Origin of the sequence: Mesorhizobium sp. LSJC285A00 (genome assembly GCF_000503155.1) — a bacterium.
Lineage (GTDB): Bacteria > Pseudomonadota > Alphaproteobacteria > Rhizobiales > Rhizobiaceae > Mesorhizobium.
Map to the genome: position 1 here is coordinate 1 of NZ_AYVK01000056.1, position 50,947 is coordinate 50,947.

At 58.4% G+C, this 50,947-nt stretch carries 41 protein-coding genes and 8 pseudogenes; 26 read left to right on the top strand and 23 right to left on the bottom strand.

The genetic code is table 11. The features are described 5' to 3' along the window. From X726_RS0136600 to X726_RS139715, 3 genes are all read left to right on the top strand, one after another. Positions 1-229: M20/M25/M40 family metallo-hydrolase (locus tag X726_RS0136600; RefSeq protein ID WP_031215523.1), on the top strand; the 229-nt coding region annotated here is incomplete at its 5' end. Continuing rightward, on the top strand, positions 229-1,662 hold the full coding sequence (locus tag X726_RS139720; protein WP_023673335.1) for an FAD-dependent oxidoreductase: 1,434 nt from the start codon (positions 229-231) through the stop codon (positions 1,660-1,662). The genes X726_RS0136600 and X726_RS139720, both read left to right, overlap by 1 nt. A 3-nt stretch (positions 1,663-1,665) precedes the next feature. Beyond that, the gene (locus X726_RS139715; RefSeq protein WP_023673336.1) at positions 1,666-2,028 is read left to right on the top strand and encodes an AraC family ligand binding domain-containing protein; all 363 of its coding nucleotides are present in this window, start codon (positions 1,666-1,668) and stop codon (positions 2,026-2,028) included. A gap of 281 nt (positions 2,029-2,309) precedes the next feature. On the opposite strand, the pseudogene X726_RS02575 reads toward X726_RS139715, so the two are convergent. From X726_RS02575 to X726_RS1000000168290, 8 genes and pseudogenes are all read right to left on the bottom strand, one after another. Next, positions 2,310-3,536, bottom strand: a pseudogene (locus X726_RS02575) (MFS transporter). Further along, positions 3,533-4,918: pseudogene (locus tag X726_RS01000000167635) on the bottom strand (FAD-dependent oxidoreductase). The pseudogenes X726_RS02575 and X726_RS01000000167635 overlap by 4 nt, the downstream one beginning before the upstream one ends. 43 nt (positions 4,919-4,961) lie before the next feature. Beyond that, the gene (locus tag X726_RS139710; RefSeq protein WP_023673340.1) at positions 4,962-5,282 is read right to left on the bottom strand and encodes a metalloregulator ArsR/SmtB family transcription factor; all 321 of its coding nucleotides are present in this window, start codon (positions 5,280-5,282) and stop codon (positions 4,962-4,964) included. 95 nt (positions 5,283-5,377) lie between these two features. After that, a pseudogene (gene arsH / locus X726_RS01000000167640) lies at positions 5,378-6,039 on the bottom strand (arsenical resistance protein ArsH). A 64-nt stretch (positions 6,040-6,103) separates the two neighbouring features. Next, positions 6,104-6,525, bottom strand: a pseudogene (gene arsC, locus X726_RS01000000167645) (arsenate reductase (glutaredoxin)). An 830-nt stretch (positions 6,526-7,355) separates the two neighbouring features. Beyond that, positions 7,356-8,678, bottom strand: coding sequence for an HlyD family type I secretion periplasmic adaptor subunit (locus X726_RS139705; RefSeq protein ID WP_023673345.1), 1,323 nt, complete (start codon positions 8,676-8,678; stop codon positions 7,356-7,358). Continuing rightward, positions 8,675-10,363, bottom strand: a complete 1,689-nt coding sequence (locus X726_RS139700) for an ATP-binding cassette domain-containing protein (protein ID WP_348626784.1) — start codon at positions 10,361-10,363, stop codon at positions 8,675-8,677. Before X726_RS139700 ends, X726_RS139705 begins: the two co-directional genes overlap by 4 nt. 14 nt (positions 10,364-10,377) lie before the next feature. Continuing rightward, positions 10,378-11,976 (bottom strand): hypothetical protein, encoded by a 1,599-nt coding sequence (locus X726_RS1000000168290; RefSeq protein ID WP_023673347.1) that lies wholly within the window; start codon positions 11,974-11,976, stop codon positions 10,378-10,380. Positions 11,977-12,219: 243 nt separating this feature from the next. On the opposite strand from X726_RS1000000168290, the gene X726_RS139695 reads away from it, so the two are divergent. The 5 genes from X726_RS139695 (at position 12,220) to X726_RS139675 (ending at position 19,667) form a co-directional block, all read left to right on the top strand. After that, entirely contained in the window at positions 12,220-14,397 is a 2,178-nt protein-coding gene (locus tag X726_RS139695) for an ATP-grasp domain-containing protein (protein ID WP_023673348.1), read from the top strand. A 16-nt stretch (positions 14,398-14,413) separates the two neighbouring features. Continuing rightward, positions 14,414-14,866 (top strand): hypothetical protein, encoded by a 453-nt coding sequence (locus X726_RS1000000170855; RefSeq protein ID WP_156940729.1) that lies wholly within the window; start codon positions 14,414-14,416, stop codon positions 14,864-14,866. Positions 14,867-14,959: 93 nt separating this feature from the next. Further along, positions 14,960-17,269: a CapA family protein gene (locus tag X726_RS139685; protein ID WP_023673350.1), complete on the top strand. Its 2,310-nt coding sequence runs from the start codon at positions 14,960-14,962 to the stop codon at positions 17,267-17,269. A gap of 128 nt (positions 17,270-17,397) precedes the next feature. Next, positions 17,398-18,279 carry a hypothetical protein gene (locus tag X726_RS139680; protein ID WP_156940731.1) on the top strand — a complete coding sequence of 294 codons (882 nt, stop codon included), beginning with the start codon at positions 17,398-17,400 and terminating at the stop codon, positions 18,277-18,279. A gap of 182 nt (positions 18,280-18,461) precedes the next feature. Continuing rightward, positions 18,462-19,667: a TadE/TadG family type IV pilus assembly protein gene (locus X726_RS139675; protein WP_023673352.1), complete on the top strand. Its 1,206-nt coding sequence runs from the start codon at positions 18,462-18,464 to the stop codon at positions 19,665-19,667. A 214-nt stretch (positions 19,668-19,881) separates the two neighbouring features. On the opposite strand, the pseudogene X726_RS01000000167650 reads toward X726_RS139675, so the two are convergent. Next, positions 19,882-20,123 (bottom strand): annotated as a pseudogene (locus X726_RS01000000167650) (IS3 family transposase); the annotation flags it as partial. Between the two features lie 962 nt (positions 20,124-21,085). Here X726_RS01000000167650 and X726_RS139670 point away from each other — a divergent pair. Beyond that, positions 21,086-22,210 (top strand): phosphatase PAP2 family protein, encoded by a 1,125-nt coding sequence (locus tag X726_RS139670; RefSeq protein WP_198037397.1) that lies wholly within the window; start codon positions 21,086-21,088, stop codon positions 22,208-22,210. Positions 22,211-22,498: 288 nt separating this feature from the next. Here the strand turns inward: X726_RS139670 and X726_RS0136635 are convergent, their stop codons facing one another. From X726_RS0136635 to X726_RS139645, 6 genes are read right to left on the bottom strand one after another with little or no spacing between them, the layout of a single operon-like run. Next, complete coding sequence (locus tag X726_RS0136635; protein WP_023673357.1) at positions 22,499-23,569, bottom strand: phosphatase PAP2 family protein; 1,071 nt, start codon at positions 23,567-23,569, stop codon at positions 22,499-22,501. Between the two features lie 18 nt (positions 23,570-23,587). Next, positions 23,588-24,127: a prepilin peptidase gene (locus tag X726_RS139665; RefSeq protein ID WP_023673358.1), complete on the bottom strand. Its 540-nt coding sequence runs from the start codon at positions 24,125-24,127 to the stop codon at positions 23,588-23,590. 1 nt (position 24,128) lies between these two features. Continuing rightward, positions 24,129-24,668 (bottom strand): tetratricopeptide repeat protein, encoded by a 540-nt coding sequence (locus X726_RS139660; protein WP_031215530.1) that lies wholly within the window; start codon positions 24,666-24,668, stop codon positions 24,129-24,131. A gap of 51 nt (positions 24,669-24,719) precedes the next feature. Then, positions 24,720-25,670: a type II secretion system F family protein gene (locus X726_RS139655; RefSeq protein ID WP_031215531.1), complete on the bottom strand. Its 951-nt coding sequence runs from the start codon at positions 25,668-25,670 to the stop codon at positions 24,720-24,722. 18 nt (positions 25,671-25,688) lie between these two features. Continuing rightward, positions 25,689-26,660 carry a type II secretion system F family protein gene (locus X726_RS139650; RefSeq protein ID WP_023673361.1) on the bottom strand — a complete coding sequence of 324 codons (972 nt, stop codon included), beginning with the start codon at positions 26,658-26,660 and terminating at the stop codon, positions 25,689-25,691. Next, positions 26,660-28,042, bottom strand: coding sequence for a CpaF family protein (locus X726_RS139645; RefSeq protein ID WP_023673362.1), 1,383 nt, complete (start codon positions 28,040-28,042; stop codon positions 26,660-26,662). The genes X726_RS139650 and X726_RS139645 overlap by 1 nt, the downstream gene beginning before the upstream one ends. Before the next feature lie 529 nt (positions 28,043-28,571). Between X726_RS139645 and X726_RS139640 the strand changes: the two genes are divergently transcribed. The 10 genes from X726_RS139640 (at position 28,572) to X726_RS139595 (ending at position 36,748) form a co-directional block, all read left to right on the top strand. Further along, positions 28,572-28,784, top strand: a complete 213-nt coding sequence (locus tag X726_RS139640; RefSeq protein ID WP_023673363.1) for a Flp family type IVb pilin — start codon at positions 28,572-28,574, stop codon at positions 28,782-28,784. Positions 28,785-28,879: 95 nt separating this feature from the next. Then, on the top strand, positions 28,880-29,917 hold the full coding sequence (gene cpaB / locus X726_RS139635) for a Flp pilus assembly protein CpaB (RefSeq protein WP_023673364.1): 1,038 nt from the start codon (positions 28,880-28,882) through the stop codon (positions 29,915-29,917). Between the two features lie 50 nt (positions 29,918-29,967). Next, complete coding sequence (locus tag X726_RS139630; RefSeq protein WP_031215532.1) at positions 29,968-31,413, top strand: type II and III secretion system protein family protein; 1,446 nt, start codon at positions 29,968-29,970, stop codon at positions 31,411-31,413. Between the two features lie 4 nt (positions 31,414-31,417). Next, complete coding sequence (locus X726_RS139625) at positions 31,418-31,699, top strand: hypothetical protein (protein WP_023673366.1); 282 nt, start codon at positions 31,418-31,420, stop codon at positions 31,697-31,699. A 70-nt stretch (positions 31,700-31,769) separates the two neighbouring features. Further along, positions 31,770-33,287 carry a pilus assembly protein TadG-related protein gene (locus tag X726_RS139620; RefSeq protein WP_084630960.1) on the top strand — a complete coding sequence of 506 codons (1,518 nt, stop codon included), beginning with the start codon at positions 31,770-31,772 and terminating at the stop codon, positions 33,285-33,287. Positions 33,288-33,294: 7 nt separating this feature from the next. After that, positions 33,295-33,786, top strand: coding sequence for a TadE/TadG family type IV pilus assembly protein (locus tag X726_RS139615; protein ID WP_023673368.1), 492 nt, complete (start codon positions 33,295-33,297; stop codon positions 33,784-33,786). Then, positions 33,780-34,415, top strand: coding sequence for a TadE/TadG family type IV pilus assembly protein (locus tag X726_RS139610; RefSeq protein WP_023708246.1), 636 nt, complete (start codon positions 33,780-33,782; stop codon positions 34,413-34,415). The genes X726_RS139615 and X726_RS139610 overlap by 7 nt, the downstream gene beginning before the upstream one ends. Beyond that, positions 34,412-35,575 (top strand): AAA family ATPase, encoded by a 1,164-nt coding sequence (locus X726_RS139605; RefSeq protein WP_031215534.1) that lies wholly within the window; start codon positions 34,412-34,414, stop codon positions 35,573-35,575. Before X726_RS139610 ends, X726_RS139605 begins: the two co-directional genes overlap by 4 nt. Next, positions 35,559-36,158: a L,D-transpeptidase gene (locus X726_RS139600; protein ID WP_031215535.1), complete on the top strand. Its 600-nt coding sequence runs from the start codon at positions 35,559-35,561 to the stop codon at positions 36,156-36,158. Before X726_RS139605 ends, X726_RS139600 begins: the two co-directional genes overlap by 17 nt. Continuing rightward, the gene (locus X726_RS139595; RefSeq protein WP_023673372.1) at positions 36,155-36,748 is read left to right on the top strand and encodes a hypothetical protein; all 594 of its coding nucleotides are present in this window, start codon (positions 36,155-36,157) and stop codon (positions 36,746-36,748) included. The genes X726_RS139600 and X726_RS139595 overlap by 4 nt, the downstream gene beginning before the upstream one ends. 21 nt (positions 36,749-36,769) lie before the next feature. Here X726_RS139595 and X726_RS139590 read toward each other — a convergent pair whose 3' ends face one another. Further along, complete coding sequence (locus X726_RS139590; protein WP_023673373.1) at positions 36,770-37,309, bottom strand: hypothetical protein; 540 nt, start codon at positions 37,307-37,309, stop codon at positions 36,770-36,772. Positions 37,310-37,535: 226 nt separating this feature from the next. On the opposite strand from X726_RS139590, the pseudogene X726_RS1000000169955 reads away from it, so the two are divergent. Then, positions 37,536-38,477: pseudogene (locus X726_RS1000000169955) on the top strand (IS630 family transposase). Between the two features lie 484 nt (positions 38,478-38,961). On the opposite strand, the pseudogene X726_RS1000000169960 reads toward X726_RS1000000169955, so the two are convergent. The 4 genes and pseudogenes from X726_RS1000000169960 to X726_RS139575 all read right to left on the bottom strand — a co-directional run. Beyond that, a pseudogene (locus tag X726_RS1000000169960) lies at positions 38,962-39,176 on the bottom strand (IS30 family transposase); the annotation flags it as partial. Between the two features lie 1,301 nt (positions 39,177-40,477). Further along, a complete protein-coding gene (locus X726_RS1000000172070; protein WP_023673379.1) occupies positions 40,478-40,720 on the bottom strand; it encodes a hypothetical protein in 243 nt (80 codons plus the stop codon). A gap of 225 nt (positions 40,721-40,945) precedes the next feature. Next, a pseudogene (locus tag X726_RS1000000170865) lies at positions 40,946-41,062 on the bottom strand (ATP-dependent DNA ligase); the annotation flags it as partial. A gap of 551 nt (positions 41,063-41,613) precedes the next feature. Further along, positions 41,614-41,814 carry a hypothetical protein gene (locus X726_RS139575; protein ID WP_023673384.1) on the bottom strand — a complete coding sequence of 67 codons (201 nt, stop codon included), beginning with the start codon at positions 41,812-41,814 and terminating at the stop codon, positions 41,614-41,616. Between the two features lie 91 nt (positions 41,815-41,905). On the opposite strand from X726_RS139575, the gene X726_RS139570 reads away from it, so the two are divergent. The 3 genes from X726_RS139570 (at position 41,906) to X726_RS139560 (ending at position 43,719) form a co-directional block, all read left to right on the top strand. Then, positions 41,906-42,109: a CsbD family protein gene (locus X726_RS139570; RefSeq protein ID WP_023673385.1), complete on the top strand. Its 204-nt coding sequence runs from the start codon at positions 41,906-41,908 to the stop codon at positions 42,107-42,109. Positions 42,110-42,566: 457 nt separating this feature from the next. Then, positions 42,567-42,704: a hypothetical protein gene (locus tag X726_RS1000000172075; RefSeq protein WP_245272178.1), complete on the top strand. Its 138-nt coding sequence runs from the start codon at positions 42,567-42,569 to the stop codon at positions 42,702-42,704. Positions 42,705-43,503: 799 nt separating this feature from the next. After that, on the top strand, positions 43,504-43,719 hold the full coding sequence (locus X726_RS139560; protein WP_023673387.1) for a hypothetical protein: 216 nt from the start codon (positions 43,504-43,506) through the stop codon (positions 43,717-43,719). 2,258 nt (positions 43,720-45,977) lie between these two features. Here the strand turns inward: X726_RS139560 and X726_RS139545 are convergent. After that, positions 45,978-46,859, bottom strand: a complete 882-nt coding sequence (locus X726_RS139545; RefSeq protein WP_156940736.1) for a hypothetical protein — start codon at positions 46,857-46,859, stop codon at positions 45,978-45,980. Positions 46,860-47,383: 524 nt separating this feature from the next. Continuing rightward, the gene (locus X726_RS139540) at positions 47,384-48,061 is read right to left on the bottom strand and encodes a hypothetical protein (protein ID WP_023673395.1); all 678 of its coding nucleotides are present in this window, start codon (positions 48,059-48,061) and stop codon (positions 47,384-47,386) included. 359 nt (positions 48,062-48,420) lie between these two features. Here X726_RS139540 and X726_RS139535 point away from each other — a divergent pair, with 359 nt between their 5' ends. Both X726_RS139535 and X726_RS139525 read left to right on the top strand, forming a co-directional pair. Then, positions 48,421-48,762, top strand: a complete 342-nt coding sequence (locus X726_RS139535) for a hypothetical protein (RefSeq protein WP_023673396.1) — start codon at positions 48,421-48,423, stop codon at positions 48,760-48,762. Positions 48,763-49,578: 816 nt separating this feature from the next. Next, positions 49,579-49,761: a DUF3606 domain-containing protein gene (locus X726_RS139525; protein WP_023734668.1), complete on the top strand. Its 183-nt coding sequence runs from the start codon at positions 49,579-49,581 to the stop codon at positions 49,759-49,761. 210 nt (positions 49,762-49,971) lie between these two features. Here the strand turns inward: X726_RS139525 and X726_RS139520 are convergent, their stop codons facing one another. Continuing rightward, positions 49,972-50,298, bottom strand: a complete 327-nt coding sequence (locus X726_RS139520; protein WP_023673400.1) for a hypothetical protein — start codon at positions 50,296-50,298, stop codon at positions 49,972-49,974. A gap of 158 nt (positions 50,299-50,456) precedes the next feature. Here X726_RS139520 and X726_RS139515 point away from each other — a divergent pair, with 158 nt between their 5' ends. Then, positions 50,457-50,747 carry a hypothetical protein gene (locus tag X726_RS139515; RefSeq protein WP_023673401.1) on the top strand — a complete coding sequence of 97 codons (291 nt, stop codon included), beginning with the start codon at positions 50,457-50,459 and terminating at the stop codon, positions 50,745-50,747. The last annotated feature ends 200 nt before the right edge of the window (positions 50,748-50,947 follow it).

Below are 50,947 nucleotides of genomic sequence, written 5' to 3' on the forward strand. Positions count from 1 at the left end.
ACCGGCAAGTCTCGTCATCGATCCGCCTCCCGAGATGGGTTCTGAAGATTTCTGCTACATGCTGGAACAGCGGCCCGGCTGCTATTTCCTGCTCGGCCAGGCCGACGATGCGCACCAGGCCGCGGCTCACGACACCAACTACGATTTCAACGATGCTATCCTGCCTATCGGCGCGAGCCTTTGGGTCAGGCTGGTGGAGCGCCGGCTGTCCGCGGCAGGCGCATCGTGATGCAGCTGCCGGAAAAGGACATCGTCTGGCGAAGCCACTGGCTGCGGCAAGCCCTGCCCGAGGACCCGAACCTTGCGCCTCCGCTCGAAGAGGCGACGCAGGCCGACATCTGCATCGTCGGCGGCGGCTATCTCGGACTGTGGACCGCCATTCGCCTCAAGGAGCACAATCCGGACTTCGACATTGTCATTATCGAGCGCGACATTTGCGGCGGTGGCCCGAGCGGCCGCAATTCCGGAATGGTACTTTCGGCATGGACGAAATACAGCGCGCTTGCCGCGCTGCGCGAGGGCAACGATGCGCTTTCGATCATCAAGGCGTCCGAAGCCGCGATCGGCGGCATCGACGCCTTCTGCAAGGCCGAGGGAATAGACAGCTGGTTCGATCGCATCGGCTGGATCTGGGGCGCGACATGCGAAGCCCAGCTGGGGGCCTGGGACGACGCATTGAACAAGCTGGCGGCGCATGGCTACGTGCCTGCACGACGCGTTTCGTGCGACGAGATCGCGGCGATGGCCGGCACGACGAGCCACCTCGGCGGCGCGTTCGATGCGTCGTCGGCAACCGTGCATCCAGGGTTCCTGGTGCGCGGCCTGCGTCGGGCAGCGCTAAAGCGCGGCGTTCGGATCTATGAAAAGTCGCCGATGAAGCGGTTTTCCCGACGGGGCAAGCTCACGGTGGAAACGGCGAAAGGAACAGTGTCCTGCGGCAAGATCGTGCTTGCCATGAATGCCTGGTCAGGCTCCATTCCGGAACTGGCGCCGGCAATCTTCAACATCTCCAGCGACGACGCCATGTCAAAACCCATTCCGGACCTTCTCGACAAGGTCGGCTACCGCCGTGCGCCGCTGATGATCGATTCCCGCGTCTTCGTTGGAGGGTGGTCGCCGACGCGCGATGGCCGCCTGTCTGTCGGCGTCAGTGGCGGCGTCATCGGCCTCGGAGGCGTCGTCGATCGGCGTTTTCACGGTCCATCGCCGCGGGTCGCCGACATGCGCCGCGCGTTGCGGGACGGTCACCCGGCGCTCGCCGACTTTCCGCTCGAGACTTCGTGGAACGGCCCGATCGACCGGACAGTCAGCGGCGTGCCGCTGTTTGGCGCCTTTCCCGCCAACAGCGATATCGTCTACGGCTACGGCTTTTCAGGTAACGGCACGACGGTGGCCTATCTTGGCGGCAAGATCCTGACCAGCCTGTTGACCGGCGGGGAATCCGAACTCACCCATTCGGTGCTCGTGCGCCCCGTGACGCGAGGCTTTCCACCAGAACCATTCCGGTTTGTCGGCGCGCATTTCGTCCGCGGCGCGGTGCGGCGGCGCGACGATCTCGAACATGCCGGCCGCAAGCCCGGCCTCGTGACCAGATGGCTGGCGGGATTGGCCCCGTCAGGCGTCACCCCTTCGAAAGCCAACCTCCGCGCAACGAAAGGATGAACTGTGTCCAAGGCCAAGATATTTAAGCACAGCGAATTGACCCTGAAGCCGTCGGTCACGCCGACCGGCACATCCTCGATTGCCCGCCTCATCAATGCCGATATCAGTCGGACAATGGGCGGCGGCATAGAGTATCTCGAGAACGCCTCGATCGACTGGACCGTGACCTATGACGAGGTGCTGTTCATCCACGAAGGCACCTTGACGATCGAACTTGACGATGGCCGCCATGAGTGCAATCCGGGCGACATCGTGTGGCTGCCCAACGGCACCCATCTGAAATACATCGCCACCGAACGGACCGGTTATTTCTATTGCCTTTACCCGTTCGACTGGGCAGCACGGCAGGGAACGGTAGAACCCTGAACTGACAGGCACTCCTTCTCCATGCGTTGGCCATCCGCAGCGCAGTTCCGAACCCGGACGTCCAGACATCGACTCCGGCTCCCACTCCTCGGGTTGTCACTTTCATCATATGTCATGCTGGCGCGCATGTCTGGCGGCAGATAGCAGCGACACAGCTCACCCGCACCACCTAAGCAGGAACCGGTAGCTCGACGAGTGGGGGGAAAGGCGGTAGCGCTCTCTCGCTACCATTCGCGGACAATGTGAACAAGTTTAGCGCGAAACCGCCACCGCTAGCCACACTATTGCGGTTGCACCTGAAAATTCCGTCGACTGAAAATCAGCCAACCCAAACCGCATGCCAGGGCGACGTTAATCAGCGCAAGGGCGGAAAGTGTCGCCAGTGTGCCGTGGCACCGAAGCGCTCTAGAGGCAACGCGCCTAGGGAGGGCGCCGCCGCTTGGGCAATCAGGCTCGGCATGGCAAGGCGGCCCATCAGCTTGGCGTAGCCATTAGAGCCGAACATCGCGAGCGGGAGTGTTCCACGCACGATGGACTCTAGGCCAATGCCTGCTCCGTAGAATGCGAGTGCCAACGGAACGATCGGCATGCCGAGCCAGAGAGCAGACACCCCCGATCGCAACGAAGGTCACCGAAGCGAAACTGGTCCAGATCGGGTGATGGAACCGTGCGATCACCATCTCGATTGTCCGCGCAGCCACCTGGAACGGACCGACAAGGGCTCCAAGCCCCACCGCCGCCGCAAGCGTCATGCCGCCCTTCTGCAGGATCGTCAGCAGATGCACCGACAGGGTCGAGGAGATCACGGCGGCAAGGGTCAGGGTCGCGGCGAGCACGACCATGATCGGTAGATTGGAGCCGGTTTGGAGAGCAGGCGTCACTGCCGCACTCGATGCGGCCTTGACAAGCGGTTGCGGCAGGCCGCGAGGCAAGATCACAAGGTAAAGCGGTAAGGCGAGGCAGAGCTGGACAGCGGCGTAGGCCAGGCACGTGCCGCGCCACCCTATCTCAACCAGCAAAAAGGCCGAGATCGGCCAGCAGATCGTGCTCGCAAAGCCGCCGAACAGAGTGAGCGTCGTGATAGCAGAGCGCGCACCATGGCCGTAGAGCCGGCCAAGGGTGCCGAAAGCAGCGTCGTATAGCCCTGCCCCCATGCCGAGGCCGATAACCAGCCACGCGGCGATGTAGGCGGCCAGATTGGGGGCTACCGCAAGTCCGACCTGGCCGAGCCCGATGCATCCCGCGCTGAAGGCCAGAACGTTGCGGCCACCGTGCCGTTCGATCGAAGACCCGACACGCGGCGAGATAACTCCCGCCGTGAGCAATCCGAGAGACAGGCCTCCGACGACCCAGGGCAGAGGCCAGCCTGTATCCGCAGCGACTGACGGCGCAATAACAGCGGGGAGATAATACGATGATCCCCACGCCATGATCTGTGTCACGCCGAGCGTCGTGATGATCGTGCGACGCCCGCGCACGACGGCAATCGGCTGAGGCGAAAAGGTCATGCCGCGGCGCTGCAGCCGCAGCCAGCCTTGCCACCCTCCTTCGCTTGCGCGTCCGCGACACAGCAGGCGTCAACCGCCTCGGCCGCCGGGCCACCGCAGCAGCCTTTCGAAGCTGAGCCGGAAAACGATGCCGGCACCGTGCAGACGCCGGTCTCCGGCAGCACCAGTTGAACGGCATCGGCCGCCGCCATGTCACCGGCGATCGCCGCAGCGACGGAGCGAACCTGCTCGTAGCCCGTCAGCAGCAGGAACGTCGGCGCACGGCCATAGCTCTTGATTCCGACCGTATAGAACCCCGGTTCCGGATGGCTGAGTTCACGGTGGCCATGCGGGGGGACGTCCCCGCAAGAGTGCTCATTTGGATCAATGAGAGGGCCGAGGGCCTTTACGCTTTCAAGCCATGGATCGAGATCGAGCCGCAGTTCCCGGGTCAGAACGAGGTCCGGGCGCTGGCCCGTGGCCGCGATAATCCTGTCGACAGGACCGATGGTCAGAACACCATCTTTGGTTTGCCCGTCCACAAGCAGGCGACCACCTACCTCACGGATGGCTGTGGTGGCAAAGCCGGTCACAAGACGAACGCGGCCGCTTTCGGCAAGGTCCTTGACTTCGGAGCCGAGTTCACCGCGTGCGGGCAAAGCGTCAGCATCGCCGCCACCGTAGATCCGTACCAGGTCGGTGCTGCGCGTCGTCCAGATTGCAGAAGTGTCTGGAGCGCTTTCTGACAGATTGGCCAGTTCCAGCAAGGCATTGGCAGCGGAATGACCGGCTCCCGCCACGAGTGTAGTGCGGCCAGCGTAGAGGTCGCGATCCCGGCCCAGGACATCGGGGATGCCGTAGCCGATCCGGTCGCGGAACTCGCTCTCGCCTTCAGCGGACAGGCCGCCGACGCCGAGCGGGTTCGGTGTTTGCCATGTGCCTGACGCATCGATGACGGCCCGGGCAGTATCCCGGCGCTGTCCACTCGTGGTTTCAACCATCAGCATGAAGGGCCTCAGTTCACGCCCCTTGCTGACGACCTTGTCGGCGCCCCAGCGGGACACGGCGATGACGCGGGCGTTGGTCTCGATGGACGGTGCCAGTTCCGGAAGCTGCGCGCGGGCCGATGTATTGGTTTACGATCTCATCAGCGGTGGGAAATGCCTCGAGCTCCGGCATTGTCCATCCATGGCCCTCGAGCAGCCGTCGAGCGACAGCGTCAACGCAATAGCGCCAGGGCGTGAAACGCGAACGTGCCCCCAGTCCAACAGGTTCGAACCCGCGTGCGAACCAGCCTCGTAAACCTTCACCTTCAGTCCACGGCTGATCAGTTGAGCGGCCGCGGCGAGACCCACCGGCCCCGCGCCGATCACTGCCACCGGGAGATCTGCCATGTCGTTCATTTTTTCGATCCTTCCAGTATCTTCGAATTATTCGCGCAAAAAATCAGGCGACAACTTTGGTGGTCGAGGGCGCACATTTTGCGTCGGCACAGCACTCGTCAGCCAAATAGCCGATCAACGCATTCATGCCGGGATAGTTGGCGCGGCAGATCAGCGTCGTCGCCTGACGCTCCTGGGTGACAAGTCCCGTATCGACCAGCCGCTTGAGGTGATGCGACAGCGTTGAAGACGGGATCTCGAGTCTCTCCTGGATACTGCCGACAGGCAGTCCTTCGTCCCCTGCCCTGACCAATATGCGATAGAGCTGGAGCCGCGTCGGATTTCCGAGACTTTCGAGCTGGGATGCAGCTTGTTCGAGTTTCATGGAATTAGGATTAACCGTGGCAGCTCGCGCCGTCAAGCCAATTTCGAACAATATGGAAATATGCAGTCGCCCGTCAAGGGTGTTAGGAACGCGTCTCAGATTGACCGTTGGCTCACCCGCTTGGCGACCTCCTCCGCGCTTTCGACACGCTCCGAATAGCGGTCCGTCAGGTAGGCGGAACGGTCGCGCAGAAGGAGCGTGAACTTCACCAGTTCCGCCATCACGTCGACAATCCGGTTGTAGTACGACGAGGGCTTCATGCGGTCGGCCTCGTCGAACTTGGCGAAGGCCTTCGCCACTGACGACTGGTTGGGGATGGTGACCATCCGCATCCATCGCCCGAGAATGCGCAGCTGGTTGACGGCGTTGAAGTTCTGCGAGCCACCCGACACCTGCATCACAGCGACGTCCTGCCTTGCGTCGGGCGTATCCCGCCCATCGAGAGCGGCAGCCAGTCGATCTGCGCCTTCATTACTCCTGTCATAGACCCGTGCCGTTCCGGAGAGCACCAGACCTGGGCCTCCGACCAAATCGACAGATCCCGCAGTTCCTGGACCTTCGGATGATCGGCAAACGTCGAATTGGGGAGTGGCAGGCCCGAGGGATTGAAGATACGCACCTCGGCACCCAAACGGCGCAGGATACGGGCAGCCTCCTCCGTAGCGAGCCGGGAATAGGACCGTTCGCGCAAAGATCCGTAGAGCATCAGCACGCGCGGTTTGTGAATGGAGCGGGGCGCGTCCAGCAGAGCCTGCATTTCGATCGGCCGAAACTGCTCGTCGTCGACGTTCGGCAACGTGTCATCGGCCGCGTGGTTCTTTTCAGGCGATGCGCTTACCCTTGTTGTCGACCACGACTTCGCCATCCTCTTTCACGAACGGCCCGATATCGGGATTAGGCAGGATGTCGAGAACCGCTTCCGAGGGCCGGCCTGGAACCACGCCAAGAGGTGTGACCGACCACGATCGGCCGGTTGATCAGGATCGGATGCGCCAGCATGAAATCAAGGATTTCGTCGTCGGTCCGCTTGGGATTGACCAGATCAAGTTCGGCATAGGGCGTGCCTTTCTCGCGCAGCAAATCGCGTGGTTTCCGTGGCGGCGATCAACCCAATGAGCTTTTCTCGTGATGGCGGGGTTCTCAAATACTCGATGTCTTCCGGTGTCTCGCCCGATTGCCGGATTATGGCGAGCGTGTTGCGCGAAGTGCCGCAATCGGGATTGTGATAGATGGTGACGATCATTTTGCTGCTTTCATTGATGTGACTGGTGCGGGCTCGGCGAGCAGCCATCCGGCCAAGCCATGGCGACGCTTGCTCCCAGCAATTCGGCAACGATAAACCCCGGCACGCGACTCAGCCCGATCGGTGACGACTTCGACCGCGGCTGCAGGGTCAACGGGCCCAAATGGCTTGGCTAATCGGCAGAGGCGAAAGCGGCATGGGTTTGCATGACGGGGTTCTTCTTGGAACCGCCGTTTCCGGCCTCTGCATTTGGCCGACATTCTTGCGAGCCTTTCCGACGTTGCTCTTTTGAAGCGCTTGCGCGCAGCCGCCGATTGGCTCGGCGACATTGCCGGCGCCTTGCTCCAAAAGGCTTGCGCCAAAAGCGCGGCGCCGACGGGGCGCCGGCTGCGCGTTGTCGATGAAGTTCGATCTCGCGCCCTGGCAGTGCCGGCACGGACTGGCGGGTGCATGCCACCTACGAACCGGCGCTCGCACGCTTCGCGCATCTGGAGATCAGCGACGTGCGCGGGGGTGAAAGCTTCTTGCGTGTTCCGCTACGCCAAGGCGACATTGTTGTTGGCGATCGCGCCTACGGGCATCCATAAGCTTCCCGCGCGAGATGAGCGGCTCGCTCGAAGCTGGCTGACGGCCCACCTGATCCTGGCGCTNCACCAAGACGGCGCAAAAGCCAATCCGCCGCTGCAAGAAGCGTCGTCTTGGTGTAAAGTTAGCGCTTATGGGCTCTTCTCTCACCCCAGCAGGTGCACGCTATCTTTTGAGATGTGGAGGCGCTGAGCTTGCGCTGCGCTCACAATCCAACCCAACGACGGCTGCCCCGATAGCCAATCCTATTGTTCGCGCAGAGCCCGACCCATGGCAGCGTAGACCGGAGCGCTAAGATATTCCCATGCTGACCTCGCTCCAGTCTCGATCATCACTTGTGTGTTCATTCCGGCTTGCAATGCCACGGGCGTTGCCTTCAGGGACTGAGGTGTCAGAACGATGCGAGCTGCATAAAATGCCTTGCCAGTGCGCGGATCGACCAGCCGGTCTGCTGAAAGGGTGCGGACATCACCGTTCATGGGCTGCTGATACCGCCTGCCCACCGCGCTGAGCCAGATGGTCGCGTGCAGCCCCACTTTCACCTGGTCGACGTCGAGCGGGTCCACGTTGGCAATCACGACGAAGTTGTCGTCGACGGGCACGATATCCATCAGAGGATCGCCTGCTGCTATCACCCCGCCAATGGTGTGAATCTTGAGCCCCACTATGGTGCCTCCGATGGGAGCGCGGATCTCGGTTCTTGTCATCACGTCATCGGCGGCGGCTATTCGTTGAGCGGATTCATATATCTTGGCACGCACCACCCCAAGCTCAGCGACAATGTCGGCCGCCGTGGATGCGTTAAGTTCAGCAACCTTGAACTTCGTCTCCTCCATTTTTTGCCTGGCAACGCCAATTGACGCGATATAGCCGCTCAGGTCGCCTCCCACATCCGCCTTTTCAGTCTCCAAATCTGTCAGGCGCGTCCTTACCACCAGCTTCTTTTGATAAAGGGCACGAACATCGCCTAGTTGCTCCTCGATCAACTCCAGTTTCCGTGTGGCCGCAGCCACCTGCCCTTCATAGCCCTCTATCTCCTTCTGCAGGCTGCCGGTCGTTTGCTGCAGCAGGGAAAGTCTCTCACGAAGCAGGGTCTGACGTGTTCGAAAGATACTCTCCTGGCCGGAGACAGCCTCGGCCGCCATTTTACCGGGGTCCTTTAACTCTGGCGGAATTTCGATTGAGTCCTTGCCGTCTCTCTCGGCGATCAACCGTGCCTCGGTGGCTTTCGCCTCGTACCATTGCGCCTTGATTTCGTTCGCAGCGGCCGTAGAAGCAGTGCTCTGCAGTCGTACCAGGACCTGACTTGGCGACACGCGATCGCCCTCCTGAACCAATATCTCGGATACAATCCCACCTTCGAGATGCTGCACTGTCTTTACGTTTGAGGCTACCTCCACCAACCCGTTGGCAACAATGGCACCCTGGATTGGAGCCGCAACAAGCCACATGCCGGTCAGGGTCGAAAAAATTGCGATTATCGCGAAACCGAGAACAATGAAGTTCTTACCAAAGGGCGCAGGATCGTCTCCGGGTTGTTTGGCGCCAACGGCGAGCGGGACTGTCACTTTACACTCCGCAACTCAGTTTTCACGGAACGAACCGCGCGCTCCGTGGGATCGGAGAGCTCAGGCGTTCGGCCGCCCAGGATCAGCGTCCGGTCGATCAATCCGACAAGACGGTTGGTTTGTCCCGACATGGTAATGACTACCGAGCATCCCGATCCCTTCATGACTTTCACCGCTGCTTCAAGCGCCCTTCTCGACGAACTGTCAAAATTGGCGAATGGCTCGTCCAGAACGATAAGTCTCGGAGCGCGAAACAGCGCCCTTGCAAGCGCAATCCGTTTCCGTTCGCTGCCAGACAGCCCGATCGTGTCGTCAAGCACTGTGTCATAGCCTTGGTCCAGGCGAATAATAACATGGTGGATTCCTGCTATTTTTGCAGCAGAAACCACATCATCGATGGAGCTTTGTTGAAACCGGGCAATATTCTGGGCGACGGTTCCCTCGAACAGTTCGACCTGCTGTGGCAAATAGCCAATGGCCTCGGCTCTAACATGATCCGGAAGCCGAGTGACGTTCATGTCTCCCAGGCGAACCTGTCCGGTTCGTGGCTTGAGCAAGCCTATCAGGAGGCGGGAGAGCGTTGTCTTGCCGGTCGCTGCGCGCCCGATGACCAATAGCAACTCGCCTGGCGCCAGCGACAGCGACAGTTTCCTGAATACGTCTTCTCGCGATCCCGCGTGCCTGAACGCTACTTCATCAAGAATTAGTGTGCCGCGCGAAGTTCCAGGCAGCAAGGACGGGTCCCCGTCCGACGGCCTGGCCAGGTCCGCCTTGATTTTGGCGTATCCTTCGCGCGCCTCGCGGAGGCCTCTGAGTTCCCCAACCGCTTTGCCAACCATCCTGTAAGCGAAGTTGGCTATGAGTCGGGCTGCAAATATCCCCCCAAGCGACGCCTGGTCGTTCAGGAACAGCCATATGCCGGAGGCCAGCAGAATAATGTAGAGGCTACGATTTAGCACCCGGATCGCGGCATCCAGGCTGGATCCCCAAGCATTAAGCCGGTCTCTTTGCAGGAAGCCGTCCGCCCGGCTCCTACCCCAGCGCCCGGCGATTGCGTCCGCCATTGCAAAGGCACTAACAACGTCCTTGTGCCGCTCCGCCGAAACCAACACCTCTTTTGCCTGCTTGGCGGCATCGCGTTCCGCTTGACGGGGTTCGCGTGTGAACTTTTCCTTCAACAGGCTCATACCAACCAGCAAAACGGTAGCTGCCAGCGCGATCAGCCAGAGAACCGGATGGATGAAGTACACACACAACAGGAAAATCGGTGCCCAAACGACATCCAGCCAGGCAGATAGCCCGCGTTCAACAAAGCTGGAGACCTTTTCGATGCTGGCCAGAAGCGGCGGATTGGCTACGCCTGACGTCAATCCGGCTTTCACGGACTGGCTGGTCAACTGATGCTCGATCCAGACACTCCAGCGCGAGAGCATGCGACGGCGAATGGTTTCCAGTGCGACGCCGGCTACCAGGGCGAGCAAGGCAGCCAGGGTCAGGATGACAAGGGTTTCAACGCTGCGGCTCGAGATGACCCGGTCGAATATCTGTATGAGATAGAGCGGGCCGGCAAAGCGCAAAACATTGATAAACACGCTGAATACCACCAGAGCCGCAAGGCCGGGTATCGACTTTCTCCACATTTCGCTGAGGGGGCCGCTATACCGACGCCTGCCTCGTGTGTTCATCGGGACACCGTCTTTCACGCGCGTCCAAGGGGAGCGTGCTGATCAGAATGCTCATTGAAGAGGCCAGAGAAATTCATGATCACCGCATCAATGTCATCATGAGCATCCAACGGCGGCGCCTCAAGTGCGTTTTGCAGAGGTCTATCGTGATGATCGGCCGCCTCAAACATTGACCAGGTTTCGTTCAGCAGGTAGGACATCCGGGCAGCCGGGAGCGGAGCGCAGCCGAGGGCCTGCACGATGCCGCCGAGCGACGACTTGAGGGCACCGCGGCTTTTTGCCAGCACTGCTGCCTCTACTAGTTCCGCGGGCGCCTGCACCGACATGAATGTGGGGATAGAACCCTGGGAACCCTGGGAACCCTGGGAAGGCCGCTCAGGCAGCGTGACCAAGATGCTTCCGAATGGACTGGGCCACGTCGCCAGGCTGCCATTGGCATTTACTTCTCCCAGTTCGGCTACAATCAACTCGCGCGCGACCTTTGCCAAGAAATCAATCCGGAGTTGGTGAGAATGGGCTCGATCCACGCCGAGCGGCATGGCTGCCTCCGACGATGCCGCAATGCGCCGCAGGTACGGGTTGTTGCTCTGTCCGTTGGACAGTTTTTCCGCAGCGCGGGCCCTAAACACAGGACCGAGCGCGCCATCCTGGAGATCCCACGGGGAATAGCAATGCAGCCCGGTAGCTTCCTCAGCCTCTCTCACGCCAAGCGGTGATCGGCCAAGTCTGCCGCTGATGGCCAGCACCTTGTGGCCGGCAGCGCGCAACGTATCCACTCCATACTTTGCACCCATCGCGTCGTAGGACGCGAATATTGTGCCAAGAGCCATGCTGCGAAATGATTCCGCCAGAATTAGCTCGGACGTTTCCTTCTGCTGCAGCCCGTCGGCAATCTCGATGACAGCAACGTCGCATCCATTTTCGGCTGCATGGTTCAGCAGGCGGAAAGCGCCCTTTTCGATCATTTCCACTGAGGCAAGATAAGTGGTTGCAAACCCGGCGTCGGTGAAATCAAGAACGATGTCAGCGCCCGCATCGCGCACAATCCAGGTGTCGCCACCGGACCCAGTTCCGGTAATCTTCAGCGCGGCAACCTTAAGCCCTGCTCTTTTGAAACCTCTTACCAACGACGTCGCCGTCAATGTCTTTCCCGCGTTCATGGATGTTCCCAGCGACAGGACAATCGGCAGAGAGGGGCGAAGGTCGTCGGAGCTGACCTTGTAATCCCAAACATTCAATCGGCGACCGAACTTGTCCCCGATCAGTCCGAGAGGGGTGATCTTCGTTGGCGCGATCATGCGATCATGTCTGGAAAGCTCACACGCTGCGATGCCTCCCCCCGCCACTAGGTCACATGGTCCGAGATCAGGGCCAATAACAGCTTCGAACTGGTCCGGTGCGTATCTGTTTCCATAGCAAATGATTATCTCATCGCCGGGAAACATGATCGCCTTTCTCCCGTTGATCAGTTCCAATCTGCTGTGATTGCCGAGTTTGTCCACACGAGCCAGGACAAGATCGCCTGCGACCGGCTGCAAGGAACCTGTGATCAACGTGCGCATATGCGAGGCCGCGACCCGGCGAGTCGCGAACGAACGCTTGGCTTTCTTCATGCGCCCGCGCTGAATTCTACAAACAGACATGATACCCACCCCAACGCTACTTCAATTACGCAGTCCGAGTCTTTTTATTTAAAACTTTATTTAAGAATTATTTTCCTCCGGCTCCAACCTTCTTTTATTTTTTTGTTGCCTTAACCATTAGCTAACCATAATATAACTGAGGGTTGCGCGCAAGCGATGGAGGCAGGAACCTTTCGTAAAGCAGACGGAAGGTTAATTCGGGGGGCAAAATGTATGGCCATAGTATGCCCAGTTGGGGAATTAGAGCCGTTTGAGATCACCGGGTTCAAGACGCTATCCGGCCTCAACGTGTATAACGCGAATACAGTCGTTAAATTGACGTTGAATTTGGGGCAACTGGCTACTGCCCGCGTGTCCGGTTTTACTGATGAGGTCCGATTGGTGCTTTCCGGTCTCTTTCCGGAATGCGAGCAGGATGCTTTGGTAGCTTCGTATCTTGCTGATGCGATCCTGGCCGCGGACCTCGAGCTTCGCCGCGCGATGAATTTTTATTCGTTTCCAACTGTGGCCACGTTGGTGAGCGATCCGTCGGAGAGCAATTCAGTGATCGTCTGGGAGTCGGACGACCCGCAAATGTCGCGCGCGGCCGCGGCGGCTGTCGTTGATGCGGTCAGCGAGGCAACGCGAGATGGGGATGCCACATCGAAGTATTCCCTCGCACGGGAATTGAACCTGGAAAGAGCAAAGAAACGGCGTCTTTCAAATTCGACCGCCGTGCTGGTTGCGGCCGCCAAGAGGAACCGCATCCCGTTCGAGTTTGTCGCGCGCAACCATCTTCGTCTCGGCCAAGGCAAAAACCAAAAGCAGCTCTTCTCAACGATATCCGGTTCGACATCGTTTGCGTCGGCGAAAGTGGCCCTCGACAAGAGGCTGGGCAACAGGCTTTTGGCGCAGGCCGGCTTGCCCGTACCGCGCCAGCTTACGGTTCGCAGCAAATCCGAGGCGGTCGCTGCCGCCAAGCAGCTGGGCAAATCTGTGGTGGTGAAACCCGCCCAAGGCAATCAGGGGCGCGGAGTTTCAGTCAAGCTGCGGGGACGCCGCGCTGTTGAAGCCGCGTTCGACATAGCGTGCCAGGTGGCTCAGTCTGAACGGTATGGCGTGCTGGTAGAAGAGTTCATCGCCGGCCCGGAGTATCGAGCGACGATTGTTGATTTTCGTGTCGTGGCGGCAGTCCTATGTTGCCCGCCGCAGGTTACTGGCGACGCCGAAAAAACGCTGCGTCACTTGATCGATGATTTGAATCGGGAACCCGACAGGGACGGCAGGCGTCTGTCGCCTCTCGAAATCGACGACGACCTGCTTAGACACCTGTCATTGCACCATCTTACGATGGAGACCATCCCCATTGCCGGGCACCAGGTGGTTCTGCGACCAAACGGTCACCTCGCACGCGGAGGGGTACCGGTCGACGTTACAAATTCCGTCCATCCGGACAATCATAAGCTATGTGAGCGTATCGCCAGGGTCATTGGGCTCAGTATTGCCGGGTTGGATCTGATCATGCCCGACATTGCGCAATCTCACAAAGATGTCGGGTGCACTGTCATCGAGGTGAACGCTAGACCAGGGATCGAGTTTCATCTTTGGCCGCGGGCCGGCACGGCAAGGGATGTGAGCGAGATAATCCTGGCCAATATGTACGACGATCCGGCTTCATCGGAAGTTGCCACGGTGCTCGTCCTTGGCGACCGGCATACCAGCATGGTGGCAAAAGCAATCGAGCACCGGTTCATGGCAGAGGGGCGGAGCATCGGCCTCTTGTCGAAGAAAGGCGCCTACATCAACACCGCACCACAAGGATTCAGCCAGCGGGCAACCCCGCAAATGCTGGCCAGGGATCCTTTGTTGGAAGCACTGGTTTATGCCGCTTCTCCAGCAAGAATCTCGGAGAACGGTCTCGGTCTGGGCGCTTGCCACGCCGTGTCGGTGACGGCGACGGACCTCGAGAATTGCGAGATTCTCAAAAACCTCGCCAAAGCAGTTCTGAACGCCGGTAACCGTGGCTGTTTTATCGTCGACAATGAGGATTTCGTATCCCGCCAGGCGTTGTCGGCGCTGCCTGTTGAAAGATTGATTCTGACAAGTGCCGAGACTGAGCTTGGCCCTGATTTGCGGCGACATCTACAACGCGGTGGATTGGCTCTATCGATGCGGTGGAGCACCGATGGGTCCGGAGCCAAGATGACGCTTGCATCGGGATCTGGCGAGCTGGTTTCGGAACCTGCCACGTTTGCGTCGCGACCGCCGCAGCTCAAGGCTGCAATGCATGCAATGGCAATTTCGTATCTGGCAAAACGGGATGCATGGTTCGATGAGGTGGAGTCGCCACCTTCGAATCGACCTTACGCAATTGGAGTTCACCAGCAAGCAGGAGTTTCTCTGCTGAGGTAAAAAGGGAGTAGCGTTCATGGATACTGTTTCAGCAACTGCGACACCAAATGTTTCGCAAGGCGACGCGGCAGCACTCGTCGCCTTGGCCCTGCAACGCACCAAGAACAAGGCGGGGGAGCCTAGAACCCGTGCAAGGATGTCTTACAAGACATTCAGGCGCTTGACCGGGCGTCGTATAGGGGGGGCAAAATTTGTGCGGGAGTTCACTGCGGAGATGGTGAACCTGGGCTGGCTGATGGTCCGCATGCCGTCGGCGTATGGCTTCGTGCGCGCAGCGTCGCTAGACAAATGGCCGCTCACAAAATCGAATGTGGTCGCGAAGGAACTCAAGCTGATCGGTGAGGGATCGCTCTCGGAAGTGCTGGACAATGCACGGCGGGAGCTTGGCGAGGCTACTGACGCATCAGGTGCCCGCAATGGGTCGACCGGGAACAAGAAAAAAGACAGTAGTCCGATAGACACGCATTGACGGGAAAGCGAGGGTGAAGGCACCTCGGGGCAGCAGTTACTGCTTTGCGCACGGCATGACGGCGAAAGCAGTAAGCTCGACAAGGGAGTAAATATGGCGACTGGCTCTGTTTACGTCTGGGAGCCATGTGACTCGGACTTTACCGGCGGCCGCGTGTATCTGGCGGACGTCGAATTGCCCTATCTCTCGCAGCGCGCCGGAAGGCGCGGCCTGCGTGGGCGGTACGTGGACGTCATCAGCCATCCAAGCATGGAAGAGGATTGGCCGACTGGCCAGATGGGCGAGGTGTCGCCCGACGAGTATGGCAATTTTTCTTTCAAGCCGTCCGGCGATGGCGATTGCGGTGGATGGGAAAGCCGCGAGGCCGCCGCGGGCTTTGGCCAGGTCAACGTCTACTACCACGTCTCCTTGATGAGCCAGCGCATCAACGATGCACTTCGTTCATCTGGAATAGGCTCCCTGCCGAAAGTCAGGGCGATCGTCAATGCACGTCGGCCGAGCCCACGACCGGGCAGTCCTGAGGACACCAGCAGCTGGGTGCCGGTCAAAGGGGCCAGATATCGTTACCCAGCAAGAACGGAAAATCTCGACGACTTTTCAATTCCGCTTTGCGGAGAGTTACTTTTCGGTCCGGTGCACGGGGTCACCGCGGAAGGGTGGCTGCCACGAATTTCAGGCGGCACCTATCGCTGCGACCCATCCCACGACGCCGGCAAAATATACCAGGCGTTCGGGCTTCACGTCGTGCGTCATACCGCTGATGTGCAGGCCGACAGGTTGCGTGCACCGCGTGCCGCGTTCAGCAGACCGGGTGCCCTTGAATATGCCGTGAGCACTTATCTGGCCGCCTCCATGCTATCGAGCCCCCACGTCGGGTGCTGGCACGCTCGTCACGATGCTGAGTTTGTGCCTGCGGGCAGCCTTGCCAATGAGACCCGCATTGACGATGACGAAATGCAGCCGCAGGAGGCGCTGGTCGCACAAGCCCTCGCGGGGGCGATGTGGGATCTGCACAAAGCATTTCTCGGGCACGAATTTGCCTGCATGGAGTTGGTTGTTGGTGCCCTTTTGGAGCTTGGGCGACTTTCTGACAGCCCCTTCGCTCCCTCCCGGGTCAAAACCAGGTCGATCAGATCATCACCACGCAGCTTTGTCTCGTGCCTTCTTCATACGGACAGCGTGGCGTCCGGCGGGCTTTACAAAACGCCGATCCGGGAGATCTTCGAGAATCGCGGGATCGGTTTTAGTTCGCTTGTGACCGACATGCTGCTCGCGCCGTCAGTTCCGCCCCTCCCTCACCGCCTCAGCGGCTCTCTAGACGTGCAGCGCCATGTTGCCAAAATTCGCGAGAAGTTTTCAGAAGTCATAATTCCGGATGATGGCGATCTCATCGACCCGGACCAACTTGAACTGTTCCTTTCATCGTCCACGACCGCACCATACCATCTCGCCGCGGTCGGAGACGTCATGACGGGCATGCGGATGCGCCATCGTATCCGCAGGTTCGGCCCGGACTATCCCCTCGCGTGGGTCAAGCCGATCTTTAGGCGCAGCGCTTTGATAACTGGAAACCTTGAAGGGCCGTTCGCCTCCACATCCGAGGAAGCAGATCCCAGTAAGAAATACTCATACAAGGTCGATCCCAAGTCAGCCGCTGTCTTACGCCGCGCCGGCTTTGCTGCCATGACCATTGCGAACAACCACATTCAGGACTGCGGTCCGGGTGGCGTAGTTGAGACGCTCGACACGCTGGAGCGACATTCTATCAAACCGTACGGTGGCGGTAGGAACCAGAACTCGGCCCACGATCCGGCGATTTTTGACGGCGTGGATATCCGAATCGGACTTCTCGGATATTACTGGAACGACCGAACGGCGGCTCGTGGCGAACTTCCAGGCTCCGCTCAAGATCTGCCCGAATTGGTCGAGCGTGACCTCGCACGACTGCGGCCGCTGGTCGATCGGATCGCGGTGATGGTGCATTGGTTTACTGCTACATACCGGCGCCAACCTACAGAGCAAAACCGCGTGAAAGCACGGCAGTTTATCGACTTCGGCGCCGACGCCGTCATCGGCCATCATCCACATATCCTCCAGCCGATCGAGATCTATAAAGATCGGCCGATACTATACAGTGTCGGCAATTTCGCCTTTGGGTCGGGAAGCAGCCGGGGTGAGTCTATCTTGCCGTGCTTCCACTTTGGTGCGCGGCAGATAGGTCTGGATATATACCCCGTTTACGCTCAAAACAGAGATCCGCGCCTCGACTACCAACCAAAAATAATGGGAGGGGCGGCCGGCCGGGCGACGATCGATCGGCTGCTCGATTTGTCGCCTGGACTGGGCAGTGCAGTAGCCGATGTCCAGGACAGATGCCTCAAATTGTCTATCCCCTCGTGCTGACGGCCAGCCTTCGGCAAGCGCCAAGTCCCCATGACTGAAACGAAGTCTTTACCGCCCAGGCGGTTTTGATTTGTTTAGAAATCTCTAATGGAATATGGCATCATGTGGATTGTCCATAGGAGCGACAGGTGCGATTTCTGATCCGTCTGTTGGCTGCGGCGGTGATGGCCTGCAGCCTGATTTACTCAGGCCCGGTGCTTGCCTGGAAGGTGGGCAAGGGTACGACCACAGCAACCATCAACGGGACGAAGCTGACGGTCTATACCTACCACCCCAAGAGCTGCAGCAATCCCGCGATTCTGTTCGTCTTCCATGGGTTGAGCCGAACGGCGTCTTCCTACAGGGACTATGCGCAGTCTCTCGCTGATCGAAACTGCCTGATCGTCATGGCGCCACTCTTTGACTTGGAAAGGTTCCCAAGCTGGAGCTATCAACGTGGGGGGATCGTCAACAGCGGCGCTATTCAGCCGCGAGAACGATGGACCGTCTGGTATGTGAAGGGCCTGGTGAACTGGGCGAGGTCACGAGAGGGATTGCCGAACGCGCAGTATTACCTTTTCGGACATTCCGCCGGCGGCCAATTTACGTCTCGTGTTGCCGCGTTCGCCTTGGCCGACGCGAAGAGATTGGTGGTTGCCAATCCATCATCATATGTTCTGCCCTCGCTGGCGGAATCCGTGGCCTACGGGCTCGGCTGCGTCTCCTCGGGATGCGTCTACACGCCGGATCAAGCCACCGAGGAGATGAAAGCGTATCTGGCCTTGCCGCTGACGATCTATCTTGGAGAGGAGGATACAGGCGATGCCGAGCTGAACGAAGGCGCGGCCGCTATGCGCCAGGGGGCGACTCGCCTGGAACGGGGGCAGTACACATACGAGTTGGCGCAAGCTGTCGCGAGCGCCAACGGGTGGCCCTTTAACTGGCGTCTTGTGATCTTGCCGGGGGTCGGGCATTCGGCAATGGATATGTTGGGTTCGGATCAGGCAGCGAGCGCATTCGGACTCAAATAGCGGGATCTGCGGTCCTGTAGCTCGGCAAGATGTAGATACCTCGATGAGCGAGATAGCCTAGCGCGAGTCGCTTGGCCAAAGTCTGCGCAGCCTGCAGCGGCATGCAATTTAATTAGGATATTCTAATTTAGCAAAGTTTAAACGCGATTCGATCTAGCCTGCTTCCCTGCGAGGGCATCTCAATGCGAAAGCTGAAGGACCTGCTGCTCGATAGGAGCGGAAACTTTGCCGTGGCAGCGGCGTTGGTGGCGCTACCGCTATGCTTGGTCTTGGGCGTGGCCATTGACCTTACCAGTGCCGTCACCTGGAAATCCAGGCTGCAAGAATTGGCCGATTCAGCGGCTCTGGCAGCTATAGAGAGCGAGGGTGGAGACGAGGAAGCCGTCGAGGCCGCCAAGAACATTGCGCTTGGTAACGGCTCTTTTGCGGTGGGAGCGGTGGTTGAAGTCGACATCACAACGCCGACTCCCGTGTCGCGGGAGGCAGCAGTTGAAATCGCCGCAACAATGCCGACGGACTTTATGAATCTTGCCGGCATTCAGGCGATCAGCCTTCACGTCACGGCAAAGGCACGAAAGGCCCCCCCGGAGTACTGCATCTATGCTCTCGATCCAGAGTCAACCGGAGCGCTGAGTGTGACCGGTTTAGGAAAGGTGTCGGTGCCAAATTGTGGCATTCAGGTAAATTCTTCCAGCCCCGAAGCACTGAGACACGTTGGGGCCGGCAAAATCGCCGCGACAAAAATCTCGGTAGTCGGCAATTACCAAGGCGGCGGATACAGCGTTTCCCCGAAGACGAACCAGCCCTTCCTCGCCGACCCACTTGTCAGCACACCAGAACCGGTTCCCCCGACCGGTTGCGACTACAGCAACCAGGCGCTCTCGGATGTCACCATTCCGGCCGGGCGGGTGTTCTGCGGAAGCATCGACTTCGGTGGAAAAATTGTGCTTTCCCCAGGCGTTCACTACTTTCACAATGCGATAGTCGGCATCAGCAACAATGCGAAAATCACAGGCAAGGAAGTCACCATATTCGTCGATTCCAAGTCCAGCATCATACAGGCAGGTGGTAACGGCGCCATGGAACTTTCCGCTCCTACAAGCGGCGTTTATACCGGAATTGCCATCTTCGGATCGCGTACCGCCTTGCCATTGTTGCCGGCTATATCGCTTGCAATAAATAAGAATTACTCGGTAACTGGCACAATATACTTGCCAATGCACCACCTTAAAATGAAAGGGAGCAATGACAAGAAGTTGGCTACCGGCCTAGGATGGATTGTTGCTTGGCAATTCTCTTACAATGGAGATTCGAGCGTCAACCTGGATGGCTACAGCGGCACCCCACCAAAGGGTCTCGGAGACGCAGCAATCGCGTTGCTGCAATAGATGGAGACGGTACCCGCTTCGTGGCTTCGAAGGTGCCATTCCGGCTGAGTTAGCGAACTCTCAAACGCAGTCCTTAACGGAATGCGACCCGCTTCTAAAGTCACCGTCGCGGGGTGACCGTCGTTTTCACCGATCTACGCGCCTTTGCAGCATTCGCCGAGACTGCGAACCCGAGCGAGGTGCAGCAAGCTGACGATGGTATTTGCAAAGACCTCTAGTTGTTTAGTCCCAAGGTTTGATGGGTTGGATCGAGCCTGAATCGTTCGGGCTCTTTTGTCCAGATTTTGCAGATGNTTTGCAGATGTATTCAAAGGGCGTGAGGCCCTTGAGGGTCTTCAGTCGACGGCCGAAATTATAGGCTAAGACGAAATCGGCGAGATGCTGGCGCAGTTGGTCATGGCTCTCGTAGTAGAAGCGTTTGACGGTCACATCCTTGATCGTGCGGTTCATGCGCTTCGCCAGCGCCCTCAGGCTCTCTTGACTATGCTGTATCGCTCGACGGATCGCCTCTGTCGTCGTGGCGCTCCCATGAAGAACCTGGCCCATAGCGCATCCTTTGATTCGGACGAAAAGTACGCGCCATCAAAGCCTGGGATCAAACACCTAGCCCNCTCAACTATGCTGTATCGCTCGACGGATCGCCTCTGTCGTCGTGGCGCTCCCATGAAGAACCTGGCCCATAGCGCATCCTTTGATTCGGACGAAAAAGTACGCGCCATCAAAGCCTGGGATCAAACACCTAGCCCTCGCTGCTCTAGACGGCCATCGGTCTCTCCTTTCTGGTCATCGTAGTAGTTGCTTCTTAACCAAGTCGAGCGCATCCTCTCTCCCGGCTTGAGGAGCGATTTGCCCGTGGGCTTTTTGAAAATGCTTGTGATTTGCGCGATTGCGAGCGCCAGTGCCGGCGGCTTCGTGACCGTCGTTGAATACTTGACGTTTACCCCGCCGCCTCCGGTCGCGGTCGACGCTCCGGTCCTTCTGAAGAAAGACCCGCCGAAGAAGCGAATATGGCGGCGAGCGCTGACCTAACTTCAGCACCGAGGATAGGCCTATCGGCAAAACTTGCTACACTCGCGTCGCGGCTCGCCTGTTCCCTGAAACCTACCTCGCGGCACTGGGAACGCGGCGGCGGCTGCGGGAAACATACAATAGTAGTCAGCAATAACAGGTTATATTTCGACCGAGCCATCCCTCGAGGGACAGGCGCTTGTTTGCACGATAGTTAATTCGAGGAATTCCATTTCCCATCAATGACTTACGGGAGAGTACGATTCATGCCACAAATACATCTTAGTTAGTAGATTGCTAAAAATCCTTTGACTCAAATAACCTAACGATAACAGGATCGCCTTCTGGATCTGGGGATGAGCAACCTACAGGGGGCACCTCTGTCCGAGTCTGTTAAACGGGGGACGGACTTGAGGGAGACTATTCATACGCCTTTGATAGAGCGCCGGCCGCGATGGTGGCCCTCGCCACCGTCAACTGCGTTACGTCTGATCATTTCCGACAGCATCGAGGCCAATCGGCAATATATGCTCGTTGCCGGAAGTTTCGTCATCGGATCGGCTGCTCTTGCTAGAATATTTGACTTGCCTTTCAAAATAGGCCTCTCGGCCCGGTTCATCGTTCTGTCGTCGATCCTGGGCTTTTTCGTCATCTGCGGCGCGACCGCAATGATGCTCTTTCGCGACAGGCCAGCTTCGCCGCTTAGCCACCTTAAGGCGAAACTGCGCGGCGACTGGGCTATCACGGAAAGGATGGCGCTCGGCCTGCCGATCGTGCTGGCAACGTCCTTCATGTTCGCCACATTCACCAGCATGAAGGCGAGCATTGGCAATCTGGTGCCTTACTACGCCGACCCAATTCTTGTTGGCCTCGACCGAGCCATCCACGGCGGTGATGCGTGGAAACTGATCCATCCCCTGATTGGCTATCCACTGGTGACCTACTGCCTCGGCCTGTTCTACTTTGCTTGGATACCCGTGGTATTCATGACGCTAGCGGCGGTCGCATTTATGCGCAGTCGACGCCGCTTGCGAAACAGGTATCTGCTTTCGGTTGCTCTTTGCTGGATTCTCCTCGGCAGCTTAGCAGCGATGACGGTCGCTTCGGCCGGCCCATGCTTCTACCGAATATTCTATCATGACGACCCGTTCCGGGAGATGTCCTCATATTTCGACTACGCCGGCCATTTTTATTCCATGACGCACCTTGACCTTCAGGCCTTGCTGCTCAGGGAAGGCACCGAGCCTGGCGTCCAAATCGGAAACGGTATCTCTGCGTTTCCCTCGATGCATGTGGCCCTGGCATTTCTGAATGCATTGTTTGCCCGGCACATCGGTCGCGTCTGGTTCGGACTATCGATCGCGTTCCTCGTTATCATCCTCGTCGGATCGGTGCACCTCGGCTGGCATTATGCCATCGACGGCGAAGCTTCGATAATCGGCGTGGTTGCGATTTGGTGGCTGTCAGACAGGCTTGTGGGCGGTATCGAAATACCGGACGCGCATCAAGTCAGCCTCACCTTCGGATCGACATAGACAGTTGTTGATACCTTCGAGATCTTCACGTTAACGAAAATCCAGCGTTCCTGAGCTGTGAAAGGCTTGCTGAGTTTGAAGGATGCGGTAGAGCCGCCCTAACTCTCCGAACTTGAGGTTTGAGCGGCGGTGCTGGCGATGACATCCGCCTTGCTGTCGCTGACGGATGAGCCGAGAGGCGACGAAGCATCGCCGAGATACTCGACCATCCAGCTATATTTCATCATCGTTGAGAACCGCGGCCTCGCGACATTCGACAGTGACAGTTCAATGGCGGCATAGGCAAGCTCAGTCCATTTCGATCCGGAGATCTTTCATACCGATCTGCAGGCGAGGCCGGGCGTTCGACATCCGTCCTGCAATAGCCCAGATGATTGGCGTCAACAGCATGGAAGCGTATCCATCGACCGCGTAGTGCCAGGCCAAGTGCACCGAGCCCAGCTGGATTGCAGCCAGAAACGCAATGCTGGCCCAGCGGAGCAAACGCCCGAAACGCCAGAGGTAAATCGCGTTCAGGGTCGCGACAGCCACGTGCAACGACGGAAAGGCTGAGATGCCGCTGCCCAAGCGTGGACCATCAAACCCGGCATCGACCAGCAGATAATTTTGCGTAGCCAGCGCCGAGACGGGATAGGTCAAATTGGTCGACTGAAGGTAGTCCATCAGGGGAGAAAACGTACCATCGCCGTAAAAGGGCATAAAGAATGCCGGCCCAACTGAAGCGAAGGCTGCCGCCAAAACGTTACCTATCAACACCCAGGTAAGGACAAACGCGACCAGAAACTGGGAACGCAGCCGTCCATTCCTCGCTGAAAAAGCGATGCAAAACAAAACGATGAAAACCTCGGCAAACCAGAGATTGTAAAGAACGTTCAGCGAAAAGGTGACAGGGCCAAAGCCAAGCATAGGATGAAAAAACCTCCATGCATCGACCCCGCCATGAATTGCCCTGTCGATCGCCACCAGGGACGTGTCGGCGTAGAATGGTTGGATCCTGCTGAGTCCCCCCTTGATGCTGGTGAACATCGAGAAAAAGAGCGGGATGACGAGCGCAACGGGCAGTCCGAATGCAATTCGATCCGGCAGGTTGTTGGCCAGCATGAGATCCTTCATGGCACGTAACGGTTGCTCCGGCCGTTGAATAGTCAACCGAACCAGGACTACAGCGAGAAGGATCAGGGTTACGGCTGCCCCAAAAAATAAGAAATTCTTATTATACAGTTTCAAGTTTATGGCGATGTTCCAATGCGCCGCAGCAATAAGCGCCAGTAGAATATAGGCGAATACCGTCACGAAAAATGGCTGATTAGCGCGCCACGCCTCCGAAGTGGTACGGATCGCCAGCCGCGCTATCGACATGGAAGAAATCTCCGGAACCTAGTTAAGCTGCCGCAGTATCCCAGAACTGCCCACCAGCGCCAGAGTGGCATAGATTTGGAACGCTATCGTGCAGATCGCAGCAGCTGAAATCGGCACGCCAAAAGGCACGACGCCCTTGCGGTCCAAGTGCTGTATATAGACCCGAAACGCGCCTGCCGGCAGCATGAAAGGGTTTTTCATGATGGCCACGGTGGCGACGGCGAAAACCAATAGCAGCACCGAGAACAGGGCGAGACCGTTTCCACCGGTCAGAAACGGAACGACCGCCATCAGCTTGACGTCGCCGGCTCCGACCTTGCGCAAAATCCAGAACGGAAAGAGCGCGACGAACAGCACAAATCCGGCGATTGCGCTCAATCCCATATCCCACCACGATCCGCTTGCTATGGAAACAAGCTGAAGCGATCCCAGCCCGAGACACAAGAGCAGCAGCACATCACGGTTGGATATCTTCTGGGCCGAGAAGTCTATCCAGGCGACCCATGCCAGCAGAGGGATCACAAGCGCCTTTATCGACAGCGACGCGGCAAACAACATCCTACCGCTCGATGTTCTGCACGCTGGACGATAGCAGCTTCAGATTGTTGACCACGGTCGGATCATTGGGCGCCAGTTCATAGGCCTTGAGGAAATTGCTGCGCGCGTCCTGCAGCTTGCCGCGCAACAGATAGGAATAGCCGACATTGTTGTAAAATTCGGGGGTCGCACCCGACAGCTTGAAGGCCCGGCCATAGGCCCGATCGGCAAGGTCGAAGCGATGGATCCGGTCGCAGGAGGCGGCCAGTCCCATCCAGGCGCCGCCATCATTTGGGGCAAGCTGCGTCGCCTTGAAGAACAGTGCGCCGGCATTGCCGTAATTTTCTGCACGAAACTGGTTCTTGGCCTCCGCGACGGCCTGGTCCGAGGCGTAGTATTCAACATCGCCGACCGTCTTCAACCCGTCGAACGCATCGCCGAAGGACGTTACGTCGCCTTTCGACGGCTCGTTGGTTCGAACGACGCCGTCCGCTCCGTTCGTCTGGCAGCCGGCGAGTGCCGCCATGAACAGGCAGGCCACCACTGCAATTGGCCTTTTCATACAATCTCCCCGAGTCCCCCGACCGATATTAGGAACAGAGCATATAGGCAACTAGAAGAAAATGCCCTTCATGCGAATGACCACCGGTAGCATGATTACCATCATCACCACCGGAAAGATGCAGAGTCCCAGTGGGATCATCATTTTGACAGGCAAGGCGTTGGCGCGCTCTTCCGCCTGCAGAATCCTCTGGCTACGCATCTCCGCGCTATAGACACGCAGGGCGTCGGTCAGGCTGGTGCCTAATTCTTCCGACTGCCGGAACAGCACGGCAAGCGCCCGCGCCTCGTCAAGGCCAATGCGGTCAGCCAGTTCCCGAAGCCCTTCCCGAAGTGGCTTGCCGGCGCGCAGTTGCAGATTCATGATCGTGAGCTGAATTCCTAGCCACTTGTGCGTGGCCGCAAGTTCCTGGCTTACCCGTTCGACCGCGGCCTCGAGGCTCATACCGGCGTCGGCGCAGGTGATCATCATATCCATGAAATCAGGGAAGGCGCGACGATAGATCTGTTTCTGTGAATTCTCGAACCGGTCCAGCATGATGCTGGGAATGACGATGCAGCCTAACCCCAACAAGGCCGAGCCACCGAAAGTTATGAATCCCGGCAGTCGTGGCGGCAGCACCCACGACAGCAGGGAATACATGGCCAGAAACCCTATACAAACCGCGCCCAGACGACAAACCGTGTATACGACAGGTGCACCCGCTCGATAAAATCCAGCGCGGAAGAGTTTCGCCTCCAGAGCATTGGGCTCGGTGCGTTCTTTTTCGATCGACTTGAAGTAAGCGTCGACCGGCTTCTGCGCCGCGATCTTGGCGAGGCGGTCCCGTCCCAGGATCGATCGCGCATCGACAGCGCCTTCGCCCAAAAGGCTGTCCGCGACCAGCTTTCGCGTTTGCAGTGCCGGCAGGAACACCAGCGCCGCAAACAGGAACAGCGCCACCGCCGACGCGAAGACTGCGATCGATACAAAAAAGGTGAGGTCGTCGGTGTTCGAAAACAGATTTATGACTCGCTCCTGTCAGAAATCGAAATTGACCATTCGATACATGATATAGTCTCCCAACAGCGCCCAGCTTCCAAAGACCACGAATGCAGGCGTAATGAGAGGACTGCCCCAGACTTTGCCGTAGTAGGCGGGTGCGATCAGCCAGAGCGCCCCAAACATGACGAGCGGAAACAAGGAAATGATCCAGGCCGAGGCCCGGCCTTCGGCTGACAAGGCCCTGATCTTCAACCGCAGTTTCTGGCGTTCCCGCAGCACGGTTGAGAGATTTGCCAGGATTTCGGTAAGATTGCCGCCGGTCCTCGCCTGAATAGAAAGGGACACCGATAGCAAATTGAGTCCCTCGAAGCCGACCCGTTGCGTTAATTTCCGCACGGCCTGCTCCATGCTCAGCCCGAAAGTAATCTCGTCAGCGACAATGCCGAATTCCGTGCCAAGCGGGTCAGGTATCTCGCGGGCAACGAGACCTATCGCAACTGAGGCAGGATGGCCTGCGCGCAATGAACGAACAATCATGTCCAGTGCATCGGGCAATTGCCTGGCGAATTTCTGAATCCGTTTGTTACGTGCCCGGCGCAAAACAAGAACAGGCAAGGCAAAGCCCACCACCAGCAAGATGATGAAGGCGGCCGGCGCCGAAACGTGCAGGAAAAGCCAGAGCAGCAAAGCCGACGCCAGGCCGGCCAGAAAAAACGACGCTGCGAAGGTCATCGGGTTTCCGGTGATGCCGGACTGGGTATAAAGCCTGTTCAGCGAGACAAAGCCGAAGATAAAATCTCCTGAATCCGTCAGGCCGCGTTCTCGCAGCAAACCTTGCAAGGTTTTTTCCGCGGGTGCCTCATCAGCGAGACGGCGGAGCCGGTGGTTCACCGCCACGAGTCGGGAGCGGCGACCGGCCAGCGAAAGGTAAAGGGCTTCCGCGGCAAGGATCACCGAAGCCGCCGCAAGCATGTAGATGAAATAAAGGAGCGCCTGACCGGTAAGCATCAGAGGGCGGCCTGCGGGTTGAAGGCATCCTTGGCGAAATGGAGCCCCAGCGTTGCGGCCTCTGGCGCGAAGCGCGGACGGACACCGGTGGCGCGAAAATCCCCGATGATCATTCCATCCGCGGCTACATCGCGCCTCACGAAGTGATAGATTTCCTGCAGTTGGACGACATTGCCTTCCATGCCGGTAATCTCTGAAATCGACGTTACGCGCCTGCCGCCATCGGCGAGTCGCTGCGTCTGCACGATGATGTCGATGGCCGAAGCGATCTGTGCCCGGATGGATTCGTGCGTCATCGGCATGCCGGCCATGCCGACCATCTGCTCCAGACGAGAAATAGCGTCGCGAGGCGTGTTGGCATGGATAGTGGTCATCGACCCCTCATGGCCGGTGTTCATGGCCTGCAGCATGTCAAAGGCCTCCTCGCCGCGAACCTCGCCGACGATGATGCGGTCCGGCCGCATGCGAAGCGCGTTCTTCAGCAGTTCGCGCTGACGAACCTCGCCTCTGCCCTCGACATTCGGTGGCCGCGTCTCCAGACGGCCGACATGCGGTTGCTGCAATTGCAGTTCGGCCGCGTCTTCGATGGTGATCAGGCGCTCTCTGGCCGGGATGTAGCTTGAGAGCGCGTTGAGCAAGGTCGTCTTGCCGCTGCCGGTGCCGCCCGAGACCAGGATCGACTTGCGCGCCTGGACGGCGATCCGCAGCAGCTCGATCATTGGCGGACGAATCGAATTGAACGTCATCAGGCGCTCGAGCGAGTAGGGGTTCTTGGAGAATTTGCGGATCGACACCAGCGGGCCGTCCACGGAAATCGGCCGCACCGCGATGTTGACGCGCGAGCCGTCTGCCAGGCGAGCGTCGACCATAGGCGCCGATTCATCGACGCGCCGGCCGATAGCCGACACGATCTTGTTGATGACACGCAATAGATGCGCCTCGTCGCGGAAACGGATTGCCGTCTCCTCGATCACGCCGCGCCGCTCGATGAAAACGCGCTCATGCGTGTTGATGAGGATGTCGGTGATGGAGTCGTCCTTGAGCAGCGGTTCGATCGGCCCGAGGCCCAGCATCTCGTCAGCGGTGTCGCTGGTCAGCTGATCCAGCTCGCGGGCGTTTAGCGGCACGGCACGGGTGCGAACGAACTCGCGCACGATCGGACGGATCTCGTTCAGGATCTGATCCTTGGAGGCTGTTTCAAGAGCGGACAGATTGAACCTGTCAATCAGGTGTCGATGCAGCTCGACCTTGAGCGTCAGAAAATCATCGCCATGCGGTTCAACTTCATGCGGCGGGGCTAGTGCCGATACGCTTGCTGGCACCGGCACTTGCTGCTGCAGCGCCTGCGGTTCACTCGGTCCCTTAATAAACCGCCCCAGCATAATCCCTTATCCCCCGCTAGCCCCTTATTAGCGGAAACTAAACGTTAACCAAGCGAGGCACAAGCGCTGGAGGGTCTCACGTGACCCCAATGCTTTCAACATAGTTAAAGAGGACGCCAGAAAAATATCGTTTTATTTCGACCCGCGCGCTTAACCCTCTACCCAACTTCCACCTCACGGGACCTTTCATGCCGAAACAAATGAGATGCGGGTGAAAAATCTCCGTAAACCCTTAGATATAAAGGGATATGCAGGCATGCTAATACTGCTATCGTTTTGCCTTGGCTGTGGCCAAATTGTGAATGAATGGTTAAGAAGGATTGAAAAATCAGCAGAATCAAGCTCTTGTAAGAATTCAAGTCGCCCTTGAACTCGCGAGCATAGGTATTGGAAGGTTAAGGAATTGTTAATCCCGTTTGACTCTGCTTTTTCGCGAGCCTTAGGATTGAGATGACGGGGGATGCTTGGGTATGGAGTTCATCCTGGCTCTGTCTCGTCGGGTTTGAAACCTCCAGAGGGAGAAATTGACATGAAAAAGCTCATGACGATGACCCGGCAGTTCCGCGACGACGAAAACGGCGCTGCTATGGTCGAATATTCTATCTTGATCGGCATCATCGCGGTGGCCTCTATCGGGTTCATCATCGGCATTGGTTTCTGGGTCACTGGCCGTTTCAGCGGCCTTTGCGACGCCATGAACACCTCCGGTGTCGGAACTTGCTCCAGCGGTGCCGGTTCTTGATCGTTTGATCGGCATCAGGCCCGGGTTATCCAACCCGGGCCTGAATTCAGTCGTGGCGGGCGAATTCCCGCTCTATTGGCTGGGGGCTTGGGGTTATGCGCGCCAACACACTTATTATGATAGTCCTCGCCGGCGTCTTCGGGGTGCTGGCGGTCGTGCTGATCAACATCTGGCTCGCTGGCCAGCGTAGTGCTTTGGCTCAATCAAACGGCAAAGGCAATACGATCGTTGTCGCGGCACTGCCGCTGAAGTTCGGCGACACATTGAGCGCCGACAAGTTGCATGAGATCGCTTGGCCCGCGGGCGCAGTCCCGGCTGGAGCGTTCAAGACCACCAAGGAAGCCTTGGCCGGCAGTGGCGCAAGGCAGGCGCTGCAAGCGATCAGCACCAATGAGCCGATCCTCGGCAGCAAGATTACCGGTCCAGGCCAGCGCGCCACACTTTCGGCGGTGCTGGGTGAGGGCATGAAGGCCGTATCCATCCGCGTCAACGACGTGCTTGGCGTCGCCGGCTTCGTCTTCCCGGGCGACCGGGTTGATGTGCTGCTGACGCGCTCGGTGCGCGGCGATGACGGTGCGGACAAGAGTTTTGTCGACGTTCTGCTTCAGAGCATGAAAGTGCTCGCCGTCGACCAGGTCGCTGACGTAAGCAAGGACAACCCGACGGTTGTGAAGTCGGTGACGCTTGAAGCCACCACAAAGGACGCGCAGAAACTGACGCTGGCCGCCGGTGCGGGGCAGTTGTCTCTTGCACTGCGCCAGGCTGCCGCCAACAAGGGCGAGACAACCGAACGAGTCACGCTTTCCGACCTGAATGGCGAGACGCCGGACGATGTCGCAAAGAGGCAGGCCGAACTGGACAAGCAGGCCGCAGCCGACGCCGCAGCCGCAGCCGAACGCCAGCGCGCAGCTGACAAGATCGCCGGATTGGAAAAGGCCGTGGACAGGGTGGGAAGCCAGCTCGACGAGTTGAGCAAGGTCAAGCCGGTGCCGGCCGTGGTGACGGCACCCGCATCAAAAGAAGTCGTCAAGGAAGTTATCAAGTATTTGGAGCCGGAACCGCCGAAGAATGTTACAGTGGGCGTCTTTCGCGGCGTGAAGCTTGAATCCTATGACGTGCCGCGACAACCATAAAGGGATGCGGCGAAGCGGGGCAGCCGGCGGCAGCAGTTTGGGAGATGGGGATGCAGGGGTTTTGGATGAGGGTAGCGGCGGCCGCACTGTCCTGTTTGGCTGCGCTGCTGACGTCGATTGCGGCGGCTGAAGCAGCCGACCGGTTCATCGACGTATCGAACCCGAGCGTCCATCGCATCTTCCTGCCGATGTCACAGTCGGTGACGCTCCAGGTGAGCGCCAATCTCGGCGACATCGTTGTCGGCGACGAGAAGATCGCCGATGCCCAGCCCATGACCGACCGAACGCTTTATGTCATCGGCAAGAGCGCCGGCACCACCACGGTCAATCTCTTCTCCCCGGAAAAGCGTTCGCTGGGCGTCATCCAGATCGAAGTCGGTGTCGACGTCAGCGACATGGCGCAGGCGATCCGCCAGGTGGCGCCCAGGGCGCGCATCGAAATCGGTTCGATCAACGGCAAGGTCAGGCTCGGCGGCCACGTCAAGGATGGCGCGACGCTGGCATCGATCCTGGAGGTGGCGCAGCAATATGGCCCCGACGCCATTATAAATTCCGTCATTGTCGACGACAGCCAGCAGGTCAATCTCGAGGTGCGCGTGCTGGAAGCCAAGCGTAATGCCGGCCGCGACCTCGGTGTGTCGATCAAGAGCACAAATCGCAGCGGCACGACCCGTACAGGCACGGGCGTTGCTGCCGTCGACGAAGATGATGTGGTGCTGGGGCCCGGCAACCTGATCACCGGCCTGCTGTCGAACACCAATCCCTTCGCGGCGCTGATCACCCGCGTCATCGACAGCAACATCAAGGTCGATCTGATCATCGAAGCACTCGAGGCCAAGGGCGTCGTGCGCACGCTGGCAGAACCCAATCTCACCACTCTGTCCGGTGAGCCAGCCAGCTTCAACGCCGGCGGCGAAGTGCCTATCCGTGTCGTGGGCAATGATGGCCAGATAACCATCACGTATAAGCAATTTGGCGTAAATCTGCTGTTCACGCCGGTCGTACTCGACGACGGCAAGATCCATATGAAGCTGGCGCCGGAAGTGAGTGACCTCACCGGTTTCACCACCGCCGGCGACCCGATCTTCACCAACCGCAAGCTGGAAACCGTCGTAGAACTGCGCGACGGCCAGAGCTTCGCGGTCGGCGGGCTCCTGTCCAGCAAGACCACCAAGCTGCAGAACCAGGTGCCGTGGCTGGGCCAGGTGCCGGTCATCGGTGCGCTGTTCCGCAATTCGAGCAACCAAAAGGAAGAGACCGAACTGGTGGTTATCGTCACGCCGCACATCGTCCGGCCGGTGAAGCCTGGCGAGCAGCTGGCGACCCCGTTCGACAAGACACGGCCGGCCAATGACCCGGAGTTCTTCATCCTTGGTCAGCTCGAGGTGAACAAGGACATGATCCGAAAATATGAAACGGGCGACGGCGTCACCGGCCCCTATGGCCACATGCTGGACTTCAAATCGAAGGACAAGATGCTCTATGTCAAGAAATAGCGCCTTGATCCTCATTCTGTGCGCCGGCGCCCTATCGGGCTGCGCTGCGGACTATCTGAACCACTACGACACGGTCACCCTGGCCGCCGGCGACACGCAAAAATTCAATTCGCTGGCGCAGACGGTGGATCCGTTCAATCCCAACGCGAAGAACACACATATCGAAGGCGACGGCGCCCGGGCAGCCGCTGTTGCACAGGGCTACAAATTTCCACCGCCACCACCGCCACCGCCTGCGATAACGGTCAATGTCGGCGGGTCGGGTGTGACCAACGGAGCGAATTGAACAGAAGGATGCGGTTGCATTGCGCCGGGCGAGCGAGGGGCCTGGTGCAAAGGAAGCAGAGAGTAAGGTCATGTTGGGGACCATTAGGGCGTTCTGGAACGATCAACGCGGCATAGCGATGATCCTTGTCGCAATCATGCTGCCTGTGCTGGTTGGCTTCGCATTGTTGGCCATCGATATGAGTCGGGCCTACGGACTGCACAATGATCTTCAGAAGGGTGTCGATGCGCTTGCGCTTGCGACAGCCGCGGAACTGGATGGCAGATCGGATTCGATCACCCGAGCCAACCTGGCGGCGTCCACTCTTCTGACCGAGCAGAAGACTAAGTTTTCGACCGTAGGCGATCATACGCTCGCCCTGTCTGACGTGACCATCAGATATCTGACCGGAATACCCGCCAGCGACGACACAAGGTTAGACGCTAGCGGCGTCGACTCCAACGGCGTAACATGGGCCAGCACCGATCCTAAAGCGGTGTCATTCTCCTTGGTGACGGTGAATGCTTCCGGCCTAACTGATGGTGCGGGTGCCTTCGCAACGATCTTTCCAGCAAGCTTTATCGGCAGCAACGACACCATGGACATCCGGCCACAGGCCGTCGCCGGGTTCAAGCAATCGATCTGCGAAACGATCCCGCTGTTCATGTGCAACCCGTTCGAGACGAAAGACCCCTCGACCAGCAAGACCATCCAGCAGGCTTTCGCATCAGGCGACACCTATGGTCGCGAATTTCGCATCCTGAAGGCCGGCAACAGCCCCGGTCCCGGTAATTTTGGCCTGCTCGACAACAACCTGACCTCGCTACGCGACGCAATAGCGATGGGAACGGCTGGCACTTGCTACAGCCGTGATGCGATTACCACGAAAACCGGTGTCACCTTGGGTTCGGTCAACACTGGACTGAACACGAGGTTCGATCTGTACAGTGGCTCTCTCAGCAAGAACATGAAGGATTGGGCATACCGGCCGTCGAGCAATGTACGCAAAGGCCAGAAGACTGGCTGCACCAAATACGACCCCGTCGTGGATAACACTGCTTTGCCCCTTCCTCCTGGCACCAACTACGTCGACGCGAACGGCATGTCCGACAAGATCGCAGCGCAAAACTTCTGGACCAGCTACTGGTCGGTCAATCACGGGACGGCCTATCCAAACGTCCCCAGCGCAACCAATCCGACCGGCAGCAAAACTGCGCCTGCCTCGCGATACGACGTCTACCAATACGAGATCTCGAAAGGCCTCGTCGGGGACAAATCGAAAGCGCCGACCAAAGAAACCGGCACGCCGTCATGCTACAAAGGCGACAACCCGACGCCGGACCCCGACCGACGGCTACTCAACATGGCAATTGTCGATTGCTACGCCAACACCGCCAAGATCAACGGTCACATCGCGATCAAGCCGGATGGCTATGCGAGCGTATTCGTGAACACTCCAATTCAGAAGCAGGATAATACCAAAGACCCCGACGACCCTTCGGCTGGTGAAAAACCAATCAGCCTGGAGATCGTCGACGTCGATGGCGGCTTTGCCAACAACACTCTGGTCGACAAAGCATTCCGCAACGAAGCCCAGCTGTACCGGTAGAGCCGACATGACCAAGCTTGGCCACATCATCAGGCGGTTCCAGGGCGACGAAAGGGGCGCCGCCTTGGTGGAAGTCGCGATTACCGTCCCGTTCGTATTGCTGCTATCGGCCGGTGTGTTTGAATTCTCCAATATTCTGAACACGCGCCTGCTCCTTGCAGCAGGCGTCGAGGATGCAGCTCGCTACATGGCGCGATGCAGTAGCGACTGGGACACTTGCAAGGGGTGGGCGCAAAACCTTGCTGCCAAAGGGGCAGTCGTTGGCGGCAGTGACAGAGTGTCTGGATGGCTTCCTGCGACAGTTGACATTACCCCTACGTCTACGCCTGCGACCGATGTATCCACGGGCGCCCAGCTTTATCTCAGCAACACCAGCATGGTCGTCGTCGTAAACGTCAGTACATCCTATGCTTATCCGGACGTTGGATTCTTGTCGTATCTTGGCTTTGGTGCCCTTACCCTCAGTGTCTCCCATCAAGAACGAGTCATCGGATGGTGATGGGAAACCAAAGGTTTTGCGCGGAGCAGTCGGGCACCGCGATGGTCGAAATGGCCATCGCTCTGCCATTGCTATTGACGCTTCTGCTCGGCTTCGTCGATTTCGGCTACGCCTTTTACCAATGGAACGCGGGAAACAAAGCTGTGCAAGCTGGCGCAAGACTGGCGCAAATTTCTGGTCCTGTAGCACTCGGCCTTCCATCTGAAACGATAACGCAGGCCGATGTGACCAAAGTCGGCACCGCAGTGCCGGCCGGCACGTACGATTATGTCTGCACTGCAAGCACGGCAGGTGTCGCCTGCTGCAGTATCGGAGGAGGCTTGTGCCTACCCGCGAATGCGAGCCAGGCCTCGTTCGACGCAATCTATGACGGCACGGCCAACCGTGCCGGAATGGAAGACTACCTGCCGATGCTTGAGAAAGCGCAGGTGCGGATCGAATACGCCGCCTCCGGCCTCGGCTACTGGACGCGCCCCAGTGGCCCGGTCCCGACCATCACGGTCAGCATCACCAATCATCCCTTTCAGTTTTTCTTCCTGGCCGGGCTGCTCGGATTCGGAAACATCACCATGCCCTCCATGCTGAGCACGGTTACGGGCGAAGACATGAAGAGCACGTGGACACCATGAACGCCATCAACACCAAGGTTACACCGACCAAGCGAAAGCAGGTGGCGCTGTTCTCGTCGGATGCGAATTTCAAGCGCGATGTGGCGACGCGCCTCGATGCGCTGGCGATCTACGACGTCAGGGTTTCCGAAACCGGCGACTTCCTCAGGGGGCCGCCCGCCGACACCCGCCCAGGCATCGTCATCCTCGACCTCGGCAATGGCGAGTTACTCGGAAGGCCGGGCATCGTCGAAGCGCGCGCCCTTTGGGCGACCGTGCCGCTGATCGCGGTCTCCGACGAGCTATCGTCGGAGCAGACGCGCGTGCTGGTGCGCATGAACGCTTCGGACTGGCTGCACAAGCCGCTCGACGGCAAGGAACTGCTCAATGCGGTGACTTTCCACGACACCGGCAACCAGGGAACGAAAAGCCGGATCATCACCTTCATCAGCGCCAGCGGCGGCGCCGGCGCGACCACGCTTGCATTGTCGGCGGCCGAATTCCTGGCATCGAAATCGAAGGAACGCGCGGCTTCCACCTGCCTGGTCGATCTCGATTTCCAGAGCGCCAATTGCGGCGCCTATCTCAACCAGTTCAACCAGTTCGACCTCGGCGGCATCATCGGCCAGCCGGAGAGGCTCGACGTCGAGCTGATGGATGTCATCAAGCTCTCGCGCCCGTCTGGGCTGACGCTCTATTCCTTCGAAAGGCCACAACTGCCATTCGAGCCGCAGGGTAGTGATTTTGTCTTCCGGCTCCTGGACCTCGTCGCCTACCGGTTCGACGACATCGTCATCGACCTGCCGAACATCGAAACGCGCTGGCACAATTCCGTGCTGTCGACGAGCGATGAGATCTTCATCGTCTTCGAACTCAACGTCGCCTCGCTGCGGCAAGGCAAGCGGCTCTACAAGAAGATCCGTGAATTGCGTGGCAATGCTGTAAGCATCACGCTGGTCGCCAACAAGCACAAGCGCAAATGGTTCGGGAACCACTTTTCGCGCAGCGAGCTGGAAAAGATTTTCAAGGCGCCGCACATCAAGTCAGTCGCGCTGGACAATGCGCTTCTGACCGATGCCTTGAACCGTGCTATCCTGCCTGCCGAGGTGGATGGGCGTGCGCGCTTCAACAAAGACCTGAAGCGGATGTTCAAAGAGCGGCTCGATGACGCTGCCAAATAGGTATCGGCCAAGTAGGTATCGGATTGGCCCGGGATTGGCCTGCGTCATGGGCATGGCGCTGGCGATGTCGGTCCAGGACTTCGCCAGCGCCCGATCGGCACTTTCGGATCGGCCGCCGCTGCCGGCAATGGGCCCCAGCCTGCGCAAAACTGTCGCCTTCGAAACCACGGAACAACCCGGAACGATCGTTATCCGCAAGGGCGAGAAAGCGCTTTATTTGGTGACCCGACAAGGCCAGGCGCTTCGCTATCAGATCAGCGTCGGACGGGACGGATTTGGCTGGACCGGGATCGTCAAGGTGGGGGCGAAGACCGAATGGCCGGAATGGCGCCCACCCCGGGAAATGCGCGCCCGCCAGCCGGAGTTGCCGCAAATGGTGCCTGCCGGTCCCTACAATCCACTCGGCGCCAGGGCGCTCTATCTGCTTCGGGACGGGCGTGACACGCTCTATCGGATACACGGAACCAACGATCCCGAAGGTGTTGGTTTCGACGGAACATCGGGGTGTTTTCGCCTTACCAACACCGATGTGATCGATCTCTTCAAGCGCGTCGCGATCGGCGCAAAGGTGGTGGTTCAATGACGATGATCAGCGAACCGGATATGCCGGCAATCGAGATTGGGACAGCAGCCCGCATTGGAGAGCAGGCTGTCGTTGGGAAACCGGGCGACAAAAGCATTATCGGCGCGGTCATCATCGGCACGTCCCTGATCACCTTGGTAAATATTGTAGCCGCGGTTTATCTTTACCGCGGCATCAGCGATATGCGCTTTTTGGAAGGGCGACTGGAACAACTCGGGACGTTCGAACAACGAATCGGCGGCCGGCTGGACACGGTCAACAACGGTTTTCAGAGCCGATTTGAAAAACTGGACACTCAACTGCAGAGCAGCTTTGGCGAAATCAACCGGAGCATAGCCCTGCTGGAACAGAACCAGCCTATTGTCCATGACGAAATCACGTCGAGCGCAGCGGAACCTTCCGTCGACACGACCAGCAGCATGGTGGAGGCGCCTGCTGTTCTCGATGGTGAAGACGCGACCGAGCCCAGCGTTGTCGATGCGCCGCGTCCGCCCAAAAGGAAGATTGCAGCTGCAGCGCCTGCCCCAAGTCCCGACTACCAGCGCATAGAGCAGGCCGACGGCAAGGTTTACTACCGAAAGATCAACTAACGCCGGAAAAATGGGGCTGCCTTAGAGATCTCGCTGCAGAGCAACAAGCCTCGCGGCCAGCGCTCCGGATCGCTCTCGAGCTTCCCTGAGAAAGACAACATGACAGTAGGCGCATGCTGTCAGACCCAGGACCAGCACAAGGCTGTTCTTCAAGGTGAAATCGACCATTAGCGAGAAGGGAAGCCCCCCGGGTACCGTGAATGAGGCGATCGTGCTCGCTGTTTCGGAATGGCTGGTGACAGCGATCATCAACCCGGCGAAAAGCAGGGCGACGTGATTGGCAAGAAAGAAGAAGGCAGCCGACCTTCTTGTGCGGCACGCCGTCCAGCAAACGATCGACGCGGCAGCCAGGATGGAGGCATCAACGACCATCGACCCTCCCAGACAGACATCGACCTGTTGCCAAAACATCGTCGACAGCGGCCTTAGTTCAAGCCAAACCCGCCACATTGTGGGGCTGGCCGGATATGCTCCCAGCAAGAAAGTCGCCATGCGCTCCCCTGCAAGGATCAGCAGGATCAGCGATGGGAAGGCAAAGAGCATTATCGACTTGCGCTTCATGTCACCCTCAACAATCTTGCCTTCAAGATAGATTGCAGAGATTACGCGAGGCTTAACGGAGCGGTGGTGATTCTGTGGTGGCGCGGCCAGTCGGGCATGGCAGCCTGCAAGAGCCATTCGCGTATGGCGCAGCCATTAGAGCGGTTCACGACTTGATGGAATCGAAGGGGATCCCCGCTTTGTCGATTTTGTGATTCAAGATGCTGGCTGGAGTGGAGGCCAGCATCTGATGACTCGACCCCTTTCCAATGATCTTCGCGAGCGGGTTGTGGCGGCGGTTTTGAGTGGTGAAAGCCGCCGGTCTGCCGCCAAACGGTTCGGTATTTCGGTTTCGGCCGCGGTGAAGCTGTTGCAGCGCCATGGGACTACCGGCTCGGTGGCACCGGGCAAGATGGGTGGGCATCGCAAGAGGGTGCTGGAGCCGCACCGTGCCTTCATCGAGGCGCGTATACGTGGGACGCCACATCTGACGCTGCACGGTCTGAAGGATGAGTTGGCCGGTCGCGGGGTCAAGGTCTCGCACAACGCAGTGTGGCTGTTCCTGCGCCGCGAGGGGCTGAGCTTCAAAAAAAACGCTGTTCGCCCTTGAGCAGGCGCGCACTGATATTGCCCGCAGGCGCCAGCGATGGCGATCTTGGCAGACCGGCCTTGATCCGCAGTGCCTGGTCTTCATCGATGAGACGTGGATCAAGACCAACATGGCTCCGCTGCGAGGCTGGGGGCCGAAGGGCAAGCGGCTGCGCGGCTTGGCCCCGCACGGCCACTGGCGCACACTGACCTTCCTTGGCGCGCTGCGCTGCGATCGGCTCGCGCCTTGCGTCTTCGATGGGCCAATCAACGGCCAATGCTTCCGGGCCTTGTCGAGCAGCAGCTCATCACCGTGCTGAAGCCCGGCGACATCGTCCTCATGGACAACCTGGGAAGCCATAAGTCGGCCGCCATCAGGCAGATGATCAAGGCTGCCGGCGCAAGGCTCTGGTACCTGCCACCTTACTCTCCCGATCTCAATCCAATTGAGCAGGCCTTTGCCAAGATCAAACATTGGATGCGCCAGGCTCAAAAGCGCACCGTCGAGGACACATGGCGTCACATCGGCCACCTCGTCGAAAAGGCAGCCGAATGCAGGAACTACTTCGAAAACGCCGGATATGCTTCCGTCAAAACGTGAAGGGCTCTAGTTGTTTTGGCTGAGGACGAGCGTAACCACCTTAGGCTCGGCTCGCTGCAGACATCGTTCCGGAATATTGGGCCACATCGCCTTGGCGCATCGCTGATCTTCGCCTGGGGCCGTCGCAAGCGAGAGTTCTGCGTTACCGGCTTCGTCTGCGGTCGACAGGAATACCTGCGTGGCGAGCGCAGTCGCCATAGATACTTGGACGAGGATAAGGGCGTAGGCAAATCGTCTGATCATCTGCTCGCAACGTTCAATCCGCGAAGTGGTTCCAACGTGCGACCCGCCGATGTAAACCCGATCACGATTCTCGAGCCTGCGCCCTGCCCGTCCTCAGCTTTCTTAAGGACAACCCTTCGTCATCTCCTAGCTCCACCTCCTGAGGCAAGATCTCACCCATAGATCCTATCCAAAACCGTTCACTTCCAGACCAAGGCAAGGTTTGCCTCAACGGCCGATATGAAGCGGTGGGTTCAACCGGTCATCGCAACACGTTCCGTAGGCTATCGGCCGGCGTTTCGAAGTCCAGGGTTTTTCGGGGGCGCTGATTGAGACGCAGAGCGATGGCGTCGAGCTGGTCCTGCAAGACTTGGGAAAGTTGGTTGCCCTGGGGAAATACTGCCTGAGCAGGCCGTTGGTGTTTTCGTTGCTGCCGCGTTGCCAGGGATTGCGCGGATCGCAGCAGTAGACCTGTAGGTAGGCCCCACGTCGGCCCAATCACTATGAATTGGCTTCGCACCAAAAATCCATGTGTGAGATGTAAGGCAAGAACCCCCATCNACGTCGGCCCAATCACTATGAATTGGCTTCGCACCAAAAATCCATGTGTGAGATGTAAGGCAAGAACCCCCATCGGAGTCTGTGAGTTCGGCCTGGAGGATGATACCACCCCCGAACAGGCGTCATCGATCATACAGAAAGATGACGCACGACAGTCGCCAGTGATCGGGACCGACGAGACCGCGAAACAGATAGTCGCTCTGCTTCAGCGCGTCTCTCGCTGATTTCGTCAAGTTGCTCGCTTCGGGGGAGCTTCCAATCCTAGACGAGAAGACTGATCGCCAGCGAAAGCGACGGCATCTGCTTCATATTCGAATGCTCGGGAATACGTTTCACCGTTCCTCCCTATGATGCGAACAACCCACTCGCCCAACGAATGGCGGATCTCTAAGAAGAGGGAAGACGAAGGCGGCGGCCGGTACGTGACGCTGTGCAATGCCCTCGGGAGGCCTGTCCCGCCAAAATCGGCACCATCGGAGGAATGAACTTCACGCATGCACTGACTCCCGAGACCGCGAGTCAATTAGCGCGTGCTTAATTAGTTCCAGAACGTTTTAACGAATCGTTGACCGCGCTGTCCCATTATAGGACGGCGCGGTCAAANCTGATCGCCAGCGAAAGCGACGGCATCTGCTTCATATTCGAATGCTCGGGAATACGTTTCACCGTTCCTCCCTATTATGCGAACAACCCACTCGCCCAACGAATGGCGGATCTCTAGGAAGAGGGAAGACGAAGGCGGCGGCCGGTACGTGACGCTGTCCAATGCCCTCGGGAGGCCTGTCCCGCCAAAATCGGCTCCATCGGAGGAATGAACTTCACGCATATGCACTGACTCCCGAGACCGCGAGTCAATTAGCGCGTGCTTAATTAGTTCCAGAACGTTTTAACGAATCGTTGACCGCGCTGTCCCATTATAGGACGGCGCGGTCAAANCACAATTTACCAGCAATGGTTGAATCAACCGTTACTGCACGTGCTTTCAATGGCGCTTCCCTGATCGTTAGACTTTGACGGAACAAACAGGGGACTCACAGGTTCGGCGTTTCGAGACTCGACCGATGGAAGCGATCTTCGATGACATCGCCAACGCCCTCAGAGCGCCCCGCCAGGACGTGTGGCGCCCTGTCCGGCGCCTTCGCCATCGATATGGCAGGCAAGCTGTTCATGGGCCTCGCTATCGGCCTAGGTGTTGGCTTTGGAATGGCGCTGGCTGGTTAGCGTAGATATGCCCCGGCGATGCGCTGCGTGAATGCCCGCTCGACTCCAACAACAGCCTCATCGTTCGTTTCGACTGTTCCGCACGCGCCGCCGTCATCGCAGGTCCAGAACCAAGTGCCTGCGGCTGGGCCGTGCATCATCTTCAGGACGCGGCCGACCTTTTCCTGCTGGAAAGCTGCGGCGAAATCGAAGGGCGCCGTCTGCCCTCCTATGACGGTCCGCGACCAGGCCAGCCACACGCGAGCACCCCGGCCGAGCACGAAATTGAACGCCTCATCCTACTTGTCGAACGTCTTAAGAATTGCGCTGCCGTCGACGACCTGAAAGCCTCGTTGATAGGCGAAGCGGACGGTAGGGCGATCTGCTGCTGGCATGGCTCCGATATAGCGTTCAATCTTCCTCGCGGAAATCCTGCAGTGAGGCATGACGCAGGTCATCCTCGCCGCGCAGGNCCGATATAGCGTTCAATCTTCCTCGCGGAAATCCTGCAGTGAGGCATGACGCAGGTCATCCTCGCCGCGCAGGTGCTTCACGCGGCCGATCAGCCCCGGCTTGACCCATTGCGCCGCCGCCCGCTTCATAATGCCCTTGTGCGCCGTGGCCGTCACCCGGATTCGGGATCGAGGAAACCTTTTCCAAGCTTCGCTGTCAGGGTTCCATGGCCCGCTTCTTCTTCGATCTAACCGACAACGGAACCCCTTACCCGGACACCGAAGGCACCGAGCTTGCAAGTCTGGACGCGGCTGAAGATTAGGCGGCAAGGGCGCTGTTTGAAATCGCAAAAGAACAAATGGGCGGCACATTCCGCCAAGTCGCCTTCCGAGTTCATGACGGCACCAGCATTTCGCTGTTTGAGGTGAAAGTCACGTGCGAGGTGACGCGGGCTGGACATTCCGATGCCAGACTGTTGGAAGCCTGACGACTCATACCTCGAAAGCGCTCGCCGGAACCACGCCGGACGTCGGCGAACTCAACTCCCTACGTAAGGCCATCGACGAGACACGCCGCGTCCTGGCTGCGTCACGGAAGCTCTTGGAACAGATGGCCGAACGCGAAGACCCCCGCTGCCAGGTTGAGGCGGCTTCTATGGGAATCCGCTCATCTTGACGCCAGAGCAGCGCTGGCAGGTTCATCAACCGGCTACCCTCAGAAGCAGTGCGACACCGACCCCATAAGGGATGAACACAGCCGCCAATGCGACCCAGATGCCCGGATCGGCGAGCACGTGCATTTCCTTGCGAAGTTGTTCCATACGACCCAACGGCAAAAGGCCGGCTGTGTTCCCAAAAAGGAAAAAGGCCGGCGCACACAAGCGGTCGACGGGCATTTCCATTGCTAGATCACCAGCAAGCGCGCTTACCTGCAGCGGAACCTGACAGCCATACGACCGTTATTCGAAAGGACAACGAAAGGAGATCGCCATCATGGACTGGAATCGCGTCGAAGGAAATTGGAAGCAATTCAAAGGTAAGGTCAAGGAGCAGTGGGGCAAGCTCACTGATGATGATCTCGACCGCATAGCCGGCAACCGCGATCAGCTCGAAGGTACGATCCAGGAACGCTACGGCATTGAGAAGGATCGCGTGCGGCGAGACGTCGACGACTGGTATGGTCGACAAGACTCGTAGGATAGGACAGTTGAACCTAGTCAAAATAAGGGCGCAGTCTACAAACCGCGCTCTTTTCGTGTTCCCGTGCGCCGTTCGGCTCGACCTTGAACAATCGATTTTTGGGAACGTGTCGGCTTCCAGTTGCGTTGATCTTCACAATGGAGGTCGTAGCAATGTCCATCCACAAAGAGGACTATCGAACGAACAGGGCTGACTACCTGATAGCGAAAAGGCCAGATCTGGTTGAGAAGATCAAGCCGAAAAAGAAGATATTGCGTAGTGACGATCAGCGTTCCGCAAAGTTATTAGACGACTCCTCTTCGTTATCCGTGGGGCCAACCTCACGCCGTTGGAAATCGTAGAAAGTCAAGAGGAACATTTTAGCGATATTGAATGTTCGACTGTCTATGAACAGTCGTACCGTACTCTCAGCAGACCAATCAGAGCAGCACGAGCCCTACTGAACTGGTCGCGTGTGCGACTTGCCGCAAAGGCAGATCTTAGCGAAATGGCCATCAGCGATCTTGAGAACGGATTCAGGAAATCGCGTCCCCACAACATCGCGGCGATCCTCTGTGAGGTTTGTCACAGACGCATCGACGTATTGGCGTAGGCTACGTGCAGTTTCCTGCACGGGTAAGGGAGTGGTCCCGATGCTTGTAACTTCCTATGCTTGTGAATTTTCCTCTTGTCGCCGTTGCTCCCTTCCCGATCGGGGCCGTCATCGAGCCGAGCAGAAGGGGCTGTTGAAGGCAACGGACGAGTTGAGCGAGTCACCAGACGACGTGCTCAGCTACATCGGGATTTCCCGTGACTACATCACGGCGTTTGCGTTCCGCAGCCCGGCGTCGAGACGTAGGGGCTGAGCAATAAAAAGCCCGCCACTGTGAGGCAGCGAGTTCTCTTCCGGAAATGATGAGCTGCCTTTTACGGCGGGCCTTCATGGGGCGGGGTTGCGGATGTCTCTGGCCGGACATTCGACGTCATTGAAGCGAGGCACTCCTCCAGACGTTCCAGCCGCGCCTTGTGGCATCGCAGTGTGTGCGCGACGTCATGCAGCCTGGATTTACCCTGAGAGTTGGCGGCAGCGATCAAGTCTATTTGGAGCCGACTGATCTCGCTCCGCAGATCGCGAGCGTCAGCTTCCATCAGACCCTTGATCCATCCAGCCCCGCGCATTCCAGCACACCATCCACCGAGCCCTGCGTCGCACGATAGCAGCGAGTTTGCTAACAACCATGCCATGGACCTTCTCGAATTTTATGCATTGCTAATATATAAAAAGTCCGCCACCGTCAGGCATCCGGGCAGTTTTTGCCCGTTCGGATCGATCTGTGAGGTTTGTCACAGACGCATCGACGTATTGGCGTAGGCTACGTGCAGTTTCCTGCAGCGGTAAAGGGAGTGGTCCGATGCTTGTGAACCTTCCTATGCTTGTGAATCTTCCTCTTGTCGCAGTTGGTCCCCTTGCCGATTGGGTCCGTCATCGAGCCGAGCAGAAGGCGCTGTTGAAGGCAACGGACGAGTTGAGCGAGTCACCAGACGACATGCTCAGCGACATCGGGATTTCCCGCCACGACATCACGATGTTTGCGTTCCGCAGCCCGGCGTCGAGACGTTGGGGCTGAGCAACAAAAAAGCCCACCGCCGTGAGTCAGCGAGCCAAATTACTCGAGAATTAAACTGGATCGTTCCAGGTTCTGTAGCGCGGGAAGCGTCGCCGGTCGCCGAACACCCGGCCGAGGATGCGAATGCAAGAAGATGGCCCACGGCCGCACACCATGGAATCGATAGGAACGTCTCCTCCAGACTTCCCTTGGCGGCAAAGCGGCCCCATAGCCTCGCCCGTGATTGTTGCGCCACCTCAGGGATTGCGGATGACCGCCTCCAAACACAGCGACCACAACGCACCCGTCCAGTTCCGCGTCTGGATCAATGATAAGGCTTTCAGCCCGAAGCTCGGGGTAGGTGTCGGTCACCGCAAACACGTTGTAGGCCCACTTGCTGGCGGCACTGCGAGGCAAAACTGCTGCCTAAGGCCACAGCATTGAGACCACGTTTGTAGGCAAAGCTTCGCCATCCGCCGAAGCGGCGATATTCTTCAACATTGAGATTGCCCCGTTGGGCTCGCGGCTTGATTGCCGCTGGGGCAGCGTGGGGTATTTGTTTATAGACCGCGACATCGCCGAATGGTTCGCGGTTCGCTCTGCCGAACAGAACAACGGCGAGGCAGTTGTTGTGACGGCAAAGGTCCGGAAGGCCGGCGTTCGGCTTGCAAAGGCCAGTGAGAAAGAGGTTGTGACCGTGCCGAGACGGTCGCGGTATCAGATGCCGTCGACGTTCTCTTGAGCCGCGACGGAAATTCGACTAGTCGAGTCAGCCGCTTCCGAGATCGCCTTGCGCAATTAGCTGATTCTAAAGAGCATGATGTCGCATCAGCTAGCGCTATCCATCCATAGAAGACGCTTTCAAGCTCGCCGTTGATCTGGTCGGCAGGAATGCCGGCCTTCTCGGCAGCTGTCATCAACTGGTCTTTCAAGTCGCCAACCGAGATGCGGTCTCCCTGCGCCACAATGGGCAGTTGTTTGGCTACCCACTTGTCGAGAAACTTCAGGCCACGGACGCTCATTTATTAGCAACCTCTCATCCTTGACACCGCACCCGCCCCGGGCCGGGTGACACCCGATCGCTTGAGCGTGACGATTCCCTCCTATGGCTTCCCGCATTCGGTTGTCGATTCGACTTCGAAGGCCGTGATCGGCTTCAGTCGGCCCGGTCACGCGCATCGACGGCGACAAGGTAACCGTCAGCCTCCGGCCACTGGTGACTGTCGACGCCGAGCACGTGCGGGTTCGCCACGGCGAAAAAAGCCGATTGTTGACAAAGCCTAACGGCGCTGCTTGAGGAGATCAAAGGCCTCGTCGCAGGGCAGCCGCCGGAAAGAATGGGATTCGGGCCGCTTTGGATAACTATGCGGTTCCCGAGCCAGCACCGCGACAAGTACCGAGCAGTCGAGTTCCTCGTTGAACGAAAAGTGCGGGTCGGCCTCTGGCAAGATCTGAGCCAAGCGTAGCGATTTCAACCTGGCTGTCTTGGCGGCACGTTCTGTGCATTCAACCTCATTGATCGCTTTCGCGGACCGCACTGCACCTCGGCGTTCTCCCAGCCAACACATTTCCTGGTAGCCTCATTCTCACCTCCCCCCAACGCAAATTTCTACATTCGGATGAACCATGTCGCCCTTCATTCTGATGAAGCCCAAGCTCAAGCAGCGGACCAGATGGCCGCGATTGTGGGCTCGCACCGACCGGCGAGGTGATGCGAGCCCGGCCGAGTCTCGCGGGACCCTGGACAGGGACAGCGCCGAGTGGCTGGTGTCGGCGCTCCTCGAGTTCCTCATGGAAGGCAAACACCCAGAAAACACCAAAGATGACTGTTGAACCGGCCGCTGACGCCGCCAGAGGCCGCGACCAAGTTGTAACCGCCATTTTTGAAGGCATAGCAGCAGCCTATCAAGCCATGCTCTATGAAAACAATGATCCTTTGGACAATTGCGCGACCTTGCAGAGACGGCACTAGCGTCGCTGGAGTCGAGTGCTTCAGAGTGGTGCGTAAGCCGCCTTTGCTGCCTGCACGGTTTCGGGCGAACCGTGCAGGTTGCCCAATGGGGCGAAAGTGGAACAAACAGGGGATTCACATTCCCGGAGTTCCGATCTAGAATCATTCCATGGAAACGGTGTTCGATGATATCGCCAACGCCCTCAGAGAGCCCCACTCAGACGTGTGGCGCCCAGTCCGCGCCTTCGCCCTCGATCTTGCCGCCAAGCTGTTCCCTGGCCTCGCTGTCGGCCTAGGCGTTTGCTTTGGAATGGCGCTGGCTGGTTAGCTATCTCGCTGCGGCCGACTGAAGTGCGACAGCAGCAAAATCTGCCGTTGAGTTTCCCGAAAACGTAGCAGTCTCTGATTCAGCGGAGGTCGAACTTGTTGATGCATGGATGCCAAGGAAATCCTTTCCACAAAGGGCACTAAAATCTTCGGTGACATTGCTCATGGACCCGGAGGTGGTGCCGGAAGCGATGAGCGAGATAAAAGCGATGCCATCGGCTGGAATGGTGATGGTAATCCTGTCGCCGCTTTCTGCAGCTATCGCGGCAGGTATCTCAGAAGCTCCAACCACTCTGTAAATCTGCGCCGTGACAGACAGGTTGCCGCCATCAAAAGTGAACCCGATGTCGGTCGACGTTGTGTTTTCCAATATGTCGCCGCTGCCGGCTGATATGAACCAGATCTCGGAATTGGCGCTTGAGGGAACATCATGACTGCGCACCAGGCGCCTTGCCGGAAGGTCGCCGACAGTGACGCTATCCAGCGTCCGCAACTCCCCGAAAAATTTCCATGAGACTTCGAGCCAGATATCCCGACCGGCAGCAACAGCACCAAGGTTTCTCGAGGGCGCCTTAGCCGTGGGGCCAGGGACGAGCCCGCCAGTATTAAAGGACGAGACAGCCGAGACCATGATCGGTGACGCGCGCCGTAAATTCTGAAAGCCAATGATCGCCGCCGTGATCGCCAACCCGCCAGGACAAGGGCAATCGCTATCCAAACAACTGACCGGCGTCGATTTCGCATCGTTGCCCCAACCCAGGGGAAATATCAACGTATTAGCAACTGCTTGTATTTCTCGTGAACCAGGATCATTCTTGCCGCACGGAGGCCACCAGTAACGGTGGAAAAGGGGAACGTCATGGAATCCGTTTGCTACGCCCAAAGCTCGATCTGTTTGCTGTCGCTCTTAGTCAACACCACGATGGCGCTTATTGTTTTGACGCCATTCGCAGCGACGCGCCTGCTGGTGTTGAGGATGCGCGCGGACTCGGGCCGAAACCTTCAACTCGCCTAAGGCGCCGTGGGCAAACCACGTTACCGAGGCGCAGATCATGCGAATATTTCTGTTGATCCTTGCCGCTGTCGCCGTGTTCTACATCTGGGACAACGTGGCAAACAAAGGGCTGTACACTGCCCAGATTAAACGCAGCGTGGGTCTAGTCGCAGGCTTCAAACTCATAAACTAGCGCATCGCGGTTGGTTGCACATCATGGGCAGAAGGTTGCCGCAACCATCAGACTGCACCGATGTGGGCCATGAAATCGGCAATGACGGTGGCCCTCTCGGGTGCGCTCGGTGCCGTCGAGAACGTTGCAACCCCAAAAATCTTGCGGTCGAGATAGCCGCCAACCGATTTGCGGAGGCACATCTTGCGCGTCGCCAAATCTTTGATGGTATTACCCGACGCTACGGACGCCTCGATGCCGCCATTGACGGAGAATAGAGGCTCCCGCCTTCGTGGCGCCATGTCGTCACCACAGGCACGCCGGTCGAAATGGCAGTACTGGCAACCTGCCAAGGGTACGACACGAAATTCGATCCTTGGACAATCGGCCCCCCGGATAGAAGTGCCATTTGCAAATAACCAGCGTCGTCACTCCACAGGAAATCATTGTTAGCGGCGTTGCCTGCGCCAGTGTTGTTGGTGTCGATGGCATCGATGTAGCCCGAGCAGATCACAAAGCCGGACGACAGCCCCACGAAATTGGAGATGCTCGCGCCTATCAGTTGGCTGGTGATGCCGTTGAAATCGGCGCATGTCCGGCTGTTTGGATCTGCAGTTGTAACGGCCGGCTGCGCACTGGTGACCCCAATCTTCTCGAAGTACCGGCCGCCGCCGGTCTGGTCCTTGAAGGAATCGGTGCCGGGCGTCGGAATCTTCGCCCTGGAAGGGTTGTCGATGTTGGCTTCGATCTTCAGTGCTTCGAGCCTGCCGCTCAGACTCCGCCGAGCGTCGGACTCTTTGCGGTAGGCATTTTCCGCCGCGACGAATTCCGAGGTCGGTCTCGGGAGCTTCAGTGCTGATCTGAAGTAAGCGGCGCTGGCCGTTTTCGAAGGGCGAGATATCTTGGCAGCGATGTTCATTGCCATTATGTCCATCGCAAACGCGATGCGTCCCGTCGCGTTTGTCACTTTTGCCGAAAATATTCCCGCATAGCCGCTACGTCGGCTTTCCATCTGCCGCCGACGGGCCGGCCGAAACCTTTCCGATCTTCTGGCCGAGAACCTCGGCGGCAACCGCCGTCTCGACCCAATCTCCAGAACCCCGATCCTCGAACTCCGTTCGATCTCAGCGACGAGCGCCGCTATTTGCGCGAGTTGGCGTCTGATCGCTGCGAGTTTGCGCACGGTGCTCATGGGCACGTCTCGATCGATGCCGGAACCAAAGTCGTTGAGCAAAGTTTCCTTACCGAAGGGCGTTTTAGGTTTTTGGAGAACTCGAAATGAAGACCATCATCCTTGGCGCATTGGCGCTTTGCTTGGCTGCGCCTGCGGTCGCGTCCGCAGAAGAAGGCATCGTCTTCCAGACCCAGCGACATCACCACCGCCATTATTGGGACGACAACAATAACGACCGTGTGGTCATCTATCGGAACGGACACCGTCTCCATCGCCGCCATCATGGCGAGCAGGCGTTTTACGACAATGGCGAGCGCGCCTGGCGCCGGCATCATCACCGGTCCAGCGACTTTGTGGTCACCGGATCGATCAACCGTCCGATGCATCACCGCCGTCACGTCGTCATTCAGCAGGACGACAACAGCGATTATGACACCGACTATTGATCGCAGTCTAACGGCCCGGCCTTCGACGAGAGCCGGGCACCGGAGGGAGGGGTTTCGCCATGACGATGCTGTTTGAACCCTTGGACTTGGACGGTCACAAGCGCAGCGAGCTTTACCATGCGGCGCGGTTGTCGATCCTCCAATGTCGTGTGTTGACGCGCTTCGATCGGGTCGAAGAGGCTGCCGATAAGGTGCAAGCAGCGGCTGAGTTGTTCGCTGAGGCGACTCGACCTGTCGGAAGCACTCAAACGCCGGTATGTGAGCGCCAAGTCGGCGGCGGAACCGGCAGGCGGCAACGAGCGTTGCCTTTGCATGGTCGACTATCTCAAATCGGTACTGAAGGAACTGTGTCCTGCCTGGCTCATGCGGAAGGCGGGCGTCGTAGACGTTCGCCCTGTTGAGCAGCAGCAGCCATAAGCGATCTAATAGGTGCGGCGCCGCCGACGCGATATCGTGGGCCGGTGCGGTCCGAGCCCCCGACCACAGGCTTAACGAGACCCGCGACGCAGAAAGTTCGAAAAACTTCCAGGAACCCCAGCCAAACAATTCATCAGGCAAATCATGAAGTTAGCGAACAAGGCCGCGACCGAACCGTGTTGCATCGGTTTTCCCGCTCTGTAACGCGCAAACCCTTGCATTCCGGGCTTGTCCCGTCCTGTACCTTGTTGTCATTGCAACATGACTGCAACACGGAAAGGCGGATTGTTCCCGTCATGTTCGCCAATGAAGGCGCGCCACCCATAGCCGATTGCGGCGCCAATTCTTTCCTGCAACTATCGGCAGGTCCGTGGACTTGGACGCGACATGGAGAGAGCTATGGCTGACAACAAATCAAATCGGGGAAAGCAAGATCGGGCCAGGGTGTCCACCAGCGAGCCTTACGAGGTGAACTACTTCGCCCGGAAGCACGCAATCACAAAGGATATGGCCTTGAAAATAATCAAGGAAACCAAGGGCAACAGGGACAAGGCAAACGCCGCCGCTGAAAAGCTCAGGTAAAGAAACGCGACATGACAACAGAAAAAACCCGCCGGAATAGAGAAACCCGCCGCTGAGAGGGGGCCCAGGGCGGCGGGTTTCTTCACCTCGAATAGAGCGGCCACTTTCCGGAGAAGACCGCGCACGACATAAACCCGCAGAGGCGGCTCCTTGTTCCAGACAATTTTAAGAACCAGCCTGTCGAGGACTACATGGTGCTAGTATTTCATCTTAGGGCCTCTCCACCAGCACTTCCTGAGATTTCAGATCCTCGCCCCAAATCACGGTTTCACCGTGGGTGTCCGGGCATGGCTCTGCGTCCGCGCCTTCCTCGTCGTCGACGTTGTCCAGCTCTAGATCATCAAGGCAGCCAAGCGACGGCTCATCGTCTGCCGTTTCCTCCAGATCGCAATCAGCCTGCATGAGATCCAGTGCCGTTATCAGGCTCATGGCACGGTCTAGGAGGTCGTTCAGGCGCTTTTCTACGGACTGGCGCCATATGCGCGCGTCGGTTCCCTGCGGGCATCCCGTGGGCTTTAGAACGCGAAGGGCGGTCATGACACGCGCTCCAGATCGAGGAAGGTCAGCGCCGTCATCATTCATCACGGTGTCTGGCGCTACCGGCAGCGGGACATGGTGGGTGTGGCCTCGTGCCTCGTGATGGCCGGCATGAGCGCCTATATGCCGTTACGCTAGCGCCTTTTCGTGAGGAGACAATGGGCAAGCATTTCCGCGACGAAGAGATCGAGGAATTCCTAAAAGCCTACGTCGCGAAGTTCCCGGACGCCGTAGAGCGAATGGAACATGTCATGTTGAATCCATTCGACGATAATGACGAACTGATGTCCCAGAACTTCCGCGAGATCTATCGGGTCGCACAGTCGATGGCATTCTTCACGGCATACGCGGCGCATGAGCCGAGTGCGATCCATGGTTTGGTCAGGGACGTTGCGAGACGTGTGTCGGATGGGCTTGGCCCTATGGGATCGAGAAAAATCAAATATTGACGCGCCGCCTGGCTGAGGCCTGGATAGGCAAGATGCCCCACCGGAATCAGCCGGTGGAGCTCTTAGAACAGCCCACTCAGGGACTAGCTGAAGGGGCTGTTCGGCGGTGTGACCCGGTAGTGTGCTGAGAGTTCTGCAAATTCGCTGAGAGGGGGCGGTCATGGCAGGCTGGTGATTGTTCACGTCACCTGATTCCCGCG

Coding starts and splice junctions, on each gene's coding strand:
- X726_RS139720 (WP_023673335.1), top strand. CDS start 229: ATGCAGCTGCCGGAAAAGGACATCGTCTGGCGAAGCCACTGGCTGCGG.
- X726_RS139710 (WP_023673340.1), bottom strand. CDS start 5,282: ATGAAACTCGAACAAGCTGCATCCCAGCTCGAAAGTCTCGGAAATCCG.
- X726_RS139700 (WP_348626784.1), bottom strand. CDS start 10,363: ATGAACACACGAGGCAGGCGTCGGTATAGCGGCCCCCTCAGCGAAATG.
- X726_RS1000000168290 (WP_023673347.1), bottom strand. CDS start 11,976: ATGAAGAAAGCCAAGCGTTCGTTCGCGACTCGCCGGGTCGCGGCCTCG.
- X726_RS139695 (WP_023673348.1), top strand. CDS start 12,220: ATGGCCATAGTATGCCCAGTTGGGGAATTAGAGCCGTTTGAGATCACC.
- X726_RS1000000170855 (WP_156940729.1), top strand. CDS start 14,414: ATGGATACTGTTTCAGCAACTGCGACACCAAATGTTTCGCAAGGCGAC.
- X726_RS139685 (WP_023673350.1), top strand. CDS start 14,960: ATGGCGACTGGCTCTGTTTACGTCTGGGAGCCATGTGACTCGGACTTT.
- X726_RS139675 (WP_023673352.1), top strand. CDS start 18,462: ATGCGAAAGCTGAAGGACCTGCTGCTCGATAGGAGCGGAAACTTTGCC.
- X726_RS0136635 (WP_023673357.1), bottom strand. CDS start 23,569: ATGTCGATAGCGCGGCTGGCGATCCGTACCACTTCGGAGGCGTGGCGC.
- X726_RS139665 (WP_023673358.1), bottom strand. CDS start 24,127: ATGTTGTTTGCCGCGTCGCTGTCGATAAAGGCGCTTGTGATCCCTCTG.
- X726_RS139660 (WP_031215530.1), bottom strand. CDS start 24,668: ATGAAAAGGCCAATTGCAGTGGTGGCCTGCCTGTTCATGGCGGCACTC.
- X726_RS139650 (WP_023673361.1), bottom strand. CDS start 26,660: ATGCTTACCGGTCAGGCGCTCCTTTATTTCATCTACATGCTTGCGGCG.
- X726_RS139645 (WP_023673362.1), bottom strand. CDS start 28,042: ATGCTGGGGCGGTTTATTAAGGGACCGAGTGAACCGCAGGCGCTGCAG.
- X726_RS139640 (WP_023673363.1), top strand. CDS start 28,572: ATGAAAAAGCTCATGACGATGACCCGGCAGTTCCGCGACGACGAAAAC.
- cpaB (WP_023673364.1), top strand. CDS start 28,880: ATGCGCGCCAACACACTTATTATGATAGTCCTCGCCGGCGTCTTCGGG.
- X726_RS139630 (WP_031215532.1), top strand. CDS start 29,968: ATGCAGGGGTTTTGGATGAGGGTAGCGGCGGCCGCACTGTCCTGTTTG.
- X726_RS139620 (WP_084630960.1), top strand. CDS start 31,770: ATGTTGGGGACCATTAGGGCGTTCTGGAACGATCAACGCGGCATAGCG.
- X726_RS139615 (WP_023673368.1), top strand. CDS start 33,295: ATGACCAAGCTTGGCCACATCATCAGGCGGTTCCAGGGCGACGAAAGG.
- X726_RS139610 (WP_023708246.1), top strand. CDS start 33,780: ATGGTGATGGGAAACCAAAGGTTTTGCGCGGAGCAGTCGGGCACCGCG.
- X726_RS139605 (WP_031215534.1), top strand. CDS start 34,412: ATGAACGCCATCAACACCAAGGTTACACCGACCAAGCGAAAGCAGGTG.
- X726_RS139600 (WP_031215535.1), top strand. CDS start 35,559: ATGACGCTGCCAAATAGGTATCGGCCAAGTAGGTATCGGATTGGCCCG.
- X726_RS139595 (WP_023673372.1), top strand. CDS start 36,155: ATGACGATGATCAGCGAACCGGATATGCCGGCAATCGAGATTGGGACA.
- X726_RS139590 (WP_023673373.1), bottom strand. CDS start 37,309: ATGAAGCGCAAGTCGATAATGCTCTTTGCCTTCCCATCGCTGATCCTG.
- X726_RS139575 (WP_023673384.1), bottom strand. CDS start 41,814: ATGGAAATGCCCGTCGACCGCTTGTGTGCGCCGGCCTTTTTCCTTTTT.
- X726_RS139570 (WP_023673385.1), top strand. CDS start 41,906: ATGGACTGGAATCGCGTCGAAGGAAATTGGAAGCAATTCAAAGGTAAG.
- X726_RS139560 (WP_023673387.1), top strand. CDS start 43,504: ATGCTTGTGAACCTTCCTATGCTTGTGAATCTTCCTCTTGTCGCAGTT.
- X726_RS139540 (WP_023673395.1), bottom strand. CDS start 48,061: ATGAACATCGCTGCCAAGATATCTCGCCCTTCGAAAACGGCCAGCGCC.
- X726_RS139535 (WP_023673396.1), top strand. CDS start 48,421: ATGAAGACCATCATCCTTGGCGCATTGGCGCTTTGCTTGGCTGCGCCT.
- X726_RS139525 (WP_023734668.1), top strand. CDS start 49,579: ATGGCTGACAACAAATCAAATCGGGGAAAGCAAGATCGGGCCAGGGTG.
- X726_RS139520 (WP_023673400.1), bottom strand. CDS start 50,298: ATGACCGCCCTTCGCGTTCTAAAGCCCACGGGATGCCCGCAGGGAACC.
- X726_RS139515 (WP_023673401.1), top strand. CDS start 50,457: ATGGGCAAGCATTTCCGCGACGAAGAGATCGAGGAATTCCTAAAAGCC.